Origin of the sequence: Flavobacterium aureirubrum (assembly GCF_038739835.1) — a bacterium.
GTDB lineage: Bacteria > Bacteroidota > Bacteroidia > Flavobacteriales > Flavobacteriaceae > Flavobacterium > Flavobacterium aureirubrum.
The window spans coordinates 115,343-167,052 of record NZ_JBCGDO010000005.1 but is presented as its reverse complement, the minus strand read 5'-3'; the positions used below and the strand labels follow the sequence as shown (position 1 = coordinate 167,052).

The window sequence follows — 51,710 nt, the reverse complement described above, 5'->3', positions numbered from 1 at the left end:
TATTAAACTGACTTCGCTCAATTAAATTTGGAATTTCACTTAGAGAAATCTGTTTAAAAAGTGAATTTTCACTATCAATAGACATAAATTCAGCTGTAAAACTCAATGCAACCACTTCTAAATCAGTTATTTTTGGCTTTCTACCAATTCCTGATTTGAACTCTAACTCAAAATTCAAAGAACTTAAAACTTCTAAAACTCTAAAATAATTTTTAACTATATTTGTCATAAATGTTGGTTGTTTGGCGACTTCAAGATACTGAATTTCAGTATCTTGACCAACATTTGTTTAATTTATTTTACTTCAAATAATTTCACCCAACGGGTTAAGTTACTTTTTTTTTACACAAAAAGACCATAACTAATAAAAAATCAGCTTTCACCTTCATAATTTAATCAACTGTTAAATGTAGTAAAAGTGCTTTTTATTTATACATTTATAAAAAATATAAAACCTTTTATTTTACAATGTTCAAAAAATTACTATTTCTGTCTTTTTTCTTATTTTCTTTTGAAATTTCAAATGCACAAGAAGTAACAAAACCTGATAAAGAACAGACCAGATGGGATATTACCAAACCTGGTGAAAATTTTAATTACAAAACACATAACTTTTCTACTTCAGAAGGTACTTGGATGAATCTCGATGTTAGTCCTGATGGAAGCACCATTGTTTTTGATTTATTGGGTGATATCTATAGTTTGCCTATCGCTGGTGGTAAAGCAAAAGTTCTTCGTACTGGTATTCCGTTTGAAGTACAACCGCGTTTCAGTCCCGATGGAAGTAAAATTTCATTTACAAGCGATGCTGGTGGTGGTGATAACTTATGGATAATGAATGCTGATGGTAGTAATGCCAAACAAGTTACAAAAGAAGATTTCCGGTTAATCACCAATCCCGCATGGATGCCAAATGGTAACTATCTCGTAGGAAGAAAAAACTTTACTTCTCAACGTTCAGCAGGTGCTGGCGAAATGTGGCAATATCACATCAGCGGCGGTACAGGAGTGCAACTAACAAAACGTAAAAACGACCAACAAGATGTTAACGAACCTATAATTTCTCCTGATGGTAAGTACATGTATTACAGCGAAGACATGTCTCCAGGTGGATTTTTTCAGTACAATAAAGATCCAAATAGTCAAATTTATATCATCTATCGTTATGAATTTGAAACTGGAAAAACAGAAACCGTTACTGGCGGTCCAGGTGGTGCTTTTCGACCTCAACTCTCGCGAGATGGCAAAAAACTCGCTTTTGTAAAACGAGTGAGAACTGCTACCGTTTTATATCTTCACGATATAGAAACTGGCGAAGAATGGCCTGTTTGCGATAAACTAGACAAAGACCAGCAGACAGCATGGGCTATGTTTGGAGTGTATCCAAACTTTAGTTGGCTGCCAAATAATGAAGATATCGTCATCTGGTTTGGTGGAAAAATCCAAAAAGTAAATACAAAAACTTATGAGATTACAAACATTCCTTTTTCAGCAGATGTTACTGTTGATATTGCGGATAGAGTGCATTTCAACACACCCATAAGTGATACTGATTTTACAGTAAAAATGATACGAGATGCTGTTACTTCACCTGATGGAAAAACATTGGTATTTAGAGCAATTGGCTATTTATGGACAAAATCACTACCAAATGGAACACCAAAAAGATTAACCAATGATACCGACTTTGAAGCTGAACCTACTTTTTCATCTGATGGTAAAAGCATTATCTACGTAACTTGGAATGATACAGAACTTGGCAGTATTAAAAAAGTGAATATGGATGGAAAAAATGTAGTAAAACTAACCGATAAAAAAGGAATCTATCGCACTCCTTCCCTATCACCCGATGGCAAGTTGATAGTTTTCCGCAAAGAAGCTGGAAACCTAGACCAAGGAAATGCTTTTACATTAAAGCCAGGTATTTACACTATGAATAGCAATGGTGGCGACAGTAAATTCATAACATCAAGTGGCGAATATCCAATTTTCACAAAAGATGGTGCACGTATATTTTACCAAACAGGAGGTGTATTTTTTGGCAACTTGGTGAAAGAATTAAAGAGCGTGGACTTGAACGGAAAAGACGAGCGCACACATATAAAATCGAAGTATGCAAATCGACTAATTCCAAGCCCAGACAACCAATGGATAGCTTTTACACATTTACATAAAGGTTACTTGGCACCTTTAAATATGAACGGTCAAGAAATAGATTTAGACAATAAAACTACAGCAGTACCAGTTTCAGAATTAACCCAAGACTCAGGGATTAATTTACATTGGGCTCAAAATAGTCAAAAAGTAATGTGGACTTTGGGAGATGAATACTATTCCAATGATTTAAAAAATCGTTTTACTTTTTTACCAGATTCACCTGAAAAAGTTGAAAAACCAGTAAATAATGGAATAAAAATTGGGTTAACAGTAAAAGTCGATAAACCGAAAGGAAAATTAGCATTAAAAAATGCCCGAATTATTACTATGGATGGTGATAAAATAATAGAAAAAGGGACAATTATCATCAACAAAAATCGAATTGAAGCAGTAGGCCAAACATCTGAAATTTCAATTCCTAGCGATGCTAGAATATATGATTTAGAAGGAAAAACTCTTATGCCAGGAATGGTTGATGCTCATGCTCACGTGGGTGCTTTTCGCTATGGATTAACGACCCAACAAAACTGGCAATTTTATGCCAATCTCGCATTCGGTGTAACTACTTCACACGATCCATCTTCAAATACAGAGTCAATTTTCACACTTTCAGAAATGGTAAAAAGTGGTGCTTTAGTTGGACCGAGAATTTATTCCACAGGTTTCATATTGTATGGTGCTGATGGCGATTTCAAAGCAGTAGTAAATAGTTTGGATGATGCTCGTTCTTCTATCAAACGAACTAAAGCGTTTGGTGCATTATCGGTAAAAAGTTATAATCAACCTCGTCGTGATCAACGTCAACAAGTTCTGCAAGCTGCTCGTGAAGAAGGTATTAACGTCGTTCCTGAAGGTGGTTCAAACTTTTTTCATAATATGACCATGGTTATTGATGGACATACTGGTATTGAACATAATATTCCTGTAACGCCAGTTTATAAAGATGTAATAGAGTTGTGGAGTAATAGTAAAGTAGGTTATACACCAACTCTTATTGTAAATTATGGCGGATTAAATTCAGAATATTATTGGTACCAAAAAACCAATGTTTGGGAAAACAAAAAACTGTTACAGTTTACCCCAAGAGCCATTATCGACTCTCGTTCACGTTACCGCATCATGGCTCCAGAAGAAGATTACAAAAATGATCATATTCTAACTTCACAATCGGTTAAAAAATTGGCAGATAAAGGTGTAAAAGTAAATATGGGTGCGCATGGACAGTTGCAAGGTTTAGGAGCACACTGGGAATTATGGAGTATTAATCAAGGTGGAATGAGCAATTTAGAGACTTTAAAAACAGCTACAATCAACAGTGCAAATTATATTGGTGCAGGCAGCGATATTGGCTCTCTTGAAGTGGGTAAATTAGCCGATATTTTGGTATTAGATAAAAATCCTTTAGACAATATTCAAAATTCCTTGTCACTTCGCTATACAATTGCTAACGGTAGAATGTACAATTCAGAAACTATGAACGAAGAAGGCAACGAACCTAAAAAACGTAAATCATTTTATTGGGAAAACAGTAAATACAGTACAAATTTTCCTTGGCACGAAGAAAGCGAAAGTTATATGCATCAACAATGTTGCGGCGCTAAACATGCTCACAATTAAAAATAAACAACATGTTACAAAAAAAAAACCACTTATTCAAATAAGTGGTTTTTTGCTTTTATAAAAGTGATGAAATAAAACTAGTCCTTTTTTTTCTTTTTTGATTTATTACTTTTTTTAGCGGTAACTTTAGCTTTCTTTGCTTTGTTTTTTTTGTTTTCCTTTTCTTTTTTTGCTTTTGCTTTTTCTTTAGCTTTTTTAGCTTTTTCCTTCTTCTGTTCAGCTTTCGCTTTTTCTTTTGTCTTTACTTTTTTAGCTTTTTCCTTTTTCTTTTCAGCTTTTGCTTTTTTACTTTTTTTATTGTCAGTTGCAACTTCTTCGTGAATACTTTCATTGATTACTAATTCGTTAGCTGTATCATCAATTATAATTTCTTCTTTTACTGGTATTGTTGCAATTTCTTCTATTTCTTGGCTCATTGCCGAATTGGGAGTTGTATTATCGTTGATAATGTCAGCTATCTGATTTGTTGATTTAGTTCGTTTGGTCATAATTCAATTTTATTAAAATGTTATCTTAATGTAAATAAACTGAAAACAAAAATAGTGTATAAAGTCATAGCCCAATGTAAAGTTTTGCATTTCGACAAAAACTTAACATTAGAAAATAGATTAATTCAATAGACCAGTTTAAAACTTAATTATAAAATAAAAATAAATCATACATTTACATAACCAACCTTAAATCGGAATAATTATGAATATAATAGTAAAAAACATTTTTGCTATAATTTTAGGAATTATAGTTGGAAGCGCGGTGAACATGCTAATAATACAAATTGGAACTTCTATTATTCCTCCACCCGAAGGTTTTGACATGACTTCAACAGAGGTATTAGCTTCTTCTATTCAACTTTATGAACCACAGCATTTTTTATTTCCATTTTTAGCACATGCGCTTGGAACATTCGCAGGTGCAATTATCGCAGCTGTTGTTGCAGCAACACATCGTTTTAAAATTGCTTTAAGTATAGGTTTGCTATTTTTAATTGGTGGTTTCTATATGGTTTTAATTTTACCATCGCCTATTTGGTTTTCCGTGTTAGATTTGTTTGTTGCCTATTTGCCAATGGCTTACTTTGCTGGAAAAATTATGGATACAAGAAGTGGAAATGCCAATTCTTATGGCCCAGTATTGTAAATTTGAAAGGCCAAAATTCACTATTATAATCTTTATTTCATAACCTTAGTTTAACATTTACGTTATACTATTTTCATAGTTTTAATACAAACTAAATTATTATGGATGCAAATTGGTACATCATAGTTGGAATAGTACTCTTGGGAATTGTTTTGATCGTTTTTTTAATTATTAAAAATCATAAAGACCAAAAAGATCTTGAAACATTTCTCAATAATGAATTTGAAATTGAAGACAAAGAGGAAGATGAAGTAAATAATCCGGTGTAATTTAATACTGATAAAATTAAAAATTCTTTTCCGTTAGTCTTGAAGTTTGTTAATTCATCCAAATAGGATGACAATTATCATATCATTTTTGTTCATATTTTGTTAGCTTTAATAAACAAATTAAAATTATGATAAAAATGAAAATAATTGCTCATAAAACTACTTTTGTTACATGGTTAGCAAGAGGTTTGAGCTTCTTCATTGCGATTTTCATAAGTTTGTTTGCTTCAGACACTTTTTATGCAAAATTAGAATTTTAGGATAAAGCCCTTGAACTTCTGCTTCATTTAACTCCAACTTTTTTGGTATTATTAGTGCTTTTAGTCTCATGGTATCAAGAACTAACTGGCTCGATTATCTACATTTCTTTAGGTCTATTCTATATTTTGCTATTTTGGGGTAAATTTGATTTGATAACCTATCTCTTAATTTCAGGACCACTATTTTTAATTGGTATACTTTATTACATAAGCTGGAAACAAAATAGAATAACACATAAAACATAATATAGAATAAAAAACGAAGGCGCTATTCAAAGCGCCTTTTGCATTTTTACTTAAAAAAATATTAATAAGCCAATACTTCTTGTAAAACGTTCTCAAATCGTTCTTTAGGCAAATATTGGTCTTCCAATGCTTTTACAAATGGAATTGGACTTTCTAAACTTCCAACCCTTTTCACAGGCGCATCGAGATATTCAAAACAATTTTCCATAATTAATGCTGAAATATCACTTGAAATTCCACCGAAAACTGTGTCTTCTTGCAAAATAATACATCTTCCCGTTTTCTTTATTGATGTAAAAATCGTTTCAGTATCCAAAGGTTGTAAACTTCTTAAATCAATCAAATCTGCTTTGATTTCTGGATTTTTAGTCAACGTTTCCAAAGCCCAATGAACGCCTGCACCGAAAGAAATTATAGTAACATCAACACCTTCTTTAATAACCGAAGCTTTGCCAAAAGGAATGGTATAATAATTTTTAGGCACATCTTGATAAACAGAACGATACAACTGCTTGTGCTCAAAATAAAGCACCGGATTTGGATCATTAATTGCGGTATTCAATAAACCTTTGGCATCAAATGGAAAGGCTGGATAAACCACTTTCAAACCTGGTGTTTTAGTAAACCAAGCTTCATTCGTTTGTGAGTGAAATGGTCCAGCTTGTGTTCCGCCACCGCAAGGCATTCGCACTACAACATCGGCTTTTTCTCCCCAACGATAATGTTGTTTTGCTAATAAATTTACAATTGGATTAAATCCAGAAGAAACAAAATCGGCAAATTGCATTTCTACAATTGCTTTATAACCATTGATAGACAAACCGTTTGCTGCAGATACAATTGCACTTTCACAAATTGGAGTATTTCGAACTCTTTCTTTTCCAAAAGCTTCTACAAAACCTTCGGTAATCTTAAATGCTCCACCATATTCAGCAACATCTTGTCCCATAATGACAAGATTTTCATGGCGTTCCATTGACTGCTTTAAAGATGAAGAAATAGCATCAATAACTCGAATATTTTCTACTTCTGATGATGGCTCAACTAATTCAAAATCATAATGTTTGTACACATCATTTAATTCGTCAAATAAATCAGCTTCAAAGTCTGGTTCGGCTTGTGTAATTGCCCAATGCTTGTCTATTTCTTTTTTAATTACTGATTTTAACTCCGCATCTAATTCTTCGGATAAAACCCCAATATTGATTAAATAATCTTTAAAATTTGAAACGGGATCTTTCTTTGCCCATTCGTCCATCAACTCTTGAGGAACATATTTTGTTCCACTTGCCTCTTCATGTCCACGCATTCTGAAGGTTTTAAATTCAAGTAAAATTGGTCGCGGATTGATGGCTAAGGAAGATTTTAATTCAAGTATTTTATTATAAACTTCAAGAATGTTATTTCCATCGATAATATGACTTTCCATTCCGTAGCCAATTCCCTTATCGGCTAAATTTTCACAACGGTATTGCTCATTTGTTGGCGTTGAAAGACCATAGCCGTTATTTTCTATAACAAATAAAACAGGCAAATCCCAAACAGCAGCAATATTCAACGCTTCATGAAAATCGCCTTCAGAAGTCGCACCTTCACCAGTAAAAACAGCTGTGACTTTACCGTTTTTTTTCAATTTGTTGGCTAATGCAATTCCGTCAGCTACACCCATTTGTGGTCCAAGATGCGAAATCATTCCAATAATATTAAACTCTTGCGTACCAAAATGAAAACTTCTATCTCTACCTTTCGTAAAACCCGATTTTTTGCCTTGCCACTGCGAAAACAATCTGTGCAACGGAATATCTCTAGACGTAAATACACCTAAATTTCTATGCATGGGCAAAATATATTCATCTTTATCAAGAGCGTTTGTGATTCCCACAGAAATAGCTTCTTGACCGATACCTGAAAACCATTTGGAAACCTTTCCTTGACGAAGTAAAATGAGCATTTTTTCTTCAATCATTCTAGGCATAAGAAGTCGTTTGTACAAATCTAATAAGCGTATATTGGAATGGTCTTTTCTATCGAAATTCATTTTTATTTTTATTTTGGTTCAAAAGTAATAAAAGGGTTTATTTTTAACAATAAATCTGACTTAATAATAACTACTATGTTTGCCTTCTAATTGTTGATAACTTTGAAAAATCATAATTAAAAATTGATTACATTTGTAGCTATGCATTGATTTTAATGCGTTTTAAGTTATTAACAAAAAAGTTTTAGTATGCAACAAATTCCAAGTGTTGACTTACGTGATTTCCTGTCGGACGATCCGGCACGTAAACAAAAGTTTGTAAATGAAATCGGAAAAGCTTACGAAGAAATAGGTTTCGTAGCATTAAAAGGTCATTTTCTTGATGACAAATTAGTGGAAGATTTATATGGAGAAGTTCGAAACTTCTTCAATCTGCCATTAGAAGTAAAATCAAAATATGAAATACCAGGAATTGGTGGACAAAGAGGTTATGTTTCTTTTGGTAAAGAACATGCAAAAGGTCGTTCAGCTGGGGATTTAAAAGAATTTTGGCATTTTGGACAATATGTTAGTGAAGGTTCAAAATATGCTGGCGAATATCCTGATAATGTTGATGTTTCAGAATTACCAAACTTCAACATCGTAGGAAAAGAAGCCTATCAAATGCTTGAAAAAACGGGTATTTATGTGTTAAGAGCTTTGGCAATACACATTGGTTTAGACGAATTTTATTTTGATAATTACATCAAAGATGGAAATTCCATTTTAAGACCAATTCACTATCCGCCAATTACAGATGAACCACAAGATGGCGCTGTGCGTGCTGCTGCTCATGGTGATATTAATCTAATCACACTTTTAATGGGTGCACAAGGTAAAGGCTTACAGGTTCAAAACCACGATGGTCAATGGATTGATGCCATGGCAGAACCTGATGAATTGATGATAAATGTGGGTGATATGTTGTCAAGACATACAAACAATAGATTAAAATCAACTATCCATCAAGTAGTTAATCCGCCAAGAGAACTTTGGGGAACATCGCGTTTTTCAATTCCGTTTTTTATGCATCCTGTTAGCGATATGAAATTAGATTGTTTAGAACAATGCATCGATGAAAATAATCCTAAAGGATTTGAGGACATTACAGCAGGAGAATTCCTTGACGAACGTCTAGTTGAATTAGGATTAAAGAAAAAATAAGAATTAACAAACTCTAACAAAAAAGGCATTGAGTTCACTTCATGTCTTTTTTTGATTTAAATATACGCCACATTGGAACGCGGATGAAACAGATTTAACGAATCATCGCAGATTTAAATAAAATATTTATGAGCAGCATTTTACACCAGGAATTAACAAAATCAATTATAAAAATTTTTTATGACGTGTATAATGAATTAGGATATGGATTTCTTGAACGTGTTTATCAGAATGCTTTATATTATGAATTAAAAGAAAATGGTTTTAAAGTAGAAGCGCAAAAGAAAATTAAAGTATTTTACAAAGAAATTGAAGTTGGTGACTATATTGCTGACATAATTGTAAATGATTTAATTATATTAGAATTAAAAGCACAAGAATATTTAGTAGAAGCAAACGAGTTTCAATTAATAAACTACCTAAAAGCAACCGATTGTGAAGTTGGTTTATTACTTAATTTTGGAAAAAAGCCAGAGTTTGTTAGAAAAATATATCAAAATTACAGAAAATAAAAATCTGCGATAACTCGTTTAATCCGTGTTATCCTCGTTCAAAAAAAATGGATTTACAAGACCAACTAAAAAAACTATTTCCCGACCATGAAGTTTCCAACGAACCAGAAACCGTTGATGAAACTCCACACAAATTATTTGTTCAAAAAGAACCTATACTTTGTAAATACGAAAAACGAAAAGGAAAACCAACTACCATAATCTCAGGCTATGAAGGTGAAGAAGAAGATTTCAAACTTTTAGCCAAAGAAATTAAAAGTAAGTTAGCTATTGGCGGAAGTTTCAAAGATGGAGAAATCATCCTTCAAGGCGATTATCGTGACAAAATCATGAAAATTCTGCAAGACAAAGGTTTTAAAACCAAACGTGTTGGTGGTTGAAACAATTACAATTAACAACTTTAAACTTTTAAACCTTAAACAATTTAAACAAAACAAACAATGATTGCATCATCCGAATTAATATTAAACCCAGACGGCAGTGTATACCACTTAAATCTAAAACCCGAACATATTGCAAACGATATTATTTTCGTAGGCGACCAAAACCGAGTGGAAAAAATCACGCAATTCTTTGAAAAAATTGAATTTTCAACTCAAAAACGTGAATTCAAAACCCAAACTGGTTTCTTCAAAGGAAAACGAATGACCGTAATGTCAACCGGAATTGGACCTGACAATATAGACATAGTGATGAACGAACTCGATGCCTTGGTGAATATCGACTTAGAAACTCGCAAACCAAAAGAAAACTTAACATCGCTAAACATCATCCGAATTGGAACATCAGGTTCATTACAAGCCAATATTCCTGTTGATAGTTTCGTGTTAAGCAAATATGCCGTTGGATTAGACAACATGCTTCGCTCCTATTTAATTGACGAAATTTCAGAAAAAAACCTCGAAGAAGCATTCATTGCCCAAACCAATTGGGATTTACGCAAAGGACAACCTTATGTAATATCGTGCTCAGAAACTTTGGAACAAAAAATCGAAAGTCCACGTTTTCACAAAGGTTTCACTGGAACAGCTGGCGGATTTTATGGACCGCAAGGTCGCGTTTTACGTCTTGAAATTCAGGACAGCGAACTCAACAGCAAAATGGACGCATTCGAATTTGAAGGAACAAAAATGACCAATCTCGAAATGGAAACTGCAGCCATTTATGGACTAGGAAAACTGCTTGGACACAATTGCTTGTCGTTGAATGCTATCATTGCCAATCGTGCCAATGGAACATTTAGCGCTGATCCATACAAAGCTGTAGATGAACTAATTGCTTATACTTTACAAAAACTTTCTGAATAATTTTTTTTGGAGCTATTTCCCGCTTTCGCCTTTATCTCGCTCCGTAAACTACGCGAGGATATCGGCTCTATCGGGGCTAAAAACCGTAAACCATGAACTTAATTCTCGAAACAGAACGATTACTACTTCGTCCATTAGAACTTTCTGATGCCGACGAAATGTTTGCTATGGATAATCAAGCAGAAGTACACAAATATCTTTGGCAAAATCCAACACAAAACGTTGAAGAAACCATCAAAATAATTGAAATGGTTCAAAAACAATATAAAGAAAGCAGAATTGGTCGATTTGCAACCATTTTGAAAGAAACCAACGAATTCATTGGTTGGACAGGAATAAAGTTTGTAAACGACCATGTTGAAAACGGAAACACCAATTTCTATGATTATGGTTATCGCTTAAACCCAAAATTTTGGGCAAAAGGTTACGCCACCGAAGCTTCAATCGCCTGGCTTGACTATGGTTTCAAACAAATGAATATCCAAGAAATGAACGCTTATACACATGCTGAAAACACTGCATCCAATCGTGTTTTAGAAAAAGTGGGAATGACTTTTATGGAAAATTATCCAGATGAAAGTGGCGTAACTTGGAAATGGTGGCAAATGGAAAAAAGTGTTCAGTAAACAGTTGTCAGTTATCAGTTTATGGATTTTGAAGCGCTAATTGAAAAAGTAAAAAACATTCCTTACGGAAGAAATTCAAACCGTACTGATTTTTCATTAGTCATTTCAGAAAACAAAGGAACTTGCAGTTCGAAACATGCCTTTTTAAAAGATTATGCCAATAAAAATAATATTCCAAACGTAGATTTAATCATTGGAATTTATAAAATGAATGAAGCAAACACCAAAATTGGTTCGATTTTAAAAGAAAACAATTTGGAATATCTGCCCGAAGCGCATTGTTATTTAAAAATCAACGGAAAAGTAACCGATATCACTAATCCAAACTCTGATTTTGAAAAATTAAGAAATGATATCTTAGAAGAAATTAACATTGAACCCAATCAAGTAGCCGATTTTAAAGTTAAATACCATCAAAAATTCCTGAAAAATTGGATTACAGAAAACCAAATTCCCTTTACTTTTGAAGAAATTTGGAACATTAGAGAAAAATGTATTCAAAAACTCTCTGAACAGTCTTAATACTTACTACTCCAATCTTAATACTAATAAATGAAAACAATTAAAATAGCTGGCGTTCCAGAACATTTCAATCTTCCGTGGCAACTTTGCATCGAAAATGGCGAATTTGAAAACGAAGGCATCGATTTACAATGGACAGACATTCCCGAAGGCACAGGAAAAATGTGTCAAATGCTTCGTGATGGCGAAACGGATATTGCAATAATTCTAACCGAAGGAATTGTAAAAGATATTGTTGGAGGAAATCCAAGTTCGATAGTACAAGTTTATGTTGAAAGTCCATTGATTTGGGGAATTCACGTAGCGGCAAATTCAAAATTTAAAACACTTCCCGATTTAGAAAACACCAAAGCTGCCATTTCTCGTTTGGGTTCAGGTTCGCATTTAATGGCGTATGTCAATGCTCAAAATCAAAATTGGGATACCAATAACCTGCAATTTGAAGTAGTAAATACCATTGATGGCGCCGTTGAAGCGTTGACTAATGGCAGTGCTGATTACTTCATGTGGGAACGATTTATGACCAAACCATTAGTAGATAAAGGAATTTTTCGTCGCGTTGCCGAATGTCCAACGCCTTGGCCATGCTTTGTAATTGCAGTAAGAAATGAATTTTTAGAACACAATAAGCAAACCCTTTTTCTTATACTTGATATTATTAACAACACTACGACAGAATTTAAAGAAATTCCAAGTATTGATAGGACTTTGGCATCAAAATACAATCAGCAATTACAAGATATTCAAGAATGGCTTTCGCTTACTAAATGGTCTCAAAAAACACTAGACGAAAAAGTGTTAAACAAAATTCAAAATCAGTTGTTTGACCTAAAAATTATAGATAAAAAGGGTACTTTTGCTGAAATAGTAAAAGCCATTTAGCTTTTGCCATTGGCATTATGATCAAATTAAATAATCTCACTTATCCGCGTCTGAAAGAAATATTCAGGATAAAAAGTCCTTGGGATTTGATTATCATATTTATCTTGAATGTCTTATTAACCATTCCTGTATTCATCATTGCTCATAATAATTTCATTACCCTCGATTGGGCACATAACGTCGATAGAATTATATTATTTATTCTCATCCTTGTCATTATTCAGCTAATTTTAAGAGCTATGAGAAGAGTGACTTTAATTTCGATTATACTTTATTTGATATTGCTTTTATTTGGAACCTTATCTGGCGAGTATGGTTTTCAAAATATTTTTGAAGATTATCGTTCGATGATGTATACCATGGAAGAAAATCCTTATCCGCAAGATATCATCATCTCTAAACTAATGCCTTTTCCTAATAAATCCAAGATAATTGACGCTGTGGAATATCAAAATCCGAAAGTGAGAGATTTTGCTTTAATGGCAATCAACAAAAATTTAAAAAAAATACGAGGATATAATAACTATTTTACAATTATTCAATCTTTTGCAATTTTCAAAGAAATAAACAGCAATTGGCACTATGTAAGCGACCCAAAAGGCCACGACTATATTGCTAAAGCTACTGAGTCATTAAAATATCTATCAGGTGATTGTGATGACCACTCTATCTTGATGGTAGCATGCATAAAATCTATTGGAGGAACCATGCGGTTAATTCACACCAAAGGACATATTTATCCCGAAATTTATATTGGAAATGAAAGAGATTTGGAACGAATTAACTATATCATAAAAAAATATCTTTTCCCAACCGAGAGTAATCACAAACCCATTCACTATCATATTGACGAGCGTGGAAGTATTTGGCTCAATTTAGATTATACTGCAAAATATCCTGGTGGTCCTTTTATGAATGAAGAAATTTTAGGTGCATTAACTTTTGATTAAACTTTATAATTACTAATTACTTCTACTTACTTGTCGTTAATTACTAATTTATTTTTATATTCGTTCAAAATAAAATAGGGTATAATGAAGAAAATTTTATATTTATTATTGTTACTAACATTTGCGACGCAAGCACAAGAAACAAGTGGAATTATTGATAAAAAAAATGAAATCCGTGTTGATGTTTTATCGATTATTGCTTTTTCAAAATTAAGTGTTAGTTATGAACGTTTTTTTAGCACTGATTATTCAGTTGGAGTAAATGTAAATTACGCAAATAGCAATAAATTAAATGATGATTTTGATCTTGGATACAGAAATAATCTTCCAAAATTTGAAATAAATCCCTACATAAGGTATGCTTTGTCTAAAAGTAAAACTAGGTACTATTTTGCAGAGATATTTGGATCTTATAACGGTGGTGATTTCAAAGAAATAATTAGAGTTACAGGTATGGCGCAACCTGATTATTATATCACAAAAAAATCAAGTTATACCGATTTTGGTGTGGGTGGAAGTTTAGGCTACAAAATGTATTTTCATGATGCTTTTGCGCTTGAAGTTCTGGTAGGATTTGGATCAAATCTTTTTAATACAGACAAAAGCCCTGATGTCATTTCAAGAGTTGGTATAAATTTAGGATATAGATTTAAATAAATTATTATGAAAAAAATAGTGCTACTAGCTTTTGCTTTTTTGCTTTCAAATTGTGATACTAACGATGATGGATTTTATAATAATGTTTTTATAAATGTTCCTAATTTAGTTTCAATTGAAAATACTGAAACCAGTTATTCAGTTGGTGAAAAGCTATATGTTTCCTCTCAGTTTCCGAGAATCTTAAATGATGGTGCTTTAATAGATATTTTTCAAACCACTGGAGCAAATGAATTTGTCTTCACATATATCATTGAAAAACGAATTAATAGTACAGAATGGGAAGTAGTATCAGTAAACGATAATCAATTAGATATTGTAAAAGGTAATGCTCAAAATGGCTCGTTTGTTTACGCTATTTGTCAATTTAATACCGTTTCAAATCTTTATGAATATCGTGTTGGATTCCCTCTGTTAACTGCTGGAACCTATCGAATGAGTTTTGGTTATAACAGCGACTCCAAGGATAGCGTGGAACTGCGCTCTTTAAGTCCATCAAAACGGTTAGTTTTAAATATTGATTCCGAAATTTCTGGACTTGACACTAATGGTTACTATAATTTTACTGTAAACTAAGTTACCAATTTATTTCTTTTTGCCCGCATTTTCTTAAATAGTCATTTGTTTCACTGAAATGTTTGTTGCCAAACCATAATCCACGATTAGCGCTTAATGGTGAAGGATGTCCTGTTTCTAAAACATGATGTTTAAGTTTATCAATTTTAGAACCTTTTTTTTTGGCAAAACCACCCCAAAGTAAGAAAACAACATGTTCTTTTTCGTCAGATATTTTTTGAATAACTGCATCTGTAAATGTTTCCCAACCTTGATTTTGATGACTTCCGGCTTGACTTTCACGCACAGTAAGAGTTGCATTAAGCAATAATACACCTTGGTTTGCCCAACGTTCCAAATTTCCAGAACTAGGAATTGACACACCTAAATCAGCTTGAATTTCTTTAAAAATATTACTTAAAGATGGTGGAAAAGCAATGCCATCATTCACCGAAAAACAGAGACCATTTGCTTGCCCAAAACCATGATAAGGATCTTGTCCAATAATAACTACTTTTATTTTATCAAAAGTACAATAATCAAAGGCTGCAAATATTTGCGCTCCTTTTGGAAAACACCTTTGTGTTGCGTATTCGTTTTTTACAAAATCAATTAACTTTTGAAAATATGGTTTATCAAATTCTTGATGAAGAACGTTATGCCAAGAACTGTGTATTTTAATCAACATCTCTTAAAATTTTATCAAAAATAATGCTTTCCAACACAAAATGGTTACCAACATTTGTAACTTTGAACCAAAGCCAACGATTTAATGATATCAATTACTGAAAAAACGCTACAAGATTTAGAATTTACCACTGTTTTGCATACCATTTCAGAACGCTGTAATACTGAAATTGGAAAAGAAAAAGCACTTCAAATAGTACCTTTTAAAAGCAAGGAAGAATTGATGGACAATTTGTTGCAAACATCTGAGTACCTTTCCTCGTTTACCAATAATAATGCGATTCCCAATCATGGATTTGACAATCTCACTAATGATATTAAGTTTTTGGCCATTGAAGATAGCTTTCTTGAAGTAAGTAGTTTTAGAAAAATAGCAACACTTTCAGAAACAGTAAACACAATGTTGTTGTTTCTGAAAAAATTCCATGATTACTACCCAAAACTTGACGAGAAAGGATCAAAAATCGAATATACCAAATACATCATTCAAAAAATAGATGAAGTTGTTGATAAATTTGGAGAAATAAAAGACAATGCGTCACCTGATTTAATAAATATTCGCAGAGACATGAGCGTTGTTCGTGGAAAAGTAAACCAAAGTTTTGGTCAAGCGATGAGCCAATACAACTCCTTAGGATATTTAGACGAAATTAAAGAAAGTTTTGTTGAAAACAGAAGAGTTTTGGCTGTTTTAGCTATGTATAGAAGAAAAGTGAAAGGTTCAATGCTAGGAAGTTCAAAGACAGGAAGCATTGCTTATATTGAACCCGAAACTACACTGCAATACTCACGAGAATTGAGTAATTTAGCATACGAAGAGCGGGAAGAAATTACGAGAATTTTAAAAAAATTATCGAATGAAATTCGTCCATATATCGATTTATTGAAGCAATATCAAGATTTTCTGAGTGATATAGATGTTATCGCAGCAAAAGCAAAATACGCCCGAAAAATCAATGCAATACTGCCTAATATTATCGAGGAAAAACGATTGTATTTTAGAGATGCTTTTCACCCTATTTTGTTTTTAAACAATACCGAAAAAAAAGAAAAAACATTTCCACAAACAATAGAATTGAGTAATGACAATAGAATCATTGTTATTTCTGGTCCAAATGCTGGAGGTAAAACAATATCCCTGAAAACAATTGGACTTTTACAATTAATGCTACAATGTGGCATTTTAATTCCAGTTCACGAGCGAAGTGAAACCTTTCTTTTTGATAGAATTTTAACTGATATTGGTGACAATCAATCTATTGAAAATCATTTAAGTACCTACAGTTACCGTTTAAAAAACATGAATTACTTTTTGAAAAAATGTAATGCTAAAACTTTATTTTTAATTGATGAATTTGGAACTGGTTCCGATCCAGAATTAGGCGGTGCTTTGGCTGAAATTTTTCTCGAAGAGTTTTATCACCGAGAAGCTTTTGGTATTATTACAACACATTATTCCAATTTAAAGATTTTGGCTAATGAATTACCATTTGCCAGCAATGCAAATATGCTTTTTGATGAAAAATCATTAGAACCAATGTACAAATTGATATTGGGACAAGCTGGAAGTTCTTTTACTTTCGAAGTAGCTCAGAAAAATGGCATTCCATATGGACTAATTAATCGTGCAAAAAAGAAGATTGAAGTTGGAAAAGTTCGATTTGACAAAACAATTGCGACACTTCAAAAAGAGCGCTCAAAACTAGAAAAAACTTCTCAAACATTAAAAGAAGAGGAAATTAGAGCACGCGAAGAAAGTAAAAAAATGGAAACCATTAACAGTAAAATCCAAGATAAATTGGAACGTTATCAAGAATTGTATGACTCAAACCAAAGATTAATATATGTTGGACAAAAAATTGATGATATTTCAGAAAAATACTTTAATAATAAAGACAAGAAGACTTTAATTGGTGAATTTTTAAAAATTGTAGAGGTAGAAAACTCTAAACGCAAAAAAGCATCGGCAAAAGAAAGAGTAGAAAATGAAATCATCAAGAAAAAGGTGATTGAAGAAGTTCAAGTGAAAGTAAACGAAATAAGAGAAGTTAAAAAAGAAAAAAAGGCAAAAGCACAAAAAATAGAAGCTGACAAACCAAAAATAATTTTAAAAGTTGGTGACAGTGTAAGAATGTTTGACGGAAAAGCTATTGGAACTATTGATAAAATTGATAAAAACAAAGCCATTGTAAATTACGGTGTTTTTACTTCAAAAGTGAGCTTAGAACTACTAGAATTTATAAAGACCAAGTGAGCTATCATGGATATTTCTATTTTACCTTTAGATAAAAAAATAGTTCTTTTTGACGGAATATGTAATCTGTGTAATTCATCTATACAATTTATAATAAAACACAATAAAAAAGATAGTTTTCGATTTGTTGCTCTTCAATCAGAACTTGGTCAAGAAATACTGCAGCATATTGGTATTGATACTTCTACAATAGATAGCATAGTTTTATATGAACCAGGAAAAGCTTATTATTTAAAGGCCGAAGCCGCGTTTAAAATAGCTGAGGAATTTGATGGTATGTATCGCATGCTGGGCCTATTCTCGAGCTTTCCAAAGTTTTTTATAAATTATATTTATGATTACATTGCAAAAAATCGGTACACTTGGTATGGTAAAAAAGAAAGTTGTATTTTGCCTACAGCGGAGTTAAAAAACAAATTTCTCTAACATGACATTTGTCATTTTTCTATCGAAATGTTAAATTTAACTTTGCTTACCTAATTGATAGAAATTATGTTTAGCTTCATTTTACCACTTTACTCCCACGAAAATGGTTCGTTTATTATGATTGGAGTTTTTGCTTTAGTTATAATCGGATTAATTAGCGCTATTTTTTTTATGATAGCAACAGATAAAAACAAAAAAGACTAAGCGCAAAACTTAGTCTTTTTTAATTATATATAAAAAAGGTTTACTGCTTAATTATCTTTTTGGAAGCAACACCATTGCTTGAACTAATTTTCATCATATATACTCCAGTAGCAATATCTGAAATATTAACTTCAGCATTTGAAATAGCATCATAAGAGATTTTTTTAACCATTCTTCCATTAATATCAAACATTTCAATAGAATTAATTGCTAAATTCATGTTGCTTGAAACAGAAACAAAATTTGTTGCTGGATTTGGGTAAACAGAAAAAGTTGCCTCATCAGAAATATCATTAACTCCCAAAAGAGAATCTGTCGCAACTGCTCTAACAGTTAAATTATCCATTACCATTGAAGCAGCTGTAGTATTTGGTGCAGCTGTAGTATTTCCTGAGAAAGAAATAAAATCTATTTCCGCCGGATCAGTTCCTGCTGAACTACCTGGAACTGCAATTCCTGCTGGAGCAATTCCTGGACCTTTAATTAAAACTTGTCCTGTCGTTTTATTATAAGAAACTCCAATTCTACTGAATGTATCAGCTGGTAATTGAATACCTGGTGCGGCACTTAAAGAATAATTATAATTACCAACAGGGTTTCCAGCAGGAGTAGAATAGGCTACTACAAAAAGCTCACGAGTTGCAGCTCTCACAAAAAAGCCACCTAGAATTCTGTCGCCTGCTGCATTAAAAATATATACACCAAAAGTGTTTCTACTAGTTGAAGTTCCTGCACCGGGATTGATATCTACTTCTAGTTCAATAATATTATTAGTAAGCGCTCTAGTATTCCATAACGTAGGAAAACCATCTTGCCACATAAATCGGCTTCCTTTATCTCCATTTGGACCAGTTAATTGCAGTCCTAAACTTTCATTTCCACCAGAAACAATTTGTGAATTGGTAACAGCTGCATTCGTTGATGTAGTTGGTGCGGTTCCATTACTTGAAAAAAACAAGTAGTCACCTTGACCTGGCACTGTACCAAGAATTTCACTAGCGACATTTCCGATAGTTAATGAATTAAAATCTTCTGTAAGAAGAACTTGTGCTCCAGAAAAAAATGGCGCAACAAAAAATGATAGTAGTAATAATTTTTTCATAATATTTGCTTTAAGAAATTTTTCAAATTTAATCAAGTAATTTAAATTCTGCTACATTTTTTTAATCTTTTTCCCATTTTCCTACAACCGTTGTAGCTAATGCGTTCCCCAAAACATTTGTAGCACTTCTAAACATATCGCAAAAATGATCGATAGGTAATATTAATGCAATACCTTCAATTGGAATATTAAACATACCACATGTTGCTGCAACAACTACTAAACTTGCTCTTGGCACTCCGGCAATTCCTTTACTTGTCAACATTAATACCAAAAGCATTGTCATTTGAGTTCCAAAATCAAGGTGCACGCCATAAGCTTGGGCAATAAAAATACTTGCAAAAGTCATATACATCATACTACCGTCAAGATTGAAAGAATATCCCAAAGGTAGCATAAATGACACTAATTTATCTTTAACGCCAAATCGTTCCAATTCCTCTGTCAGTTTAGGAAAAACAGCCTCCGAACTGGTTGTGCCAAATGCAATAATTAACGGACTTGTTATTCTTTTTAATAAAAGAGTCATATTCCGCTTTAGAAAAATATAACCAACAATAAGTAAAATGAACCAAAGCGATGAAATACCAACTAGAAAGGAGCCAAAAAATTTCGCGTAAGTAACTAATAATTCTTCTAAATCACGAATAGCAAAAACACCAGCGATAGCACCAAAAACTCCTATGGGAGCAAATTTCATTACATAGTTTACCATTTTCAAAATGATATGCGATGTCTTATCTAACGCATTAACGACAGGCTTTGCATGGTCTCCAATAGATGCCGCAGCTAAACCAAAGAAAATAGAAAAGATTACTATTTGTAAAATTTCATTGGTGGCCATCGCTTCGACAATACTTTTTGGAATGATATGTTCAATAAAGTTTTGTGCTGAAAAACTTTGTGTTTTTTCTGTTACTTCAGAAGCAGTTGATGTATCAATATCTGATAAATTTAAACCAACTCCTGGTTCTAAAATATTTACCCAGAACATTCCTATTAAGAGTGAAATAAAAGAAGCTGTAAAAAACCAACCCAACGCTTTTCCTCCTATTCTTCCCACAGCTTTAATGTCACCAAGTTTGGCAATTCCAACAACCAAAGTAGTGAAAACCAAAGGCGAAATAATCATTTGAACTAATCGAATGAAAACGGTTGCCAGCATTTTTATATAGCCGCTAAACTCTTTTGCAGTCTCTACCGAATAGTTATTATGAATATAAATTCCTAGTATTGCTCCAAATACCATAGCAATAAGAATTTGAACCGTAAGATTGGATAAAAAAGACTTCTTTTGAACTTGATTTGCATTCATTTTAGTTAGTTTTCAGTGCTAGCTTTTAGTTCCAGTGTATCCATTTTTAAAACAGCATACTGTAACTACAAACTAAATACTATTCTTGGTACGTTTTATTTATTAAGTAAAAATCGGCTAAAACAAGAGCTGCCATAGCTTCTACTATAGGAACAGCACGTGGCACAACGCATGGGTCATGACGCCCTTTTCCTTGTTGTGCTACAATTTCGTTTTGATTGTTTAACACTTCTTGTTTTTGAATTAAAGTCGCTACAGGTTTAAAAGCTACTCTAAAATATATATCCATTCCGTTTGAAATTCCACCTTGAATTCCGCCCGAAAGATTTGTTTTTGTTGTGCCGTCTTCGTTGTACAAATCGTTATGCTCACTACCTTTCATTCGCGCACCGCAAAATCCGCTTCCGAATTCAAATCCTTTAACTGCGTTAATGGATAACATGGCTTTACCAAGTTCGGCATGAAGCTTGTCAAAAACAGGTTCACCAAGTCCAATGGGAACATTTTGAATAACACATGTTATCGTTCCTCCCACAGTATCGCCTAGTTTTTTTATTTCTTTGATGTAGTTTTCCATTTTCTCGGCTACAACTTTATCCGGACAACGAACTGCATTTGTTTCGATTAAAGAAAAATCAACTTCCTGATAGGGCTTTTCTAGAAAAATTTCTCCAACTGATGATACAAAAGCAGTGATTTTTATATCTGACAAAACTTGTTTAGCGATAGCACCGGCAACTACTCGACATGACGTTTCACGTGCCGAACTTCTTCCTCCACCGCGATAATCTCTCACACCATATTTTTTTTCATACACGTAATCGGCATGACTAGGTCGATATGAATTTTTTATATGTGAGTAGTCATCTGATTTTTGATTGGTGTTGGGAATAATAAAGCCAATTGGTGTTCCAGTAGTTTTTCCTTCAAAAATACCCGAAAGGAACTGCACCTCGTCTTCTTCTTTTCGTTGCGTTACAATAGAGGATTGACCAGGTTTTCGACGTTGCATTTCACTGCGAATCGCGTCAAAATTCAAAGAAATTCCTGCAGGGCAACCGTCTATAATTCCGCCTAGCGCCTCGCCATGTGACTCGCCAAAAGTCGTTAGTCTAAAAAGAGTTCCATAACTATTTCCGGCCATTTTTATGTGTTTTAAACAAATATACTAATTTGAAGTAAAGTAAAAATCGGTAACGATTTTATTTTATTACAATCGGTTTTTTAGAATTGACTTTAACCACACTGTAAGGATAGACTAAATCTATTTGGATAGCAGGATTATTTTCTACCGATTGTGGCTTTATTTCTTTGATATAGAGTATGATATTAGCATCAGTTTCTTCTATTTTTTCAATTACAATATTATAATTATCAGCAGGCAAAGGACCCATATTTAGAATAACAAAGTTACAGTTTTGTAAATCTTCCGTTTTTATTTTCTTCTTTAAATTAGCGTCAGATAACAACATATTTATTTCATTTGGCTCAGAAAGAATTTCATAAAACTTAATATTTGCTCCACCATCATTGTTGTAATTTAGCACTTCATACAAAGAATTATCAACCACGCTTTTTGTTGATGAACACGAAAATAAAAGTAGTAACGTTAAGGATAAAATTATTTTTTTCATTTGGATTCTTTTAAAGCTTTTCTATACAAATTTTCATATAGTGGAAGAATAATTTTAATATCAAACTTTTTGGCTACTTCAAGTGCATTTGCTTTAAATTGAGCCAATGTTGTTTCATCGGACAAAATTTTCAATGCATTTGAAGCCATATCATCTACATCGCCAACATTGCTTAAATATCCTGAAATTCCATGAAAATTTACTTCGGGTAAACCACCTGAATTACTGGAAATTACTGGAACACTCCACGCCATTGCCTCTAAAGCAGCAAGTCCAAAACTTTCGGTTTCTGACGGTAAAAGAAACAAATCAGAATAGGACAAAATTTGATCTATCTCATTACTATTTCCAAAAAAGATAACTTTGTCTTGAATACCTAATTCAAAACATAGCTGTTCTGCTCTTGCTTTTTCTGGTCCATCACCAACCATCATTAATTTTGAGGGAATTTGTTGCTGAATTTTATAGAAAATAGTAATTATATCAGGTATTCGTTTTACTTTTCTAAAATTACTGATGTGTGTAATGATGCGCTCATTTGTTTCTGCCATTACTGAACGTTGACATGAAATTAAACTCTCATTTCTAATTTTGTCCAATTCAATAAAATTGGGAATAACATTAATTTCTTTTTTAATATTTAGTAATTTATAAGTGTCATCTTTTAAATTTTGTGAAACCGAAGTCACTACATCTGATTTATTAATGCTAAAACTTACCGCGGTTTTGTAAAAAGGATGATTACCTACAAGTGTAATATCTGTGCCATGAAGGGTCGTGACCATCGGAATTATAATTCCTTCATCTTTTAGCATTTGCTTTGCCATATAACCAGCATAAGCATGAGGAATGGCATAATGAACGTGTAACAACTCTATTTTATAAAGCTTCACCATATCAACTAATTTACTTGATAGAGCTAATTCATAAGGTTGATAATGAAACAAAGGATATTCAGGAACGTTTACTTCGTGATAATGAACATTGGGATTTAACAGTGCTAAACGAACAGGTTGTCTGTAGGTTATAAAATGAATTTCATGTCCGCGATGTGCCAACTCTAAGCCTAATTCAGTAGCAACAACACCGCTTCCTCCAAATGTAGGATAACAAACAATGGCTATTTTCATAAATTGATTTTGATGATACGAATTTAAGGAAAATAGTAACTAAAACCTCTTAAGCAAGGTGAAAGTTATTTGTCTATAATAGCCTCTTGTATCACTTTCTGAATATCTTCTCTAATATTCTCCTTCGAAAGTTTGTTCGGTAGATTTGAGTCAGGAAAAGTTCTATTGGAAAGAAATACATAAATAATTTCGGTAGCAGGATCAGCCCATGCCATTGTGCCTGTAAAACCAGTATGTCCAAAACTTGATAAAGAAACACAACCGCAAGTTGGTCCTAATGCACCAAGTTGTGGTTTGTCAAATCCTAATCCGCGACGATTGCCTTCTGCGCAAAACCAACAAGTATTGAAAGTGTCAAAAGTTTCTGGTGAAAAATATTGAACAGCGCCGTAAGTTCCTTTTTGAAGATACATTTGCATCATTTTAGCAATATCCAAAGCGTTTGAAAAAATTCCTGCATGTCCTCCTACTCCATTTTCCATTGCCGCTTCCATATCATGAACATATCCATGAATGGTATCATGTCTAAAATAATTGTCGATTTCGGTTGGGACGATATTTTTTTTATCAAATTTAAGCAGAGGATTGAACAGCGTATTGTTCATCCCTACTAATTTGTAGAAATTATTATAGGTCAAATCTTCAAGTGATTTACCTGTTGTTTTTTCTAAATATTGCTTTAAAATTATAAAGGTAAAGTCGCTATAACGGTATTCTTTTTTATCAATAAGCGGACTCGCAATAATTTTCTGCATAATACTATCATGATAATCATCTCTAAGAAATAAACTGTCAGAAACTCGTTTACTAAAGCCCAATGTTGCTATTTTTCGATAGTACTTATCCATCGGAATTTTTGCAGAATCAATTGTTGACTTATAGAAAGGAGTCCAGGCTTGCATTCTGCCATAATGTGACAATAACTCTTTGAAAGTGATTTGTTCTTTGTTAGAGCCTATAAAAATTGGTAACATTTCGCCAAGCTTTGTTTCAAGATTTACTTTTTTCTTGTCATATACTTGCATAACGATAGGCAATGTAGCTACTATTTTTGTCAAAGAAGCAACATCATATAAATCTGTGTTTTTAACTTTAGTAGTATTGTCATAGGTGTGTGTTCCAAATGATTTTTGATAAATAACTTTTCCTTTTCGCGCTACTAAAACTTGTATTCCTGGCGCCATTTTTCCATCGATAGCTTTTTGAGCTATTTTTTCAATTTGGTTCAACTTTTCAGAGCTCATTCCCACATTTTCTGGCGTAGTGAATCCCAATCGATTTATTTTTTGAGTGACTATTCCATCACCTACTTTGAATTCTTCATTGATAGAAACTGGTAATTTTCCTTTTGCATCAACTGCTCCAAATACTATTTGAGCCGAAACTTCTTGTGCTATGTCGCCATTTTGATAAGAAACAACAAAAGCTTCAATATCATTAAAATTTGTAATTTTTGACAACGAATAAGGTTTGGCAAAACAATCAATAATAAGTTTCTTTTTGACTGCTATGGTATCAATAAGTTTTAACTCATTCTCTGATAATTCAGGCGATTTCCACCACGATTTATCTGATTTATGATATCCAATAATTACGGTTTCAAAATCAGTTAATTTAGTCATCAAACTGTCAATGTTACTATCGGAAAGTTCCGTAACATCGGTATATTTTTTTAAAGTACTAACAAATGCACTATGGGAGTCTTCGCCTATTTTTACATAAGCAATTTTTTGATTAAGATTTTTTATAGGTAAAATATCATCTTGATTTTTAACGACTGTAACTGCATTTTCATATAATTGGTACTGCAAATCAATATTTGATTTTGGGTTGAGATCATTGAAAATATTAATCCCTTCAACTGGTTCCAGTTTATTTAAACCCGCTTTGAATTTGTACTGTAAAATTTTCTTAACTGACTCTTCCAATCTACTTTCAGAAAATTGCCCTTGTTGATAGGCAGCACTAATTTTTTCAACTGCAAGCGGAACATTCTCTGCAAAAAGTAAAATATCATTTCCGGCTAAAAACGCTTCTAAATCAATGTCGCCAGGCTTTTTGAAATTACTTGCGCCTTTCATATTAAGGGCATCGGTAAATATCAAACCGTCAAAACCCATTTCATTTTTAAGTAAGTTGGTTACCACAGGTTGCGAAATCGAGGTTGGATAACCTTCTCTTGGTTCTAAACTTGGCACATTCAAGTGTGCGACCATCACAGAAACTAATCCTTCATCAAACATTCTTTTATAAGGATATAATTCTACTTTTTCGATGTGCTCCAATGTAGCATTTACCACGGGCAAAGTATGATGTGAATCGGTTGACGTATCGCCATGTCCAGGAAAATGTTTTCCTGTTGAAAAGACACCTTGCCTTTGTACGCCATTCATCAATGCGATGGCGTGCTCTGTAACGTTTACTTTGCTTTCGCCAAAAGAACGATAGCCTATAATTGGATTTTTCGGATTTGTATTGATATCTAAAACAGGCGAAAAATTGAAATGAATACCCATTCTTTTGCTTTCTTTTGCCATGCTTTCGCCTACTTTTTCGACTAATTTTAAATCTTTGATAGCACCCAAAGTCATGTTAAATGGATAACGAAAAGTAGAGTCCAATCGCATGCTTAATCCCCATTCGGCATCAATACCAATAAAGAGCGGTACTTTTGATATAGATTGGTATTGATTTGTTAATCGTGCTTGACGTTTAGGTCCGCCTTGAAAAAAAATTAATCCACCGATGCTATGTTCTCGAATTAACTTTTCTATTGCATTAGTATGCGTAATATCCTTATTCGAATAAGCAGCAACCATAAAAAGTTGTCCTACTTTTTCCTTAAATGTTAATTGATTATAGACGCTGTCTACCCATTTTTTCTCCTCAAGTGTCTGAGGAAAAAAGGTTTTCCTTTCAGATTTAATGTGCGGAATATAAATTTCTTCTTCACCAACTATGTCAACTTTTTTGATAGACTCTACCTTGGCTTTGGTAGAAGAACAATTAGTAGCCAAAAACAATAGTGATAACAATAAAATAAACCTAAGGAAAAAAATTTTCATTAAAAATGTGGATTAAAAAAATCGACTATGCCAACTATCACCTGCTGGTACTTCCCAATTTTCATTAAATTCTTCGATAGTGTTGACCAAATTATTAAAAATAATGGTATTAGCAGTCACTGCTTTTTCTTTGGCCATTTTTTTAAAATCGGCTAAAGATTTGTGCGCAATATGTTCGCCATTTTTGAAAGTAACATTCATTTTATCTAATAAATCTACTTGGTATTTTTTTTCCAAACTTTGAATAAAAGCTACCGACGCATCAATGGAACAACCCGTTGCTTGTTGCACATCTTGATTTACTGCAATAATTATGAAACGGTTGTATTTCAATAAATAGGATGCTTCAAGTCCTGTGCCATGAGCGGACCAATTTTCTAAAAATGCCTTTAGTTTATTTTCTATTTCAATAATTTCAACTTCCGAAAATTTTCGGTTGGACTGGTAAATCCATATTTTAGACTCTTCGGGTAAACTTTCAAAAGGAACGTACATGGAATGTTAGATTTTAGATTTTGGATTTTAGATATTAGTCCAGAAACGTGGCGCTAGATAATTATTAACAGATAATATTATAAATCTTGAGCATTAGCAATTAGTTCTGCGATATCCATGACTTTTATCTCGGCTTCTTTTTCTTTGTTTTTCACACCATCCGTCATCATAGTGTTACAAAACGGACAACCAGCCGCGATGATATCGGGTTTAGTTTCTAACGCGTCTTCTGTTCTTTCAATATTTACTTCTTTATTTCCTGGTTCAGCATCTTTAAACATTTGAGCACCGCCAGCGCCACAACATAAACCATTGGCACGAGAACGTTTCATTTCAACTAATGCAGCATCGAGTTTTTGAATTAAATCTCGTGGCGCTTCATAAATATTATTGGCTCTTCCAAGATAACATGGATCGTGAAAAGTTATTTTTTTCCCTTTGAATTGTCCACCTTCAATAGTTAATCTTCCCGTATCTAATAGTGATTTTAGAAACTCAGTGTGATGAATTACTTCATATTTTCCACCTAATTCGGGATATTCATTTTTCAACGTATTAAAACAATGCGGACAAGCGGTAACTATTTTTTTGGCTTCATAAGCATTTAAAACCTCGATATTCATCATGGCTTGCATTTGAAACAAAAATTCATTCCCAGCGCGTTTTGCTGGGTCACCAGTACAACTTTCTTCAGCACCAAGTACCGCAAACTGGACATTGGCACGATTTAATATACGGACGAATGCTTTGGTTATTTTTTTGGCTCTATCGTCAAAACTTCCAGCACATCCCACCCAAAACAGCACTTCCGGTTGCTTACCTTGAGCCATCATTTCTGCCATCGTTGGCACATGTAATACTTCTGACATTTTTTTAGATTTTTAGATTGTTAGATTTTCAGATTATTAGACTTTTTCTCCAATAATCTAATTATCCAATAATCGAATTTACTCATGATGTTCGTCATCAAACACTTGAATGGTTACTTCTTTGTCTACCAAATCGGTGAATTTTCCTCTATAACGAGTGGCTTTTACTAAGTGATTGTCAATCCAGTGGTAGTTTCCACCACGAGGTTTACCAAATAAAATGCCATGATACTTAAAGCCATGTTTTTTTAACCAAATCTCAGTGTATTCTCTGTGTGCTTCGGTTCTTGAAGTGAAGAAGAATATAATGTGTCCTTCGTCATACCATTTATTCAACGTTACTAGCGCATCAGGGTAAACTTCAGCTGTTAACATTCGTTCTGGTTCTTCATTAGGAATATCGTCACAAATGGTACCATCGATATCAATCAGATAATTCTTAATTCCTTCGGGTAAAATTGGACTTAAATGTTGTCCATTTTGAGTAATTGTTTGTAAGTTTTTGTCAATGTCTTCCGCTTTCATTTTTTACTTTTTATAGTTTTCATATTCATTAGACAAATCCTCAAGCTCACATATGAGAATTTATCAAGTCTTAATTTTTAATTTTCGTCTTTCCAGTTTAATCGGTCCATTTGGTTATATGGCCATGGCGCGCCATTATTCTCTATGTTGGTCATCATGGCATTTAATGATTGTGGCGCAGCACTTTGCTCCATAACTAAATAGCGTCTCATATCCATAATAATAGATAACGGACTGATATTTACAGGGCATTCTTCCACACAAGCGTTGCAAGAGGTACAAGCCCATAATTCCTCAGGTGTTATATAATCGTTTAAAAGTGATTTATTATCTGGTACAAAAACGCCTTTGTTGGCATCTATATTTCGTCCTACTTCTTCAAGTCTATCACGTGTGTCCATCATGATTTTTCGTGGAGACAACTTTTTCCCCGTTTGATTGGCCGGACATGAGGAAGTACAACGACCACACTCCGTACAAGTGTAGGCATTTAATAATTGTACCCAATTCAAATCCTGAACATCAGAAGCGCCAAACTTACTCGGAACCGCATTTTCATCTACTGGTTGTGCGGCAAAAGGATCAGCATTTGGGTCCATCATGAGCTTCACTTCCTTGGTAACACTTTCAAGGTTATCAAATTTACCTTGGGCATTTAAATCGGCAAAATAGGTATTGGGGAAAGCCAATAGAATATGTAAATGCTTTGAGAAATATAAATAATTTAAAAAAACTAAAATACCAATAATATGCAACCACCAAGCCGTTCTTTCGATTATATTCACTGTAGTCAAATCGAATGAATAAAATAATGGTGCTATGAACTGAGAAACAATATTGCCCGAATTTTCTATCTGAAATTTAAAATCCGCAGCATTCATCGTTAAAAACAATGACATGATTACAACCTCAAAATACAAAATATAATTGGCATCATTGCGAGGTTTACCATTCAAATCAGAACTAGTAAACCGTTTGATATTTAAAACATTTCTTCTAACCCAAAAAATAGTTACCGTAAGTAATATTAAAACGGCTAACACTTCAAATGAACCTATTAAAAAACTATAGGCTGTGCCGAGGAAAGAAAATATACGATGTGTTCCAAAAATTCCATCGATAATAATTTCTAAAAGTTCGATATTAATTATCAAAAATCCCAGGTAAACAATCAGGTGTAAAACTCCCGAAATAGGTCTTTTTACCATTTTTGATTGTCCCAAAGCAATCATTGCCATGTTTTTCCATCGAGCTGATGCATTATCTGAACGATTGACATCTCTTCCTAATTTGATGTTTCGACTTATTTTTTGAACACTTCTTGCAAAAAATGCGACTCCAACAAATAAAATTAAAACAAAAAGTATGTTATCAATATAGGCCATAGTTATTATTGTTTTACACGTAAAGAATCGGAAACTGGTGCAACGTAGGGTTTGTTTTTCTTTCCAAACAGAGATACATTCACATAGCGAGTTGGGTTCAATCGAACATCTTGAAGCAATAATTCTAATTCTTTCGATGTTTGTGTGAAATTGGTATAAAGAGTTTCATCTTTAGCCAATTTACCCAACGTTCCTTTTCCTGATTGCATATCAACCAGTAACTTATCAACGGTAGCTAAAGTTTTCTCTAAATTTTTTACCACTTGATTTAAATTGGCTTTTGAAATGGAATCAGATATTTTCGAAAAGTTACCACTTGTTTTTTCCAAATTTGATATCGTACTATTTATTTTTGTTTTGTTCTCCAAAAGCATATTGTTTACCGACGTTTCTGCTTGTCGTAGCTCAATTAAAACGGCATTAAGATTTTCGATACTTTTTTTCAGATTTACTTTTGTTTCTGCGTCCATCACTTCATTTATACTCACTAGCATGGTGTTAGCATTGCCAAGTACATCGTTAAGCTTGTCTTTTATAGGTTTAATTTCGTTAGAAACTACTTCTGTTAACCCTAGTTTTATTGAAGGAACCAAAAAATCACCTGATGGCAATAGTTCTGAACTCTTACCATTAGGGATAACCGCTATTTGTTTTCCGCCAATTGGTCCGGGAGAATACAACTCAGCCACGCTTCCTTTTGTGATTTTGTAGTCACTATTAATTTGAATTTCAACTAGTGAATTCCAAGTAGCATCAAGTTCTATCGACCTCACTTTCCCTACGATTAATCCGTTAATAGTAACAGGTGATGATGGAATTAATCCGTCCACATTAGAATACTTAACGTAAAAAGTATTGTTATTAGACAGCAAATCGCGCCCTTTAAGAAAACTATATCCCCAAATAAACAGCAACATGGATGCAATGACTAAAATCGCGGTTTTGATCTCTCTAGAAATTTTCAATGGTAATTTGTTTTTATTTTATAAAAATACGACCAAAAGTCGCGAGTGGCAAAGTTAAAATAAATTATCAAAACTCTTTATTATTATTGTTTTAAAGCTTCTTGTACCGAAACTTTTTTACCATTTTTAAAGGCAATGATGAACGCTGACGTATATCCTTTAGCTTTTGCTTCTGATAACATGCGCTTAGCCTCATCATAACTAGCCGTATTTCCATAGGTATATTTATATAAATTGCCTTCAAGTGAATAGGAAATACCATTCAATCCATTAAAGTTGGATGGTACTGTCTCAATTTTTTTACCGCTTGCCGAAAGTTGTACTTTAAAAACACTACCCGTACTTTCAACTACATCTTGCTTTGGTTCTGGTTTAACTTCGGGCTTAACTTCAGGTTTCTTTATGGTATTGTTTTTTACATCCCCTTTTTTAGGTGTAACTGTTTTGCTGGAGTCGATTACCACTGATGGAGTCATCTTTTGTGACGGTTTTATAAAATCATCTCCTTCACCTGTTCCATAAAATTCTTTTTTGTAGCTAATAATAGCGTTCGCAATAGCTTCGGCAAACTCTTGTTGACCACTTTCTGAGTCTAAAAATGCACCTTCAGCAGGATTTGAAATAAAACCCATTTCAACTAAAACTCTAGGCATATAGGCTTTGTGCAAAACCATAAAAGGAGCTTGCTTTACACCACGACTTTTTCTATTAATGTCATCTATAAATCGATTTTGAATTTTTCCGGCCAATGCGATACTACTTTCCAAGTATTCCTCTTGCATTATGGTCATGCCAAAAAAACTCTCTGGAGATTTTGGGTCAAAACCAGCATATTTTTGCTTATAATCCTTTTCCATCGTGATCACATCGTTCTCTTCTTTAGCTGCCTGAAGGTTAGAGGCAATTTTTGACATACCCATCACATAGGTTTCAGAACCACACGCTTCTGTATTTTTATTAGCATTACAATGTATAGATACAAAAATGTTAGCATCGGCACGATTAGCAATATTCGCCCTTTCAATTAAACCTATAAAAACATCCGTTTTACGCGTGTAAATAACTTCTATGTTTTGGTTTTTTTCTAAAATCTTACCCACTTTTAAAACCACAGCTAGTGCTATGTTTTTTTCTATATGTCCATGATAAACAGCACCATAATCGTGATCGCCGTGACCCGCATCGAGCGCAACTTTGAATTTAGATTGAGAATAAATAGTACTAGAAACCAAAAACAGACCAATTATGTAGAGAAATTTGGGACAATTCATGTAATTCATAGGAAAACAAAAAGTTAATTATAATTAAAACCTCAAAGTGATAAACACATTATTTCTTTATTTTTGACCGAAATTATGTTTAAGTTTGCCTGTTCAAAAATCAGGCCATATTTCTACAAAAATAGCATTAAACCTTTGCAAAGAAACTCATTTTATATCGTTTTTTTAACAATCTTCCTAACATTAGGAAACCAAAAAATATACTCCCAAGAGTTACCAACTAATAAAGAAACTTTTCCTGCAAAAAATCAATCAAATACAACATTAACCAAAGCCGAAGTTTCAGAAAAAGCAGCCGATACCATTAAAAAAGACAGCATAATCAAAAAGAAAAAACTGCTTGAGAGTAAAATCAAAAGAAAGGCGGTTGATTATGAAAAACTTGATCAAAAGAAAAAGCAAATTACACTATACAATCAAGCAGAAGTATATTATCAAGACATTGAGTTGAAGTCGGGAATTATTGTCATCGATTATGAAAAGGACGAAATTTATGCGGGTAGAATAAAAGACTCCACTGGAAAGTACACTCAATTACCCGTTTTTAAACAAGGTGCAAATGTGGTGGAACCTGACTCTATCCGATTTAATTTTAAAACAAAAAAAGCGCTAGTCTGGAACTCAAGAACAGACCAAGGCGAATTTAAAGTAAAAGCGGCCATCACCAAAAAAGAAAATGACTCGGTATATTTCATGAAAGGTGCGCGCTTTACCACTTCCAAAGACGTTGATAATCCCGAGTATTATTTTCAAACCAATAAAGTAAAACTAGTTCCTGGTAAAAAAGTGGTCGTTGGTCTCACCAATATGGTTATTGCTGACGTTCCTACGCCGATAGCGCTTCCTTTTGCTTTTTTTCCGATGACAGAAACCAGTAAATCTGGAATTATTGTACCAACCTATACCGATAGCGCATTAAGAGGCTTTTCATTACAAAATGGTGGGTATTATTTTGCTCTGAGTGATAGTTATGACTTATCCATTTTAGGCGATTATTATACCAATGGTAGTTACGGATTGCGTTTTGAAACTACCTACGGAAAACGATACCGGTTTAACGGAAATTTAAATTTTAGGTTCGAAAACTTGATTACCAGCGAAAGAGGTTATCCTGACTACTCAAAAAGTACCATTTATAATTTACAATGGTCGCATTCTAAAGACAGTAAATCCAATCCAAATTCGAGATTTTCGGCATCAGTCAACTTAGGAAGTAGTACTTATTTTAGACAGTCTTTAAATCAAGTGAATATAGGTTCTAATTTAAATAACTCATTAAGTTCTTCTATATCCTACTCCAAAACATTCAATTCAGTTCCACAGGTAAATTTATCGTTAACGGCGACACATTCTCAAAACACGAACACCGAAGAAATCAATATGACATTGCCTACACTACAACTTAGTGTGGATAGAATTTTTCCTTTTGCACCCAAAGACGGAGTGAAAAAAGGCTTTTTTAAAAATATAAATCTTCAATACAACTTGAGAGGAGAAAACAGAGTGCAAACTACCGACTCGTTATTTTTTAAACCCGAAATGTTCAGAAATCTACAAACCGGTTTCCAACACAGCATTCCATTAAGTACAAATTTTAAAGTCTTCAAATATTTTAGTGCAACCACAGCGTTAAATTACAACGAAGTATGGTATTTCAAGACTATAAATAAAAACTTCGACCCTGTTCAAAATGAAGTAATTACTCGCGAAGTTAATGGTTTCGATGCTTTCAGAACCTATTCATTCACCGCTGGACTTGGAACTACAGTATATGGAACATTCAATTTTGGTAAGGACAAAAAGATACAATCCATCAGACACGTCGTTAGACCAAACATTACGTATAGTTATGCACCAAGTTTTGAAAGATATTATGATACTTATAATATTGACGGTAGTGGTACCATGCAAACCCAATATACCCGTTTTGAAGGCGGTATTTTTGGTGCACCAGGACTAAATATGTCCAACAATATTGGCTTTAACTTGAGTAACACCTTTGAAGCAAAAGTCACAGAAAGAGACTCGACTAAAACAGAACCCAAAAAAATAATGCTCTTAAACAATTTAAACTTTGGGACAAGTTATGACATCACGGCCGACTCGCTTCGATGGTCTCCAATGCGTGTTAGTGGTGGAACGCAGTTATTGAACCAAAAAATGAATGTCAATTTTGCTGCCACACTTGACCCTTATGCCATAAACAATGCAGGACGTCGAATAAATACATGGAATATTGATAATGGTGGAAGTCTATTCAGAATGACAAGCGCCAATATGGTCATCAATTATTCCTTTGCTAGTACTGATTTTGACGGTTCGGCAAAGAAAAATACGCAAGGAAACAGAAACGGTGGTCGAGAAGATGATTTATTTGGAACAAACACTGATTTGAGCAATAGGCGCCAAAGTCAATTTAATGAAGACGAAGACGGAGAACAAAATAAAGAGTCCACAGAACTATTTAAATATAAGTTACCCTGGGACATGAATTTTGCCTATTCGTTGACCTATTCAAACAATAGCAGGGAAAAAACAATCACAGGAAACTCAGTAATGGTATCAATCAACACGGTACTAACACCCAAATGGAAAGTGGGCGTTTCTACAGGATATGACTTTGTTCAAAACGGAGTTACTTTTACACAATTTCGATTTGAAAGAGATTTATTGAGTTGGCGAATGGATTTCAACTGGGTTCCATTTGGAGATAACCCAACATGGGGATTTTTCATCGGAATAAAATCGGGCGTTTTAAGTGATATCAAGTGGGATAAACGTTCCTTACCAGACAGAGTGGTGAATTAAAAGTGGCAAATGAGGAAACTTAATGTGGTAGTTTTCAGTCACCTTTTTCAATAGTAAAGTACTCCTTTTAAACGTATAAAAAATGAAAAAAATAATTTTTACCGATAAAGCACCAGCACCAATTGGACCTTACAATCAAGCCGTTCTAATGGGAAACACCCTATACACGTCGGGGCAAATTGCCCTCAACCCCATCACCATGGAACTAGTACTTGATGATATTAAAACCGAGACCAAACAAGTCATGGAAAACATGAAAGCCGTGCTTCAAGCGGCGGACATGACATTTGAAAACGTAGTAAAAACAACCATATTCATTATGGATATGGCCGATTTTACTAATATTAATACCGTTTATGCCAGTTATTTTGATGAAAAAACTGCACCAGCCCGCGAAACCGTTCAAGTAGCTGGTTTACCAAAAGGCGTAAACGTCGAAATATCTATGATAGCTATAAAATAAAAATCGATATCCTACCATAAATTAATCGTCCCTACTAGTAAAACCAAGTAGGGATTTTTTTTAATGTTCCCAAAACAAAATCAACAAGCTACAATTATATATAAGAATAAGTAGAAAAAAAACACCCAATCCATAACTCTTTACTCCTAAATCACTACTTGAGTTCTAAAATTCAGAACTCATGTTCTGAAAATCACTACTTGAGTTCTAAAATTCAGAACTCATGTTCTGAAAATCAGTACTCGTGTTCTCAAATTCACTACTCGTGTTCTGAAATTCAGTACTCGTGTTCTCAAATTCACTACTCGTGTTCTGAAATTCAGTACTCGTGTTCTCAAATTCACTACTCATGTTCTGAAAATCACTACTCGTGTTCTGAAATTCACTACTCGTGTTCTGAAATTCAGTACTCGTGTTCTGAAATTCACTTTCCATTTCTAATCTTGTTTTGGAAATGTGTCAAGTTTTTTTTAGAAGATGACACAATGCAGTATAAAAAAACCCGGGCAATGGCTCGGGTTTCTATGTTATTTATTCAACACATGATAAGCAATCAAGCCATCAATAGGTCTTCGGAGTACATTTAGCATTTTAATATCATATTTTGCCAAAATTTCTTCCAACTCCTCTTTTAAATAAAAAGCAATGGAACCTACAAAATGCACTGGAACATCTTTGTGATTTTCAAACTGCATGATGTAATTTTTTGTAAAGCTCTTTAATTCTTTTCGAATTATTTTTTTACAAAATTCATCGTCTTTGTGTTTAATAATAAACTTGGCAAAGGTGGCCAAATAAGCGTTTGGATTGGCTTCTTTATAAAGATTGGCTTTAATAAAATCAGCATCAACGTTATATTCTTCTTTAAATTCTTTGGCCAAACCTGCTGGCATTTTATTAAAATAATAGCCCCGCAATAAATGCCTTCCAAAACGATTTCCCGAACCATCATCCATGACAATATATCCTAGTGATTGTACTTTTTGATGCAAAACTTTACCATCAAAATAGCTACAATTCGAACCTGTTCCTAGAATACAAACTATGGCTTTTTCGTCTTTTGGTGTAGTGGCATACACGGCGGCATAGGTATCTTCATGCACTGAAACTTTAGCATTGGTAAAATACTCTTCAAAAACATGGGTCAAAAAATCTTTCATTCTATCCGTTCCGCAACCTGCGCCGTAAAAATAGATTTGATTAGCTTTCAACTTGTTATGCTCAATATCAAACTTATCGTTCAATCTCGAAATAATTTCTTCTTTATCTAAAACCTCGGGATTTAACCCCAAGGATTGCGTAGTAAATAAAACTTTACCGTTATCGTCAATTGCTATCCAATCTGCCTTTGTAGAACCACTGTCAACTAATAGTTTCATATTTTTAGAATATAGAAAAAAGAATAAAGTAAAGAGAACGAAAATAGCAAAAATTTAGGCTCTCTTTTCCCTACTCTTTTTCATTTTTATTATTTTAAACTAGCAATATGTACCGCTAAATCGATTAACTTACTAGAATAACCGTATTCGTTGTCATACCATGATACCAGTTTAAAAAATGTTGAATTTAAACCAATTCCAGCTTTGGCATCAATAATAGAGGTTCTAGGGTCAGATATAAAATCTTGAGAAACTACATCGTCTTCCGTATAACCCAAAATTCCTTTTAATTCATTTTCAGAAGTATTTTTTAACACTTTCATGATTTCTTCATATGAAGTTTCTTTGGCCACTTTAACAGTTAAATCAACGACAGAAACATCAACTGTAGGCACACGGAAAGACATTCCTGTTAATTTTCCATTTAATGCTGGTATTACTTTTCCAACTGCTTTGGCCGCACCTGTTGATGAGGGAATAATGTTTATACTCGCAGCACGTCCACCACGCCAATCTTTTCTTGACGGTCCGTCGGCAGTCATTTGAGTAGAGGTGGTTGCATGAACAGTAGTCATCAGTCCTTCTACAATTCCGAAATTATCATTGATAACTTTGGCCAATGGCGCTAAACAATTTGTAGTACATGATGCATTAGAAACAACCAAGTCTGATGCTTTTGCTTCTGTGTGGTTTACTCCCATTACAAACATGGGAGCATCAGCAGACGGCGCAGATATTATTACTTTTTTTGCACCACCAGTGATGTGCGCATGAGCAGTTTCTAATGTAGTGAAGATACCAGTACATTCTGCTACTACATCCACGCCCACTTCATCCCATTTTAATGTCGCCGGATCTTTCTCTGCAGTAATTCTGATGTGTTTATCGTTAACAAATAATTTGCCATCTACCACTTCTACTTTCCCCGCAAAGCGACCGTGAACTGAGTCATATTTTAATAAATAAGCCAAATGATTTACATCCAATAAATCATTGATGGCAACTACTTCAACATTATCTCTGTTAAAGGTTTCTCTGAAAACAATTCTACCAATTCTTCCGAAACCGTTAATTCCTAATTTTACTTTTGACATTTTTTTGTACTTTATATTAATTATTTATGTGAATTTATTTATGTTGACATGATATCAGACACTCGTAATAGTTCTCTATCTATTTCAGAATGTCCTTTTATAGCTTGTTCCAATGGCGTAAGCGCAACTTTATCATTTACGATACCCACCATAAAGTTTGATTTTCCTTCCAAAATAGACTCTACCGCTTTTACTCCTAGTCTACTTGCTAAAACTCTATCATAGCATGTGGGCGCACCACCACGCTGCATATGTCCTAAAACAGAAACGCGAATATCGTATTCAGGGAAATTTTCTTCGATATAATCTTTTAATTCAAACACACTTTTACCAATTTTATCCCCTTCGGCTATAACAACGATACTAGAAGATTTACCCGAAGCCTTGCTTCTTCGCAACGAGTCTAAAAGTCGGTCCAGTCCTAAATCTTCTTCAGGAATAAGAATTTCTTCTGCACCAGCGCCTATTCCTGCGTTTAAAGCAATATGTCCGGCATCTCTACCCATTACTTCTACAAGAAAAAGACGATTGTGTGAACTAGCCGTATCTCTAATTTTATCAATACATTCGACAACGGTATTCAATGCAGTATCAAATCCAAGCGTATGACTTGTGCCAAAAATATCGTTATCAATAGTTCCTGGGATTCCCATTACAGGATAGTCATATTCGCTATTAAAAACTTCCGCACCAGTAAAAGAACCGTCACCACCAATCACAACAAGAGCATCTACTCCAGCGGCAACTAAATTTTGATGTGCTTTTTTTCGACCTTCTGGGGTCATGAATTCTTTGGAACGAGCCGATTTTAAAATAGTGCCACCTTTGTTTACAATATTGTTCACGCTTCGAGGTCCCATTTCTTTAAAATCACCTTCAATCATCCCTTGATAACCTCTATAAATTCCTATACATTCTATGTTGTGGTAGGCACAGGTTCTTACTACCGAACGAATGGCTGCATTCATTCCAGGAGAATCGCCACCCGATGTTAAAACCCCAATCTTTTTTATGACTTTAGACATTTTTATGCTATTTATTTGTAAAATTAGCAAACATGAGGCAGTTTTTTATGGATTCAATCAAGATGTTGATAAAACAGCCCTAATTAAATCGTTTTCGTTAATAAGTTTTAGGAATCGTTGTACTTTGTAGTACCAGCAGATTACTCTTCTACCGGAATAGCTTCTGTATTAGGTTTCTCTTCAACAGCTTTGCTTTTCTTATTTTTGTTCTTTTTATCGTCAGCGCTGTCTAACTCTATATTTTCGATTTCTGAGTCGGGTAATTCGCTTTTTTTTGACACTACCCTATCCAATTTAGCGTTCTTAAAAATTTTATTTACAAACTCTTTAAATGTATCAAAATCAACTTCATAATTCATACCAATGCCTTGAGTGTAACCTACACCTTGCCCAATATAGTTGATGTCATTTTCTTTATTAAAAACTCTTAAATTTAAGGTACCATCTTTATTAACACTATATTGAACCTCAACATCGCCCACAATCGCTGTTTCTGTAATACCACCAACGGGTACACCCACTTTGCCATTAACCGTTATTCGATCATTGATTCGAGAAGAAAGTGATACCCCAAATCGCCCATCCGATTGAAATTCGGGATTGTTATCACCTGTAGCATAATCTATTCCAACTTGTAATTTATCGTCTTGACCCGAAAACAAATCGTTGAATATACTACTTGCTTTTTCAAAAAGATTATTCGACAATTGACTTTGACTAACGCCATCTTGACTTAGAAATCCTCCTGTCGAAAGAAGATAGAGCGCTTGTGTTTGTCGAACATCTTTATCATCTAACTTATACTGTAATTCCGCTTTTAGTGTACTACCTACATTTGGAAAATTTATGGTGAAATCGGGCTCAGGATTTGTTAAATTGCCTTTTACATCAATGATAACATCTACATCTACTTTTTTATTAAAGAAAGCATTATCGAGCAAAACCGATGGATTGGCACCACCAATAACTCTGTACACAGCAGATAAGTTAAGTGTAGCAGCCATTGGATCGCCTGCCCAACTGATGTAACCTCCTTTTTTAACATCAAATCGTTTATCAATTAATCCTCTATATTTAAAATTGTATGAGCCTTCGGTGGCAGAAAAATCGCCCCACATTTCAAATTTTCCCAACGTATTTATTCTGAAAAGTAAGGTTCCAAAACCGCTTCCTTTCATGGAATGCCCTGTGTTTCTATCTAAAATTACCTCAACGTTGGCATTATTCGTAATTTCTAAATTAAATTCTAATTCAAGTCCGTCATAATCGCGGTTATCCGTTGCTTGTAATTTATTTTTATTGTGTTTTTCCGCACTGGTAAGAAAATGCAGGTAATCATTTTGGTCACTGTCTACCGCATCGTTTATCGGAATTTTGATATCTGTTCCTTTGGCAGAAGTGGCATTAACGGCAATAATTAAACCACTGGTTGGTCCGCTAATAGTAGCAGAACCATTCATAAACGCATCGCCATAAAAAGCGGCACCTTCTGAATCTGGGGTATTTAAAACTAAAATTCGGTCTGAATTTAAAGATAAATCAAGTTGCCAATCCTCAAATTGGTTGTGCTTAATAAATCCGCCTAATGTACCCTTAGTTTTAAATTTTGTATCTGTGATAGTAGATTCTCTGATGATAAATTTATTCTCGGTAACATCTACCACGGTTTTATCTTCAAACTGATAGTCAGCATTAAGATATGGAATAGCTAAGCCTGCGCCTGAGACAAACAATCTTCCATTGTAATCTAACTTTTCTATTTCGCCGTCTATTCTGGCATTGCCCGATGCAAAACCTCTAATGTTTGAAATAGCATCGCCTCCAATATCACCCAAAATCCCCAAATTGAAGTTATTAAAACTCATATCAACATCCAATAAAGTTTGATTGTTAACAATTTCTATAGTTCCATCAGCACTAAAAGACTCGACGTTTTTATTCTCTAAACTAGAATTAATATAAAATTTCCGGAGCGTTTCATCTCCCGATATGTCTAAATTCATATCACCATACTCAATCCCATTTACGTGCAGTTTTTCTATACGCAGTGATGACGTAGGTTGGAAAACAGTACTATTTTGTTTGAAATTAATGTTACCATTAAGATCGCCTTCAAATCTAAATTTCTCTACATCAGGTGTGACTTTACTCAAATCTACATTCTTAAAAGTAATCTGTAAATCTTTGGACTCACCATCATTTATAAATCCTGAAAAATTAATATTCTCATCGTCATGCGAAAGGATGAAATTTTCGAAAGAAAAATTAGTTAGCTTTTTATCAAAAACCACTCTGTTGTTTTTAGTTTCTTGCTTTTCATTCAAAAACCAAATTTGATCTTTGAATTGCATCTCTGATTTTTTGAAACCTACCACGTTTTGATTTTCGTCATTAATAGTATGATACAAGTTCAAATTATAAAAATCTAACCCTTTTTTACCGCCTTTAAATTCGGTTCTAAAATTCAAAGTATCGTTTGATATGGAATTAATTATGCTAAAATCTCTTATCTTATACTTTTTGGTTTTAATCGAGTCCAATTGAAAATAAGTGTTGTATAATGGATTTCGATTATCAACTTTCACAATAATATTATCGAGTGTATTGTCTGCATACTTAATTTGAGGAGAACTGAAATTTAATCGAAAATCCTTGGCATCAGAACTTATATTCCCTTTCAAAATCGTGTTGGTAGCTATGGAAATTTCGGGGTAAAAAATTTCAATGACCTTACTGAAAATTTCAAAATTAAACTTTATGTACTGATGGCTTCCAATATTATTTGGCTTATAATTGGTGTACAAACTTCCTAACGAATTTTCAACCATATCTACCAATTGATTAAACCGAAATTTCCCAACCACATTACCTTCAATAGCGCCATCAGAAGTAATTTTAATATTTCGTTCGTTCAATTCGTTATAAGCAGAATTAATTGTCAAATAATCAATAAAATAGGTGTCTTTTTTATTTTGATAAGAGAAAGATGTTAAGACGACATCACCCACTAAATTATCAATAGAATTGCCTTTGGTTTGAATTTTAATATCGCCTTTAAAAATAGATATCGTGTCGTTTATAAAATTTAAATTTTTAAGATTAGCATAGTCTATTTTAGTGTGAAAATCTAACACAGTCGCTTTATTGCGTAAATCAACCGTTCCTTCAAAATCCATAAATAAATTTGGGTCATTACTATTTACTTTTCCAACGAAAATTGGATCCTTAAAACTGCCATCCACAATCAATTTAGAATAAGCATAACCATTGTAAGTCAACTTTGATATATCGCCGATGAACTTTGTGTCTAGCAATTTCTGCGTAAATCCTTTTCCATCAATATCAATATTTAAAGAAACTTTACCTACATCTTTTCTATTAAGTAACGAACCTATGTTGAAATCATCAAGTATTACATTTCCAATGTACTTAGCGTTATCAATGTTGTCAATATCTTGCATATTGAGGTCAGACTCTATAAGTCCAAGCGCGGTATTCATTACAAAATTGGCATTGATATACGTCTGTGTTAATTCAGTTGAACCTACAAAAGTGAATTGACCAAATTTTTGTAACGAAGAAGGTAGTTTTTTACCGAGAATATTGGGCAGTAATTGGGTCAAATCCTGATAATTGGAAGTAATTCTATCAAATTCACCTTTCATAAAAAAAGTTCCCGGACTTCTAGGAAATAAGTTTTTAAAGTTTACATCGCCTTTGATTACCGAATTATTGTTATCCTTTAAAAACAAATTGGTCAAATAAAAATCATTTAGCGTTCCGTTAATTTTTGATTTGAGATTGAAGATTTTATTTTTTCCCATTTCGTCATAAAAATAACGAATGTCATTTGTTGCAATTTGGGAATCATCCATTATCACGTCAAAAACTACCTTGTTATTAAAATTGCTAAAGTCTTTTTTATCCCTGTCATATTTTAAAATAACTTGCCCTTTAATATGAGATTCTTCTGTTTTTAAATCTAAATTTTCGAGAGCAATTTTTTTCTTAGTGTAAGTAAAATCAGAAGCCAAATTGGTAACTACTAAACCTCTGTGGTCTTTAAAAGATAATTTTTTAATAGCTGTGCTTACATTTGCTCCTTTTATCTCAAATGTTTTCAAATGACCATTTAAATTAGAAAAATCAACATCTTTAGGATTTTCCCGATTATAATCTGTTAAAGTGAAGTGAGAATTCTTGATGTAAATATTGGACGATGTTAGTAAAAACTTCCCCGAACCCGGTTTACCGTCATCAAAAGCAGCTACAAATAAATCGAGATTTGTGTCTTTTTCATTTTTATAACTAACGATGTTCAACTCAAAGTCGTCTAACCGAATATCACCAAAAATAAGCTTACCATCAACTAAATTTTTAAAACTTAAAATAGATGTTTTTATTCTTTGGGAATAAATTAAAGTATCCTTATGATGATCTAATATCAGTACTTTTTTTAATTTAACGCCACCAAAAAAAGTGATGGCAACCTCGTCAATGGCAATGTTTGTTCCAAAATCTTTATTGATTTTTTCGGTGGCATATTGCGCTATTTTAGTTTGAACAAAAGGTAACGAAAGAGAAATGCTTAGTAATAATAAAAGTAAAAGCAACACCGCAATGGTGCGAAGTACAATTCTTTTAATTTTTTTATAGCGGCTATTTACTTTTATTTTTTCCAATTATTATTCTGCCTTAGGAAAGAAAATTACCTTTGTGAAAAATCGTTACATTTGATTTTCTATTGGATTGTCAAATATAATTCAAATATTGTGCCCTTATGCATCAAAAAGCCGTTTTTATTCTTGCTATAGAAAGTTCGTGTGACGATACTGCAGCTGCCGTTTTGCAGAATAGTGCCGTGCTTTCCAATGTTGTAGCAAGGCAAAGTATTCATGAAGAATATGGCGGTGTGGTTCCAGAATTAGCTTCGCGTGCACACCAGCAAAATATTGTTCCAGTGATTGATGTAGCGTTGAAAAAAGCAGGTATTGCAAAAAATCAACTTTCGGCGATTGCTTTCACTCAAGGTCCAGGATTGATGGGTTCACTCTTGGTGGGTTCTTCTTTTGCAAAATCAATGGCGATGGCCTTGAAAATTCCGCTGATTGCAGTAAACCACATGCATGCGCATATTTTGGCTCATTTTATTGACGAAGAAGGATTTGAAAAACCAACCTTTCCATTTTTGGCGTTAACTATTTCTGGCGGTCATACTCAAATTGTAAAAGTCTGTAGTTTCTTTGACATGGAAATCATTGGCGAAACTACTGATGATGCTATTGGTGAGGCATTTGATAAAACAGCTAAAATACTAGGTTTTCCTTATCCTGGCGGACCATTAATTGACCAATTTGCCCAAGAAGGAAATCCCAAAAAATATACGTTTACCAAACCAAAAGTTCCGGGATTAGATTTTAGCTTTTCGGGATTAAAAACACAAATTTTATATTTCATTCAGAAAAGTGTGGCTGAAAATCCCAACTTTATTGAAGAAAACAAAAATGATATTTGTGCTTCGGTTCAAAATATTATCATTGAGATATTGATGGAAAAACTGAAACTAGCTGTTGCTGAAACCGGTATAACACAAATTGCCATTGGCGGTGGTGTTTCAGCTAATTCAGGAATTAGAACTACGCTAAAAAATGCCGAAGGAAAATATGGTTGGAAAACTTTTATTCCAAAATTTGAATACACCACGGATAACGCTGCAATGATTGGAATAGTAGGTTATCAAAAGTTTTTACACGATAAATTTTCGGATGCTAACGTCGTTTCTAAAGCGAGAATTGAGTTTTAAAATATGATTAAAACAACTATTTTTTTATTTTTAATCCATTCAACATTTTTTGCCCAAAAAAAGAGCGAAGATTTCGATTACCATCAGTTACAATTTGAATTTCGAAAAGAAAAAGTAGATATCATCAAAAAATCAAAAAAAGGAGAAGAAAATATACCTAAACCTCTCTTTTTTTGGTGTCAAGGAAGTCTGCCACAAACTGTAATAAAATATGATGACAATGGAATTTACCAAGTTTTCCCTTTTAACGAAAATGACTTTCTTGATAAATTTCATTTAATTATTGTTGGCAAACCTGGTGTTCAAATTATCGAAGATGTAAAAAAATTGAAATCGAATTATTCTGTTTTAAATGATAGCCTACAAATCCCAAAATCCTATTCAGACAAAAATTATCTTGATTTTTATGTTGAACGAAACAATTTTGTTTTAAAAAAATTAGCTAAAGAAAAATGGGTATCCTCTAAATATCTTGTCGTTGCTGGTCATTCAGAAGGATCAACAATTGCTGCTAAAATGGCAAAAAACAATTCAAGAGTTACACATTTGATTTATTCTGGTGGAAATCCATTTGGAAGGATTTTAAATATTCTTGAAGAAGATATTTATAAAAATAAAAACTATGAAACAATAGAATATTGGAAAACGGTTGTTTCTAATAAAGATAATTTAGAATATAATGGTGGCGATACTTTAAAGTGTACATATGATTTTTCTCAACCATCGTCAGAAAATTTAAAAAAACTTAAAATTCCTGTTTTGATTACTTTTGGAACCAAAGACTGGAGTGCACCATTTAATGATTTATTTTTTGTAGAGACAATCAGAAATAAACAGGATAATTTTACCTTTATTCCTTATCATGGTGTTGAGCACAATTATTTTCCCGTAGATGAAAAATTAGTTCCCAATTTTGAAATGTATAATTGGGACAATGTTGGAAAAGATTGGGCTAATTGGTTAAATAAAAGTAATTAAAATTATGCAACTATTCTACAACGCCAATATCACAGAAACCGCCACTTCTTTTATTTTTGACAAAGAAGAAAGCAAACACATCATCAAAGTATTGCGCAAAAAAGAAGGCGATATTTTGCATGTAACCAATGGTTTCGGGTATTTATTTACAACTGAAATCACGATTGCTTCGGATAATAAATGCACCGTAAAAATCAACTCGTTTGAAAAGCAAGAGAGACCAAAATTCCATTTGCATCTTGCGGTTGCACCAACCAAAATGAATGAACGTTACGAATGGTTTCTCGAAAAAGCTACCGAAATTGGCATTCAAGAAATCACCCCAATTATTTGTGAACATTCCGAAAGAAAAGTCATTAAAACCGATAGATTTCAAAAAATAGTGGAAAGTGCCATGAAACAATCCTTGCATTATTATTTGCCAAAATTAAACGAACCAATTGCCTTTAAAGATTTTATAAAACAAGAATGTATTGGTCAGAAATTCATTGCACATTGCGAAGAAACTGATAAAAAATCATTGAAAAATGAATTAAAAACTAACCAAAATGTAACGATTTTAATTGGTCCCGAAGGTGATTTTTCTGTTAAAGAAATTGATTTTGCTATTCAGAACAACTATATTCCTGTATCTTTGGGCAACACACGATTACGAACAGAAACAGCTGCGGTAGTAGCATGTCATAGTGTGGTTTTAACGAACGAAAATAACTGATAGTGTTTTATGAAAAAACTTTTTTTTCTACTTCTCTTTTTAACTTCAATTGGTTTCTCCCAAGAAATAGCGCTTTTAAAATACAACGGCGGAGGCGATTGGTATGCAAATCCTACTTCGCTACCCAATTTGATTAAATATGCCAATCAAACCATCAACACCAATATAAAATCAAAACCAGCCACAGTTGAACCTGGAAGTCCAGATATTTTTGGTTATCCGTTTGTGCACATGACGGGTCATGGTAATGTAGTTTTTAGTGATGCGGAAATCATTAATTTAAGAAATTACATGCTGTCTGGAGGATTTCTTCATGCCGATGATAATTATGGCATGGATCAATACATTCGAAGAGAAATTAAAAGAGTTTTTCCAAACAATGACATGGTCGAAATTCCTGCTAATCATCCCATTTTTCAAAAACCAAATGTTTTTGCCAAGGGATTGCCAAAGATTCACGAGCACGATAACAAACGTCCGCAAGCATTTGGCATTTTTATAGAAAACCGATTGGTTTTTTTATATACATTTGAATGTGATTTAGGCGACGGTTGGGAAGACCAAGAAGTACATAATAACCCGAAAGAAATTCGCGAAAAAGCATTAAAAATGGGTACTAATATTTTGAATTATATTTTTAAAAACTAAAAAATGATGAGTTCAAAAATAATTGCCAACGGAATTTTGAGAGCGATAGCCGCTATTGTTTTGGTAGGATTAGGACTGTATTTTCTTTATCTTATCCAATCGGTAATTATTTATTTGGTTGTTGCTTTCATTTTAACCCTTATTGGGAATCCTATTTTGGACTTTTTTAAACAGAAACTAAAGTTCAATCACATCTTTGCAACGGTAGCCACATTGAGTGTCTATTTTCTAATTATCATCGGTTTGTTATTGCTTTTTGTGCCGCTAATTATGACACAAGGCGAAAGTTTATCACTTTTAAATACTGCCGAAATCGAAAAAAATATTGTACAATTATTTGATAAAATTGCCATCTATTTAGACAGTCACAACATTGACTCCAAAAAAGTTTTTAAAGAAGCTAACTTAGGCTCAAAACTAGATTTTAGTTTTATTCCAAATTTATTTAATCATATTATAAATGCTTTGAGTAGTTTCGGTGTAGGATTGGCTTCTGTTCTATTTATTACTTTTTTCTTTTTAAAGGATAGAATAAATTTCATCATTGCTGCAAAACAATTAATTCCTGAACCGCAAGAAGAAAAAATACTTAACTCGCTGCACAAAATCAACCATTTATTATCGAGATACTTTATTGGTTTATTGCTTCAACTGTTTATTGTTTTTGTTTTATACTTAATTGTTTTACTAATTTTTGGCGTTCAGAACGCTATTGTGATTGCATTTTTATGTGCTATTCTGAATATTGTGCCATACATCGGACCACTAATTGCATCATTTGTTGCAGCACTATTGACAATGTTGAGCAATTTAGGTGGCGATTTTCAAACGCAAATGTTACCATTGACAATCTATGTAATGATCGGTTTTTGGATAGTGCAACTAATTGACAACAATGTATCTTCACCAATTATTTTTTCAAAAAGTGTTAGCTCGCATCCGCTAGAAATATTCTTAGTAGTTTTGATTGCAGGATTTTTATTTGGAATTATAGGAATGATTGTAGCAATTCCTTTTTATACTATACTTAAAGTTTTTGGCAAAGAATTTTTTCCAGAAAACATAATTATAAAATTGCTAACCAAAAACATCTAGTATGGTTCAATCCATATTATCCGAAGAAATTCAACACTTTATTAATGAAAAAATAAATGCTGATGTTACAAAATTAGCATTGCAAAAAAATCCTTTTCCTGAAGTGGAATGGAGTCTTATTCTACAACAAGTAGCAGCCAAACAAAAAGCAAAAAGTAAACTTCCCACTTGGTTTAAAACCCAAAATATTTATTATCCCAGTAAAATTGCTGTTGAGCAAACTTCATCTGAAAAAACAGCTGAATATAAAGCTTCTTTAGTTTCTGGAGACCATTTAATCGATTTAACGGGTGGTTTCGGCATAGACGATTATTATTTTTCAAAACGGTTAAAACACGTTATTCACTGCGAAATAAACGAAGAATTATCTCAAATTGTAAGTCATAATTTTGAGCAATTAAAGTCTAAAAATATTGAATGCATTACTGGCGATAGTTATCAGATTTTAAAGAATTTAAATCAAAAATTCGATTGGATTTATATTGATCCTTCAAGAAGAAATGAAGCAAAAGGCAAAGTTTTCATGCTAAAAGATTGTATGCCAAATGTGCCTGAAAATTTGAACTTTTATTTTGATTATGCCGCCAATATTATGATTAAAACGGCACCAATTCTGGATATTGCTGCAGGTTTATCAGAACTAAAAAGTGTGAAAGCCATTCATATCATTGCCGTTGAAAATGAGGTAAAAGAACTACTATGGATTTTAGAAAAAGACTATGTTCAGCAGATTAAAATCCATACTTTAAATATTTTGAAAGAAAAAAGGGAAGAGTTTAATTACAACTACCAATCTGAAAACAGAACCAATTATAATTTGCCAAAAAAATACTTGTTTGAACCCAACGCAGCAATTATGAAATCAGGTGGATTTGATGTTATTCCTGCAGTTTTTAACCTTGAAAAACTGCATAAAAACTCGCATTTATACACTTCTGAAAATAAAATCGATTTTCCTGGCAGAGTTTTTGAAATGCAAAGTTACTTTGATTACAACAAAGCCAATTTGAAACAATTTCTAGAAAATAAAAAAGCCAATATCACCACAAGAAACTTTCCAGAAACTGTGGAAAATATTCGCAAAAAATGGAAGATTTCAGACGGTGGCGATGCATATTGTTTTTTTACAACTGATATGAATAACAATAAAATAGTTTTACTTTGCAAAAAATTAAAATAAGTAATGAAAAATCTACTTTTTACGCTGTTTCTTTTTAGTTCATTTTTTGTTTTAGCCCAACAACCATGTGAGATTGATATTGATGTAACCGATAGTTTGGGAACATATAAAACAACAAAACAACAGATGATTTTTGAGAGAAGCTTCGCCGGAAATTCAACTAATATCTATTTTGCTTTATCAAGTAATAATGGAGTTTTAGGTCTAGAAATCCAGCAATTGATGAGTAGCTTTGATTTTGTAAAAGCTACTTGTTTTGATGCAAACTCCAAGATTTATCTACAATTAAACAATGGTAAAATTATTTCTTTATTTTACTACGGAAATGAAACTTGTGGTTCATTGATAAGAAATGATAAAAACCAAAACACACGAGTTATATCTGGAACTTTTCTATTTACAAAAGAAAACTATGAAGAATTAAAGTTATCACAAGTTACATTTATGCGGATAAAGTATGCAGGTGAAACTATTGATTATCCGTTTAAAACTTCATTTGTTTCAGAAATGGATAAAAAAACATACCAACCTGAAAACTACTTTATAAATTATTTGAAATGTATCGAAAATTAGTTGCAATTCCATTTTAAGTTTTCCACCTTATCGGTATTGCTTCCGTTTAAATTATAATGCCACCATTCTGAGTCAAACGGTTTGAAGTTGTTTTGCAGCATAACCTCTTTCAAAAATTTTCTATTGGCTAAAATTTCTTCGGTCAGATTTTGATAATTATGACTGGCTTCTTCTCCAAAAAAATCAAATTTCGTACCCATATCAACTTCAATACCCAAAGAGTCTACTAATGTAATATCCACAGCGCCACCACGATTATGAATAGAACCTTTTTTAGGATTGGCAACATAAGTGGCGTTGGGAACTAGCTGAAACATCTTTTTCTGAATGGCTTTTGGCCTGTAGCAATCAAATATTTTTATTCGATAACCATTTTCCAAAAAAGTTTTATTGGCTTCAAGCAGTGACTTCACGGTTTTCACTCTCAAAAAACACTCGTCACACGGATATACTTTTTCTTTCAAAAAATTATCATCGGTAGCATATTTCATGTCATATACAAAGTCATTGCTGTAGTTTTTGAGGTTAACGAATTTGTTTTCATCAACTTCATTTGAAATGTCTAATAAAACAGTTGATTTTGTGGAGTCGAGTTGCGTGGATTTACAAGAAAACAGCAGTACTGAAAAGCACCATAAAAGAATTATTTTTTTGAATTTCATTTTAAGATAATAAAAAAATTAAGTGGTAAACTAAACTATATAAGTCATATAAGGAAATATAAAACATTTGCTTGAAATTCATTGGTTGAAATAACAACCTAAATGAAACTTTACTCCTTAATGTTTCAAAAAAACATTCTTCTTAAACGATCTTATAAAACTTATATGGTAAATTATATCTCATCAGATGTGAAAGTCGTAAAACTTCTTTTCTTGAACGGGCGAACAATTAATCGTCCTTCTCTATCTAAACGAATGTAATTGTAAACCCAATTTAAAAAAACAACAGCTTTGTTTTTAAAACCAATCAAGGAAAACAGATGGACAAACATCCAAACAAACCAAGCAAAAATACCGCTAAAATGATAATTCGGTAAATCGACAACAGCTAAATTTCTTCCAATAGTGGCCATCGAACCTCTGTCATTATATTCAAAGGCTTTCATTGGTTTATTTTGAATTAAATTGACTAGATTTTCTCCCAATAAAACACCTTGTTGTATTGCGGGTTGCGCCATCATTGGATGTCCTTGTGGGAACAATTCAGTTTCCATCGAAGCAATATCGCCGATAGCAAAAATATTTTCATAGCCAACCACTTGATTGTATTGATTAACTCGAATACGTTCCACTTTTTCTACCAAGGATTTAGCGTTCAATCCTGCCACTTTTGCACCTTGAACGCCAGCTGTCCAAATAACCGTTGCTGTGTCAAATACTAAATCTGAATTGGTTGTAACTGTTTTTCCATCATAGTTAGTCACGCGCACATTTTTCCAAATTTTAACTCCTAAATCAAGAAGAAATTGTTCCGCTTCAGCAGATGACTTTTCACTCATGGTATTCAAAACTCTATCGCCACTCTGAATTAAATTGATTTGCATTTTATCGATATCTAAATCAGGATAATCTTTTTGCAAAATCGCTTTTTTCATTTCGGCTAAAGCGCCAGCTAATTCTACGCCAGTTGGACCAGCGCCAACAAGAACGAAGTTGATGAGCAAATTTCTTTCAGCTTCATCTTTAACCAAAACGGCTTGTTCAAAATTTTCTAGAATTAAACTTCTTAT

At 33.2% G+C, this 51,710-nt stretch carries 48 protein-coding genes and 1 pseudogene (1 of these 49 cut by a window edge); 26 read left to right on the top strand and 23 right to left on the bottom strand.

What is annotated here, in order from left to right:
* Positions 1–229: pseudogene (locus tag WFZ85_RS06195) on the bottom strand (IS982 family transposase); the annotation flags it as partial.
* Between the two features lie 239 nt (positions 230–468).
* On the opposite strand from WFZ85_RS06195, the gene WFZ85_RS06190 reads away from it, so the two are divergent.
* The gene (locus WFZ85_RS06190) at positions 469–3,774 is read left to right on the top strand and encodes an amidohydrolase family protein (RefSeq protein ID WP_342695420.1); all 3,306 of its coding nucleotides are present in this window, start codon (positions 469–471) and stop codon (positions 3,772–3,774) included.
* An 80-nt stretch (positions 3,775–3,854) separates the two neighbouring features.
* On the opposite strand, the gene WFZ85_RS06185 is transcribed toward WFZ85_RS06190, so the two are convergent.
* A complete protein-coding gene (locus WFZ85_RS06185) occupies positions 3,855–4,265 on the bottom strand; it encodes a hypothetical protein (RefSeq protein WP_342695419.1) in 411 nt (136 codons plus the stop codon).
* Between the two features lie 205 nt (positions 4,266–4,470).
* Between WFZ85_RS06185 and WFZ85_RS06180 the strand changes: the two genes are divergently transcribed.
* From WFZ85_RS06180 to WFZ85_RS16535, 4 genes are all read left to right on the top strand, one after another.
* Positions 4,471–4,914, top strand: a complete 444-nt coding sequence (locus WFZ85_RS06180; RefSeq protein WP_342695418.1) for a hypothetical protein — start codon at positions 4,471–4,473, stop codon at positions 4,912–4,914.
* Between the two features lie 101 nt (positions 4,915–5,015).
* Positions 5,016–5,183 carry a hypothetical protein gene (locus WFZ85_RS06175; RefSeq protein WP_342695417.1) on the top strand — a complete coding sequence of 56 codons (168 nt, stop codon included), beginning with the start codon at positions 5,016–5,018 and terminating at the stop codon, positions 5,181–5,183.
* Between the two features lie 137 nt (positions 5,184–5,320).
* Entirely contained in the window at positions 5,321–5,443 is a 123-nt protein-coding gene (locus WFZ85_RS06170) for a hypothetical protein (RefSeq protein ID WP_342695416.1), read from the top strand.
* An 18-nt stretch (positions 5,444–5,461) separates the two neighbouring features.
* Positions 5,462–5,689, top strand: a complete 228-nt coding sequence (locus tag WFZ85_RS16535; RefSeq protein WP_461782268.1) for a DUF7670 domain-containing protein — start codon at positions 5,462–5,464, stop codon at positions 5,687–5,689.
* Between the two features lie 61 nt (positions 5,690–5,750).
* On the opposite strand, the gene WFZ85_RS06165 is transcribed toward WFZ85_RS16535, so the two are convergent.
* Complete coding sequence (locus tag WFZ85_RS06165) at positions 5,751–7,727, bottom strand: alpha-ketoacid dehydrogenase subunit alpha/beta (RefSeq protein ID WP_342695415.1); 1,977 nt, start codon at positions 7,725–7,727, stop codon at positions 5,751–5,753.
* A 189-nt stretch (positions 7,728–7,916) separates the two neighbouring features.
* Between WFZ85_RS06165 and WFZ85_RS06160 the strand changes: the two genes are divergently transcribed.
* The 10 genes from WFZ85_RS06160 to WFZ85_RS06115 all read left to right on the top strand — a co-directional run bounded on the left by WFZ85_RS06160 (position 7,917) and on the right by WFZ85_RS06115 (position 14,902).
* Complete coding sequence (locus WFZ85_RS06160) at positions 7,917–8,870, top strand: isopenicillin N synthase family dioxygenase (protein WP_342695414.1); 954 nt, start codon at positions 7,917–7,919, stop codon at positions 8,868–8,870.
* A gap of 128 nt (positions 8,871–8,998) precedes the next feature.
* Positions 8,999–9,382 carry a GxxExxY protein gene (locus WFZ85_RS06155; RefSeq protein WP_342695413.1) on the top strand — a complete coding sequence of 128 codons (384 nt, stop codon included), beginning with the start codon at positions 8,999–9,001 and terminating at the stop codon, positions 9,380–9,382.
* 47 nt (positions 9,383–9,429) lie between these two features.
* Complete coding sequence (locus WFZ85_RS06150; protein ID WP_342695412.1) at positions 9,430–9,762, top strand: translation initiation factor; 333 nt, start codon at positions 9,430–9,432, stop codon at positions 9,760–9,762.
* Positions 9,763–9,822: 60 nt separating this feature from the next.
* On the top strand, positions 9,823–10,689 hold the full coding sequence (locus WFZ85_RS06145; protein ID WP_342695411.1) for a nucleoside phosphorylase: 867 nt from the start codon (positions 9,823–9,825) through the stop codon (positions 10,687–10,689).
* Between the two features lie 92 nt (positions 10,690–10,781).
* Positions 10,782–11,315, top strand: a complete 534-nt coding sequence (locus WFZ85_RS06140) for a GNAT family N-acetyltransferase (protein ID WP_342695410.1) — start codon at positions 10,782–10,784, stop codon at positions 11,313–11,315.
* Between the two features lie 21 nt (positions 11,316–11,336).
* Complete coding sequence (locus tag WFZ85_RS06135; RefSeq protein ID WP_342695409.1) at positions 11,337–11,837, top strand: hypothetical protein; 501 nt, start codon at positions 11,337–11,339, stop codon at positions 11,835–11,837.
* A gap of 30 nt (positions 11,838–11,867) precedes the next feature.
* Positions 11,868–12,719: a substrate-binding domain-containing protein gene (locus WFZ85_RS06130; RefSeq protein ID WP_342695408.1), complete on the top strand. Its 852-nt coding sequence runs from the start codon at positions 11,868–11,870 to the stop codon at positions 12,717–12,719.
* A 17-nt stretch (positions 12,720–12,736) separates the two neighbouring features.
* Entirely contained in the window at positions 12,737–13,669 is a 933-nt protein-coding gene (locus WFZ85_RS06125; RefSeq protein WP_342695407.1) for a transglutaminase, read from the top strand.
* 84 nt (positions 13,670–13,753) lie between these two features.
* Positions 13,754–14,326 (top strand): DUF3575 domain-containing protein, encoded by a 573-nt coding sequence (locus WFZ85_RS06120; protein WP_342695406.1) that lies wholly within the window; start codon positions 13,754–13,756, stop codon positions 14,324–14,326.
* A gap of 6 nt (positions 14,327–14,332) precedes the next feature.
* On the top strand, positions 14,333–14,902 hold the full coding sequence (locus WFZ85_RS06115) for a hypothetical protein (protein ID WP_342695405.1): 570 nt from the start codon (positions 14,333–14,335) through the stop codon (positions 14,900–14,902).
* Position 14,903: 1 nt separating this feature from the next.
* On the opposite strand, the gene WFZ85_RS06110 is transcribed toward WFZ85_RS06115, so the two are convergent.
* Positions 14,904–15,569: a uracil-DNA glycosylase gene (locus WFZ85_RS06110; protein ID WP_342695404.1), complete on the bottom strand. Its 666-nt coding sequence runs from the start codon at positions 15,567–15,569 to the stop codon at positions 14,904–14,906.
* Between the two features lie 84 nt (positions 15,570–15,653).
* Here WFZ85_RS06110 and WFZ85_RS06105 point away from each other — a divergent pair, with 84 nt between their 5' ends.
* Positions 15,654–17,822, top strand: coding sequence for an endonuclease MutS2 (locus WFZ85_RS06105; protein WP_342695403.1), 2,169 nt, complete (start codon positions 15,654–15,656; stop codon positions 17,820–17,822).
* Between the two features lie 6 nt (positions 17,823–17,828).
* Positions 17,829–18,248 (top strand): thiol-disulfide oxidoreductase DCC family protein, encoded by a 420-nt coding sequence (locus tag WFZ85_RS06100; RefSeq protein ID WP_342695402.1) that lies wholly within the window; start codon positions 17,829–17,831, stop codon positions 18,246–18,248.
* A gap of 244 nt (positions 18,249–18,492) precedes the next feature.
* Here WFZ85_RS06100 and WFZ85_RS06095 read toward each other — a convergent pair whose 3' ends face one another.
* The 12 genes from WFZ85_RS06095 to WFZ85_RS06040 all read right to left on the bottom strand — a co-directional run bounded on the left by WFZ85_RS06095 (position 18,493) and on the right by WFZ85_RS06040 (position 32,217).
* On the bottom strand, positions 18,493–19,554 hold the full coding sequence (locus WFZ85_RS06095; RefSeq protein WP_342695401.1) for a T9SS type A sorting domain-containing protein: 1,062 nt from the start codon (positions 19,552–19,554) through the stop codon (positions 18,493–18,495).
* 61 nt (positions 19,555–19,615) lie between these two features.
* A complete protein-coding gene (locus WFZ85_RS06090; RefSeq protein WP_342695400.1) occupies positions 19,616–20,869 on the bottom strand; it encodes a dicarboxylate/amino acid:cation symporter in 1,254 nt (417 codons plus the stop codon).
* Between the two features lie 79 nt (positions 20,870–20,948).
* A complete protein-coding gene (aroC, locus tag WFZ85_RS06085) occupies positions 20,949–22,013 on the bottom strand; it encodes a chorismate synthase (protein ID WP_342695399.1) in 1,065 nt (354 codons plus the stop codon).
* A 58-nt stretch (positions 22,014–22,071) separates the two neighbouring features.
* The gene (locus tag WFZ85_RS06080; RefSeq protein WP_342695398.1) at positions 22,072–22,503 is read right to left on the bottom strand and encodes a protease complex subunit PrcB family protein; all 432 of its coding nucleotides are present in this window, start codon (positions 22,501–22,503) and stop codon (positions 22,072–22,074) included.
* Positions 22,500–23,633, bottom strand: coding sequence for an N-acetyl-alpha-D-glucosaminyl L-malate synthase BshA (gene bshA / locus WFZ85_RS06075; protein ID WP_342695397.1), 1,134 nt, complete (start codon positions 23,631–23,633; stop codon positions 22,500–22,502). Before bshA ends, WFZ85_RS06080 begins: the two co-directional genes overlap by 4 nt.
* 65 nt (positions 23,634–23,698) lie before the next feature.
* Positions 23,699–26,698, bottom strand: a complete 3,000-nt coding sequence (locus WFZ85_RS06070) for a glycoside hydrolase family 3 N-terminal domain-containing protein (RefSeq protein ID WP_342695396.1) — start codon at positions 26,696–26,698, stop codon at positions 23,699–23,701.
* A 12-nt stretch (positions 26,699–26,710) separates the two neighbouring features.
* A complete protein-coding gene (locus tag WFZ85_RS06065) occupies positions 26,711–27,193 on the bottom strand; it encodes an ABC transporter ATPase (RefSeq protein ID WP_342695395.1) in 483 nt (160 codons plus the stop codon).
* A gap of 77 nt (positions 27,194–27,270) precedes the next feature.
* Entirely contained in the window at positions 27,271–28,062 is a 792-nt protein-coding gene (locus tag WFZ85_RS06060; protein ID WP_342695394.1) for a (Fe-S)-binding protein, read from the bottom strand.
* A 78-nt stretch (positions 28,063–28,140) separates the two neighbouring features.
* A complete protein-coding gene (locus WFZ85_RS06055; RefSeq protein WP_342695393.1) occupies positions 28,141–28,587 on the bottom strand; it encodes an LNS2 domain-containing protein in 447 nt (148 codons plus the stop codon).
* Positions 28,588–28,664: 77 nt separating this feature from the next.
* Complete coding sequence (locus tag WFZ85_RS06050; protein ID WP_342695392.1) at positions 28,665–29,972, bottom strand: (Fe-S)-binding protein; 1,308 nt, start codon at positions 29,970–29,972, stop codon at positions 28,665–28,667.
* Between the two features lie 5 nt (positions 29,973–29,977).
* Positions 29,978–30,937 (bottom strand): MlaD family protein, encoded by a 960-nt coding sequence (locus WFZ85_RS06045; protein WP_342695391.1) that lies wholly within the window; start codon positions 30,935–30,937, stop codon positions 29,978–29,980.
* 83 nt (positions 30,938–31,020) lie between these two features.
* Positions 31,021–32,217, bottom strand: coding sequence for an N-acetylmuramoyl-L-alanine amidase family protein (locus WFZ85_RS06040; RefSeq protein WP_413789729.1), 1,197 nt, complete (start codon positions 32,215–32,217; stop codon positions 31,021–31,023).
* A gap of 135 nt (positions 32,218–32,352) precedes the next feature.
* Between WFZ85_RS06040 and WFZ85_RS06035 the strand changes: the two genes are divergently transcribed.
* Together WFZ85_RS06035 and WFZ85_RS06030 are read left to right on the top strand one after the other, a co-directional pair.
* Positions 32,353–35,025, top strand: coding sequence for a putative LPS assembly protein LptD (locus WFZ85_RS06035; RefSeq protein WP_413789728.1), 2,673 nt, complete (start codon positions 32,353–32,355; stop codon positions 35,023–35,025).
* Between the two features lie 82 nt (positions 35,026–35,107).
* Positions 35,108–35,488: a RidA family protein gene (locus WFZ85_RS06030; RefSeq protein ID WP_342695388.1), complete on the top strand. Its 381-nt coding sequence runs from the start codon at positions 35,108–35,110 to the stop codon at positions 35,486–35,488.
* A gap of 207 nt (positions 35,489–35,695) precedes the next feature.
* Here the strand turns inward: WFZ85_RS06030 and WFZ85_RS06025 are convergent, their stop codons facing one another.
* The 5 genes from WFZ85_RS06025 to WFZ85_RS06005 form a co-directional block, all read right to left on the bottom strand.
* Positions 35,696–35,923, bottom strand: a complete 228-nt coding sequence (locus tag WFZ85_RS06025) for a hypothetical protein (protein WP_342695387.1) — start codon at positions 35,921–35,923, stop codon at positions 35,696–35,698.
* A gap of 92 nt (positions 35,924–36,015) precedes the next feature.
* On the bottom strand, positions 36,016–36,867 hold the full coding sequence (locus WFZ85_RS06020) for a BadF/BadG/BcrA/BcrD ATPase family protein (protein WP_342695386.1): 852 nt from the start codon (positions 36,865–36,867) through the stop codon (positions 36,016–36,018).
* A gap of 89 nt (positions 36,868–36,956) precedes the next feature.
* The gene (gap, locus tag WFZ85_RS06015) at positions 36,957–37,961 is read right to left on the bottom strand and encodes a type I glyceraldehyde-3-phosphate dehydrogenase (protein WP_342695385.1); all 1,005 of its coding nucleotides are present in this window, start codon (positions 37,959–37,961) and stop codon (positions 36,957–36,959) included.
* Positions 37,962–37,999: 38 nt separating this feature from the next.
* Positions 38,000–38,986: a 6-phosphofructokinase gene (gene pfkA / locus WFZ85_RS06010; protein WP_342695384.1), complete on the bottom strand. Its 987-nt coding sequence runs from the start codon at positions 38,984–38,986 to the stop codon at positions 38,000–38,002.
* 140 nt (positions 38,987–39,126) lie between these two features.
* The gene (locus WFZ85_RS06005; RefSeq protein WP_342695383.1) at positions 39,127–43,668 is read right to left on the bottom strand and encodes a translocation/assembly module TamB domain-containing protein; all 4,542 of its coding nucleotides are present in this window, start codon (positions 43,666–43,668) and stop codon (positions 39,127–39,129) included.
* A gap of 98 nt (positions 43,669–43,766) precedes the next feature.
* On the opposite strand from WFZ85_RS06005, the gene tsaD reads away from it, so the two are divergent.
* Genes tsaD through WFZ85_RS05970 form a run of 7 tightly spaced genes read left to right on the top strand, consistent with a single transcriptional unit; the run spans position 43,767 to position 49,978 of the window.
* Positions 43,767–44,789: a tRNA (adenosine(37)-N6)-threonylcarbamoyltransferase complex transferase subunit TsaD gene (gene tsaD, locus WFZ85_RS06000; protein ID WP_342695382.1), complete on the top strand. Its 1,023-nt coding sequence runs from the start codon at positions 43,767–43,769 to the stop codon at positions 44,787–44,789.
* 3 nt (positions 44,790–44,792) lie between these two features.
* Positions 44,793–45,767: an alpha/beta hydrolase family protein gene (locus tag WFZ85_RS05995; RefSeq protein WP_342695381.1), complete on the top strand. Its 975-nt coding sequence runs from the start codon at positions 44,793–44,795 to the stop codon at positions 45,765–45,767.
* Between the two features lie 4 nt (positions 45,768–45,771).
* Complete coding sequence (locus WFZ85_RS05990) at positions 45,772–46,482, top strand: 16S rRNA (uracil(1498)-N(3))-methyltransferase (protein WP_342695380.1); 711 nt, start codon at positions 45,772–45,774, stop codon at positions 46,480–46,482.
* 9 nt (positions 46,483–46,491) lie between these two features.
* A complete protein-coding gene (locus tag WFZ85_RS05985) occupies positions 46,492–47,130 on the top strand; it encodes a DUF4159 domain-containing protein (protein ID WP_342695379.1) in 639 nt (212 codons plus the stop codon).
* Between the two features lie 3 nt (positions 47,131–47,133).
* Positions 47,134–48,225, top strand: a complete 1,092-nt coding sequence (locus tag WFZ85_RS05980) for an AI-2E family transporter (protein ID WP_342695378.1) — start codon at positions 47,134–47,136, stop codon at positions 48,223–48,225.
* 1 nt (position 48,226) lies between these two features.
* Positions 48,227–49,405 (top strand): class I SAM-dependent methyltransferase, encoded by a 1,179-nt coding sequence (locus tag WFZ85_RS05975; RefSeq protein WP_342695377.1) that lies wholly within the window; start codon positions 48,227–48,229, stop codon positions 49,403–49,405.
* Positions 49,406–49,408: 3 nt separating this feature from the next.
* A complete protein-coding gene (locus WFZ85_RS05970; protein WP_342695376.1) occupies positions 49,409–49,978 on the top strand; it encodes a hypothetical protein in 570 nt (189 codons plus the stop codon).
* On the opposite strand, the gene WFZ85_RS05965 is transcribed toward WFZ85_RS05970, so the two are convergent.
* Positions 49,975–50,640, bottom strand: coding sequence for a M15 family metallopeptidase (locus WFZ85_RS05965; protein WP_342695375.1), 666 nt, complete (start codon positions 50,638–50,640; stop codon positions 49,975–49,977). The two genes, WFZ85_RS05970 and WFZ85_RS05965, sit on opposite strands and share 4 nt — an antisense overlap.
* A gap of 173 nt (positions 50,641–50,813) precedes the next feature.
* Positions 50,814–51,710: the 3' portion of an NAD(P)/FAD-dependent oxidoreductase gene (locus WFZ85_RS05960; RefSeq protein WP_342695374.1), read on the bottom strand. It continues 408 nt past the right edge of the window; 897 of the gene's 1,305 nt are visible here — the last part of the coding sequence; its start codon lies beyond the right edge, outside the window — the gene reads right to left on this strand; its stop codon occupies positions 50,814–50,816.

Bases quoted from the DNA above. Each gene is read 5' to 3' on its own strand.
- WFZ85_RS06190 (WP_342695420.1), top strand. From the start codon at position 469: ATGTTCAAAAAATTACTATTTCTGTCTTTTTTCTTATTTTCTTTTGAA.
- WFZ85_RS06185 (WP_342695419.1), bottom strand. From the start codon at position 4,265: ATGACCAAACGAACTAAATCAACAAATCAGATAGCTGACATTATCAAC.
- WFZ85_RS06180 (WP_342695418.1), top strand. From the start codon at position 4,471: ATGAATATAATAGTAAAAAACATTTTTGCTATAATTTTAGGAATTATA.
- WFZ85_RS06175 (WP_342695417.1), top strand. From the start codon at position 5,016: ATGGATGCAAATTGGTACATCATAGTTGGAATAGTACTCTTGGGAATT.
- WFZ85_RS06170 (WP_342695416.1), top strand. From the start codon at position 5,321: ATGAAAATAATTGCTCATAAAACTACTTTTGTTACATGGTTAGCAAGA.
- WFZ85_RS06165 (WP_342695415.1), bottom strand. From the start codon at position 7,727: ATGAATTTCGATAGAAAAGACCATTCCAATATACGCTTATTAGATTTG.
- WFZ85_RS06160 (WP_342695414.1), top strand. From the start codon at position 7,917: ATGCAACAAATTCCAAGTGTTGACTTACGTGATTTCCTGTCGGACGAT.
- WFZ85_RS06155 (WP_342695413.1), top strand. From the start codon at position 8,999: ATGAGCAGCATTTTACACCAGGAATTAACAAAATCAATTATAAAAATT.
- WFZ85_RS06150 (WP_342695412.1), top strand. From the start codon at position 9,430: ATGGATTTACAAGACCAACTAAAAAAACTATTTCCCGACCATGAAGTT.
- WFZ85_RS06145 (WP_342695411.1), top strand. From the start codon at position 9,823: ATGATTGCATCATCCGAATTAATATTAAACCCAGACGGCAGTGTATAC.
- WFZ85_RS06140 (WP_342695410.1), top strand. From the start codon at position 10,782: ATGAACTTAATTCTCGAAACAGAACGATTACTACTTCGTCCATTAGAA.
- WFZ85_RS06135 (WP_342695409.1), top strand. From the start codon at position 11,337: ATGGATTTTGAAGCGCTAATTGAAAAAGTAAAAAACATTCCTTACGGA.
- WFZ85_RS06130 (WP_342695408.1), top strand. From the start codon at position 11,868: ATGAAAACAATTAAAATAGCTGGCGTTCCAGAACATTTCAATCTTCCG.
- WFZ85_RS06125 (WP_342695407.1), top strand. From the start codon at position 12,737: ATGATCAAATTAAATAATCTCACTTATCCGCGTCTGAAAGAAATATTC.
- WFZ85_RS06120 (WP_342695406.1), top strand. From the start codon at position 13,754: ATGAAGAAAATTTTATATTTATTATTGTTACTAACATTTGCGACGCAA.
- WFZ85_RS06115 (WP_342695405.1), top strand. From the start codon at position 14,333: ATGAAAAAAATAGTGCTACTAGCTTTTGCTTTTTTGCTTTCAAATTGT.
- WFZ85_RS06110 (WP_342695404.1), bottom strand. From the start codon at position 15,569: ATGTTGATTAAAATACACAGTTCTTGGCATAACGTTCTTCATCAAGAA.
- WFZ85_RS06105 (WP_342695403.1), top strand. From the start codon at position 15,654: ATGATATCAATTACTGAAAAAACGCTACAAGATTTAGAATTTACCACT.
- WFZ85_RS06100 (WP_342695402.1), top strand. From the start codon at position 17,829: ATGGATATTTCTATTTTACCTTTAGATAAAAAAATAGTTCTTTTTGAC.
- WFZ85_RS06095 (WP_342695401.1), bottom strand. From the start codon at position 19,554: ATGAAAAAATTATTACTACTATCATTTTTTGTTGCGCCATTTTTTTCT.
- WFZ85_RS06090 (WP_342695400.1), bottom strand. From the start codon at position 20,869: ATGAATGCAAATCAAGTTCAAAAGAAGTCTTTTTTATCCAATCTTACG.
- aroC (WP_342695399.1), bottom strand. From the start codon at position 22,013: ATGGCCGGAAATAGTTATGGAACTCTTTTTAGACTAACGACTTTTGGC.
- WFZ85_RS06080 (WP_342695398.1), bottom strand. From the start codon at position 22,503: ATGAAAAAAATAATTTTATCCTTAACGTTACTACTTTTATTTTCGTGT.
- bshA (WP_342695397.1), bottom strand. From the start codon at position 23,633: ATGAAAATAGCCATTGTTTGTTATCCTACATTTGGAGGAAGCGGTGTT.
- WFZ85_RS06070 (WP_342695396.1), bottom strand. From the start codon at position 26,698: ATGAAAATTTTTTTCCTTAGGTTTATTTTATTGTTATCACTATTGTTT.
- WFZ85_RS06065 (WP_342695395.1), bottom strand. From the start codon at position 27,193: ATGTACGTTCCTTTTGAAAGTTTACCCGAAGAGTCTAAAATATGGATT.
- WFZ85_RS06060 (WP_342695394.1), bottom strand. From the start codon at position 28,062: ATGTCAGAAGTATTACATGTGCCAACGATGGCAGAAATGATGGCTCAA.
- WFZ85_RS06055 (WP_342695393.1), bottom strand. From the start codon at position 28,587: ATGAAAGCGGAAGACATTGACAAAAACTTACAAACAATTACTCAAAAT.
- WFZ85_RS06050 (WP_342695392.1), bottom strand. From the start codon at position 29,972: ATGGCCTATATTGATAACATACTTTTTGTTTTAATTTTATTTGTTGGA.
- WFZ85_RS06040 (WP_413789729.1), bottom strand. From the start codon at position 32,217: ATGAATTACATGAATTGTCCCAAATTTCTCTACATAATTGGTCTGTTT.
- WFZ85_RS06030 (WP_342695388.1), top strand. From the start codon at position 35,108: ATGAAAAAAATAATTTTTACCGATAAAGCACCAGCACCAATTGGACCT.
- WFZ85_RS06025 (WP_342695387.1), bottom strand. From the start codon at position 35,923: ATGGAAAGTGAATTTCAGAACACGAGTACTGAATTTCAGAACACGAGT.
- WFZ85_RS06020 (WP_342695386.1), bottom strand. From the start codon at position 36,867: ATGAAACTATTAGTTGACAGTGGTTCTACAAAGGCAGATTGGATAGCA.
- gap (WP_342695385.1), bottom strand. From the start codon at position 37,961: ATGTCAAAAGTAAAATTAGGAATTAACGGTTTCGGAAGAATTGGTAGA.
- pfkA (WP_342695384.1), bottom strand. From the start codon at position 38,986: ATGTCTAAAGTCATAAAAAAGATTGGGGTTTTAACATCGGGTGGCGAT.
- tsaD (WP_342695382.1), top strand. From the start codon at position 43,767: ATGCATCAAAAAGCCGTTTTTATTCTTGCTATAGAAAGTTCGTGTGAC.
- WFZ85_RS05995 (WP_342695381.1), top strand. From the start codon at position 44,793: ATGATTAAAACAACTATTTTTTTATTTTTAATCCATTCAACATTTTTT.
- WFZ85_RS05990 (WP_342695380.1), top strand. From the start codon at position 45,772: ATGCAACTATTCTACAACGCCAATATCACAGAAACCGCCACTTCTTTT.
- WFZ85_RS05985 (WP_342695379.1), top strand. From the start codon at position 46,492: ATGAAAAAACTTTTTTTTCTACTTCTCTTTTTAACTTCAATTGGTTTC.
- WFZ85_RS05980 (WP_342695378.1), top strand. From the start codon at position 47,134: ATGATGAGTTCAAAAATAATTGCCAACGGAATTTTGAGAGCGATAGCC.
- WFZ85_RS05975 (WP_342695377.1), top strand. From the start codon at position 48,227: ATGGTTCAATCCATATTATCCGAAGAAATTCAACACTTTATTAATGAA.
- WFZ85_RS05970 (WP_342695376.1), top strand. From the start codon at position 49,409: ATGAAAAATCTACTTTTTACGCTGTTTCTTTTTAGTTCATTTTTTGTT.
- WFZ85_RS05965 (WP_342695375.1), bottom strand. From the start codon at position 50,640: ATGAAATTCAAAAAAATAATTCTTTTATGGTGCTTTTCAGTACTGCTG.